We start from the raw sequence: 55,837 nt of genomic DNA, 5'->3' as shown, positions 1-55,837 counted from the left end.
TTGGCGGTCAGCAGCAGTTCGTCGAGGGTCACCGGCAGTACCGGCACCTCCGCCTTGGCCGACTCGGCACCGGTCGGGGCAACCGTGATCAACGTCCCTGTTGTCATGTCGGCGATCCTAGACCGCTGGTCAGGCCAGGTCGATCGTGCGCCGCTCGGAAACAGCTCGCACGATCGTCGATCCAGTCGCCGGGTTGGCGTGGTTGCCGGGCTGGCGTGGTTGCAGGGGACCCTTGCTACGCAAAAAGCGGTAACAGGGGGCCCCTGCTACCACCCCAGCCCAGCGTGCACGGCGTGAGCGTGGCGGTGCGGCGTGGCGCGGGCTGCTACGGCGAGGGGGTGGGGTCGATGGCGGCTGCGGCCTCGCCGACGAGGAGCTGGGCGTCGTCGGCGACGTTCCGCTTGACCACGGCGAGGGCGATCTGCCCCAGCTCGAAGTGCTGCACGGCGGTGCCCAGGAAGCCGACGGCCCGACCGTCGGACTGGGTCACCGGGGTGCCGGCGGCGGGCAGCCGGTCGCTGGTCACCCCGTCCAGGTGCAGCAGGACGAGGCGACGCGGCGGACGCCCCAGGTTGTGCACCCGGGCCACCGTCTCCTGGCCCCGGTAGCAGCCCTTCGCCAGGTGCACGGCCGGGGCGATCAGGTCCACCTCGGCGGGGATGGTCCGGTGGTCGGTGTCCACCCCGACCCGGGCCCGCCGGGCGGCCACCCGCAACGCCTCGTACGCCCACAGGCCGGCGACCGGCACCCCGGCGGCGCGCAGCGTGGCGACCACGTCGTCCATGGTGTCCCGGGGCACGAGCAGGTCCACGCCGAGCGGCCCGCGGCGCGCCCAGCCCCCGGCGGGCAACGGACGGACGGCGTACCGGGCGGTGGGGCGGGGTGGCACGGCGCCGGTGTGGAACTTCGGGCCCGGCACGGCGAGGGTGTCCGGCTCGGCGAGCCCGGTCACGCCGAGCGCGTCGAGCGCACCGGCGGCGTCCGGGCCGACCAGGGAGAGCAGTGCCCGCTCGGCGGTCGCGTCCCGGGGCTCGACCTTGCTGAAGAAGCGCATCCGCTCCAGGTACGTCAACAGACCGGCGGTGGCCCCCGGCTCGGTGTCCAGCCAGGTGGTGTCACCGTCCTCGGCGACGACGGCGTGCTGCTCGACGTGGCCGTGCGGGGAGAGCACGAGCAGTTCGGTGCCCTCGCCGGCGGTCAGGTCGGCCAGGTGCTGGGTGGTCAGGGTGTGCAGCCAGCCGGCGCGTTCCTCGCCCGGGACCGCCACCACGCCCCGGTGCGAACGGTCGACCAGTCCGACGCCGGTGGCGAGGGTGCGCTGCTCGCGCAGCGGGTCGCCGTAGTGGGCGGCGACACTGCCCACCCCGGCCGCCCGGTGGGCCGGCTCGGGCTGGTCCCGGGTCTCGGCGTCGATGGCCTCGACCGGTACGGCTCCCGCAATCTCGATCATGCCTGCTCCCCGTTTCCGTGCTCGCCGTTGCCGCAGTCCCCGCAGATGCCGAAGAGCGCCACGTGCCCGATGTCGGCCTGGAAGCCGCGCTCGGCGGCCAACCGGTCGGCGACCGGACGCAGCAACTCCGGCTCCACCTCGTCGATCCTGCCGCACTCCCGGCAGACCAGGTGGGCGTGCTGGTGCTCGTTGGCGGCGTGGTAGGTCGGCGAGCCGTGCGACAGATGGGTGTGCTTGACCAGCCCCAGCTTCTCCAGCAGCTCCAGGGTGCGGTAGATCGTGGTGATGTTGACTCCGGCGGCCACCTCCCGGACGGCGTGGTGCACCTGCTCCGGTGTGGCGTGCCCCAGGTCCAGCACCGCCTGGAGGATCAACTGCCGCTGCGGGGTCAGCCGCAGCCCACGGGAGCGCAGCAGCTCGGCGAGGGTGGCTTCAGACACCGTCCGATCATAGTGCGGTCTCCGCGTGTGTCCGGCCGCCCACTTCGGTACGCCGCTACGCTCGGCATTCGTGACCGAACTCAGCGGAACGACGGAGCTGACGCAGCAGGCGGAACCGCCCCGGGTGGCCGTGCTGGGCCGGGGGCTGGTGCCGGCCGGGCAGCCGGTGCTGCGCGGCGACGACCTCGGGGTGCTGCACGGCGACGGGGTGTTCGAGACCATGCACCTGCGCGACGGTCGACCGTGGCTGGTCGGCGAGCACCTGGCCCGGCTGGCCCGGGCGGCGGACCGGCTCGACCTGCGGCTCCCCCCGACCGCCGCGCTGCTCGACCTGCTGGAGTCCGTCGCGGTGGGCTGGCCGACCGGAACGGAGGGAGCGCTCCGGCTGGTCTGTACCCGGGGACCGGAGGGCGGTGGCCCGCCGACGGTCTACGCCACGCTGGGCGAGGTGCCGCAGCCGACCCGACGCGCCCGTCGGCTCGGGATCGCGGTGGCCACGCTGCCGCTGGGCGTCGCCGCGGACTGCCGTGCCAGCCTGGACTGGCTGCCCGTCGGGTTCAAGTCCACGTCGTACGCGCTGAGCAGCGCCGCCCGACGCTGGGCGGTCCGGCACGGGGTGGACGACGTGCTCTGGGTCTCCACCGACGGGTACGCCCTGGAAGGGCCGACGGCGAACCTGGTCTGGCTGGAGGGCGACACCCTCTGCACGGTGCCGCCCGCGCGGACCGGCATCCTGCCCGGCGTCACCGCCGCCTGGCTGCTGGCCCACGCGCACGAGCTGGGGTTCACCGCGGCGGAGCGGATGATCGGCCCCGGTGACCTGCGGGAGGCGGACGCCGCCTGGTTCACGTCGTCGGTGCGGGGGGTCGCCGAGATCCGCACCCTCGACGGCATCGGCCCGCACCGGGCCTTCCCGTCCCCGCACACCGCCCGCCTCCAGCGGCTCCTCCCCCACCCCTGACCCTCGGTCGCGACCGCGACGCGGCGGGACGCCCCGAGGGTCGGGGGTGGGGTTCGCGGCTCAGCCGGCGACGCGGGTCAGGCGGGCCGACAGGTGTGGGGAGAGGGGGTGGCCGACGGCGGCCATCTCCTGGGCGTACAGCAGGGCGCCCTCGACGATGCCGAAGAGGCGGTGACCGGCGGTCACCTCCTTGGCGGTGGCGGTACGCACCACGGCGTCGGTGACGAACTCCAACTGGGTGCCCCTGCGCTTGCCGATGTGCAGCTCCATGACGCCGGTCGGAACGGTCATCAGGGCTTCCAGCTCGTCGGTCGCCCGGTCACCGTCGAGCACCGGACGCCACCAGCCCACCTCACGACCGGCCGGACGCACCGGGCGGCTCTGCTCGTCGAGGATCCACGCGCGGGACTCGTAGAAGAGGAACGGCCGCCCGTCGTGGCTGATCCGGATCTCCTGGGCGAAGTCGAAATCCTCGATGCTGGGGAAACCGCCCCGACCTCGCCCCCGCCAGACGCCGATGTACGGCAGCAGGGCGTCCAGCGTCGGGTGCAGCTTCGGCCCGACCCGCAGGTCGTGGCTCTCCTCGTACGGGTACGGGTCGACCTGTGGCGCGTTCAGCCACGGCGGCGGGGCCAGGGGGTTGTCGCTGTCGCTCACCGGACCACCTTCGTTCGCGACTGCGGGGCTCGCAAGACCGGCTCACTCCTCGCGCTCACCGGACCACCTTCGTTCGCGACTGCGGGGCTCGCAAGACCGGCTCACTCCTCGCGCTCACCGGACCACCTTCGTTCGCGACTGCGGGGCTCGCAAGACCGGCTCACTCCTCGCGCTCACCAATGACCTCTCGAAATGCGGACGGCTACGTAGACCAGGCCACCGGCGAGCGCGCCGAGTCCCGCGACCAGCAGGCTGACGAACCCGATCTCGGTGACCATGGCGGTCATCCTATGCTGGCCCCCATGGCACGTACTCTCGTCGTCAAGGTGACCGCGGGCGCGGACGCACCCGAGCGGTGCGCTCAGGCGTTCACCGTCGCCGCCACCGCGGCGGCGGCCGGGGTGGACGTCTCGCTCTGGTTGACCGGTGAGTCGACCTGGTTCGCGCTTCCCGGCCGCGCGCAGGAGTTCGAGCTGCCCCACTCGGCTCCGCTGGCCGAGCTGCTGCACGTGATCCTCACCTCGGGGCAGGTCACCGCCTGCACCCAGTGCGCCGCCCGCCGCGACATCGGTCCCGGCGACGTGCTGCCGGGGATACGGATCGCCGGGGCGGCGGTCTTCGTCGAGGAGACGATGGCCGACGGGGCCCAGGCCCTGGTCTACTGACGCCTTCACCCCGGACGGGGCACACCGCCCCGGACCGGGCCGAAGCACTGCCGATCCCGTCCCGATCCGCCCGATTCGCACCTACCATGCGGATGTGGGTGAGGCAACCGAGCAGTTCTTCGCGTCCCTGCCGGCCCGCGCCCCGGACAAGCTCCGCGGACCGATCGACGGGACGATCCAGATCAACCTGTCCACCGGCACGCACGTCGAGCACTGGTACGTCGTGCTGCGCGACCGGGAGTTCCGGGTCAGTCGGGAGGAGCGGCCAGCCGACGCGGTCTGGGAGAGCAGCGCCGAGCTGTTCGAGCAGCTGGTCACCGGCAGCGCGCAGGGGGTCGCCGCGATGCTGCGCAACGACACCACGCTCAGCGGGAACGTGCTGCTGTTCCTGGTCTTCCGGGCCTTCTTCCCCTCGCCGCCGGGCACCCGCGACCCCCGCGCCGTCGTCCGGGAACGGCACACACCCCCGCCGATCCGGCCGCAGAGCGGGCGACCCGGATGAAACGACTGGTCAGCATCCTCGACGGCAACACCTTCATGGTCTGCGACGAGCAGGGTGACCTGGAGCCCTCGCTCGACTTCCCGACCGGAATGTTCTCCTTCGACACCCGGTTCCTCTCCACCTGGCTGCTGACCCTCGACGGCGAACGGCTGAGCACGCTCTCCGTTGACGAGGAGCAGTCGTACCGGACGCGCTTCTTCCTCGTCCCCGACCGGCCCGCGCACGCCCAGGAGGCCACGGTGTCGGTGCTCCGGAGCCGGACCATCGGGGGTGGGCTGGACGAGGAGGTGGCCGTACTCAACCACGCTGGGCAGGACGTGGAGTTCACCCTCCGCATCGACATGGGCGCGGACTTCGCCGACCTGTTCGAGATCAAGTCGGCCCGCCGGCAGAAGGGCGACTCGACAGCGACGGTCGGGGCACGGGAACTGCGGCTGGCGTACCGCCGGGACCGTTTCCTCCGGGAGACGGTGGTCTCGACCAGCGAGCCCGGCCACATCGACGAGCGGGGCATGACCTTCACGGTCCGGGTGCCGGCGCACGGGGAGTGGAGCACCCAACTGCACGTGGCGACCGTCATCTACGGCGCGCGCGGCGAGGACATCCGGGCGACGCTGCCGCTCGGCGGGTCCCGCACCCCGGCGGACATCGAGTCCGAGCACCGCCGCCTGGTCGAGCGCGCACCGAAGCTGGGCTGCGACTTCACCCCGCTGGAGCGGGCGTACCAGCGCAGCCTCAAGGACCTGACCGCGCTGCGGTACGAGTCGATCGCCCTGGGCGTGCGCCTGCTCGCCGCCGGGCTGCCCTGGTTCATGACCCTCTTCGGGCGGGACAGCATGCTGACCGGACTCCAGGTGCTGCCGTTCATGCCGGACCTGGTGCCGCCGACCCTGATCGTCCTGGCCGGACTCCAGGGCGCGCGGCTCGACGACTTCCGCGACGAGGAGCCGGGGAAGATCCTGCACGAGCTGCGGTACGGCGAGACCGCCGGCTTCGAGGAACAGCCGCACTCCCCCTACTACGGCGCCGCCGACTCGACCGCGCTCTTCGTGATCCTCCTCGACGAGTACGAACGCTGGAGCGGCGACGCCACACTCGTCCGGGCGTTGGAGTTCCCGGTCCGGCTCGCGCTCGACTGGATCGACAGCTACGGCGACCTGCTCGGCAACGGTTACGTCTGGTACGAGACCCGGAACCCGCAGACCGGCCTGGAGAACCAGTGCTGGAAGGACTCCTGGGACTCCATCTCCTACGCCGACGGCCGGCTGCCCGGCTTCCCCCGGGCCACCTGCGAACTCCAGGGTTACGCGTACGACGCGAAGATGCGCGGCGCCCGACTGGCCCGGACCGTCTACGACGACCCGGCCTGGGCCGACCGGCTGGAACGCGGGGCCGCCGCGTTGAAGGAACGCTTCAACCGGGACTTCTGGGTCGCCGACGGGGAGTACTACGCGCTCGCCCTGGACGCCGAGGGCAAACCCGTCGACGCGCTCTCCTCGAACATGGGTCACCTGCTCTGGAGCGGCATCGTGGACGAGTCACGGGCGGGGAAGGTGGCCGAACACCTGCTCGGCCCGCGCCTCTTCTCCGGGTGGGGGGTGCGGACCCTCGCCACCGACCAGGGACGGTACAACCCGATCGGGTACCACGCCGGCACGGTCTGGCCGTTCGACAACTCGATCGTCGCCTGGGGCCTGTGGCGGTACGGCTTCCGCGAGGAGGCCGGCCGGATCTGCCTGGCGATGGCCGAGGCGTCCCGCTACTTCGGCGGCCGGTTGCCCGAGGCGTTCGCCGGCTACGACCGCGGCCTGACCGACTACCCGGTCGAGTATCCGACCGCGTGCAGCCCGCAGGCCTGGTCGGCGGGGACGCCGCTGCTGATGCTCCGGGTGCTGCTCGGCCTGGAACCGCAGGGCGAGCACCTGATCATCGACCCGGCCGTGCCGCACGGGATGGGCCGGATCGAGTTGCTCGACATCCCCGGCCGCTGGGGGCACGTCGACGCGCTGGGCCGCAGCCGTAGCCTCTGACGCCCACCGCCGGGCGAGGCTTCGCGCGGGCAGCTCAGCGGCAGGGCGTCGACGCGGAGACCGACGGCGGGTCGGCGACCAGGTGCACCTGCACGGTGACCGGGCCGGCGCGGTAGGCGTACAGCTCGGGGGTGTCGACCAGCGCGGGGCCGGTGGCCAGCGGGGCGAGCACGGCCGCCGCCGAGGTCGGGGTCGCGGCCGAACCCGGGCCGGCGACGGCCCGCACGGTACGGGCACTGCCGCCGCCGGGACACGGCGCGGCGACCAGCTCCGCCTCTTCGGTGGCCGGGCGACCCAGCGCCCGCAGCGCCCCGGTGACCGCGTCGGACTCGGCGTCCGCGCCGGTGAGCGGCGTCGCCTCGTATCCGGACCCGAGCGGACGGCAGCCGGTGTCGGCGGTGAACCGCACGGTCCCCTCCTCGGTCTCCTGGCCGCGCACGGTGACGAACTCCCCGGCGTCGGCCCGCAACCGGGTCCCCTCCCGGGTCAGCATCACGGTGGCGCGGTAACGGTCCGGCAGCGCCTCCGCGACCCGGTCCAGCAGGGCCCGGGGCTCCTCGCCGGTGGGCCGGAGTTCGGCCACGCGTTCCAGCGTGCCGCCGTCCTCGAACGGCGTGACCCGGCAACCCCGCTCGACCACGGGCGGCGTCAACTCGACGAGCGCGTCCGGCCCGGCGGCGGCGACCAGGTCGCCGATCGCCCGGTCCACCACCGGACCGGCCTGGGCCAGGCTGCGCTGCTCGCGGACCGTCGGCCCGTCATCGCGTACGGAGAGCCAGGTCAACGCCGCCAGCAGCAGCGCCCAGAGCAGGGTGGCCACGATCAGCCAGCGGGGCCACCCCGGGGCCGGCGGGCTGGGCGGACCACTGGGCGGGGCGTACCCCGTCTGGACAGGACCGGTCACGCGGCCATGGTGCCACGTCGCCCCGACCGGGCCACGTGGGCGTGACCCGAAGGGGTGTCCGAGGGTTGAACGGGTGTGGGGCGCGGCCGGCACCACCGCGCCCCACCACCCCCTCGACGCCTCAGCGGGTCGTGTCCAGGTGGACCTCCACGTCGTAGATCAGTCGCACGGGCTCGCCGTTCGTGACGCCGACGAAGACCGGCTCGCCGGCCGGGGTCCGGCCGCGTCGCCAGACCTCCTCCCGCGCGGCGTCGCGGGACTCCCGGTGGACCTTGTCGGCCAGGTGCAGCTCCATGATCCGTCGGGCGGTGGCCCGGTCACTGTCCAGCTGGATCCGCATCAGAGGCACGACTCCGACACCTCCCCTCGGCCGCGCTCACCAGCTTCCTGCACTGCGTTATAGTAACTTACCATCGTTAAGTTGATTACGCACGGTACGGAAGCCGCACCCAGAGATGATCTTTGGGGACGTGCGGGACACCCATACACTGCTGGTGATCCACAGCCCAAACGGGCTGATTCACGAAGAAGGGAAATCCCGTGGCGAAACTTCTGCGTCGTCCCCGCGTCCGCAGCCTCGTGGCCGCTGGCGCCGTGGCAGGTGGCCTGGTCCTCGGCCTGGCGTCACCCGCGCAGGCGGACTACAACAGCCCGCTCTACCCGACGTTGAAGGCCTGCAACGCCGCCCGGCCGAGTTACGTCTCCTCGTGGACATCGCCCCAGGCCTGTCACGCTATGTACAACTGGAACGGCACCAAGGTGGTCGGCTACGCCTTCCTGGTGAAGACCCGCTACTGAGCCGTCACGACAGCCGGTAGTCGGGGTGGCGGTGGCCCGTTGGGATGCCACCGCCACTCCGACTCCGGTCGGACGACCTCCACCCCACACACGTGATCTGGAGCCCTGGCGTGACCGACACCGAGTTCGACCAGCAGCGCGACGACACCCCGGGAGAACGTCGCGCGCATCCCGGCTCGGTGTGGCTGCGCGAGGAGCCCACCCGGTCCCGCCCGATCCCCCTGACCCGCCAACGCATCGTCGACGCGGCGGTGGCGCTGCTCGACGAGCACGGCATCGACGGCCTGACCATGCGACGGCTCGCCCAGATGCTCGACGTCACCCCCACCGCGCTCTACTGGCACGTCAAGACCAAGGACGACGTGCTCGACCTGGCCCTCGACCACGTGTTCGGCAACGTGCCACTACCGGAGGCCACCGACGACTGGCGCGGCGACGCCCGCACCCTGATCCGCAACTGGCGCGCGGTCATGCTCCGTCACCCCTGGGCCCCGAGCCTGATCGGTCGACCGATGCTCGGCCCCAACGTCCTCGCCCGCACCGAGCACCTGCAGTCGACGCTGGCCCGGGGTGGCCTCTCCGACGTCGAACTGACCGTGGTCACCCGCACGCTGGCCAACTACGTGATCGGCGCGGCGCTCACCGAGGCGACCTGGCACCGCAGCGCGGACCCGCAGGAACAGACGGAAGCCCGGCGACACATCACCGCGGACCCCGACGCCTACCCGACGCTCAACTCCTCGGGCCACCTCGACACCGCCCGCTGGAGCGAGGACGACATCTTCGAACGCGGCCTGGACCTCATCCTGGTAGGCACACCGAACGCGAACGGCGAGTAGCCGCCCCCAGGTTCCAGACTCCGGGCCGCGCGCCCCGAAAATCCCCCCGGGTTCCTGGCAGCTCAGCTACACGACACGCCGACCGCGTTCCACTCCAGCCGGCCACGAGTGCCCGGTCGACACTCCCCACCGTCACGGCTTCCGCATCCACGTGGCCGGATCGGTAACGAAGATGCCCTTGCCCTGATGGCGGTGGATCACACCAAGCGCCTCCAGACGCACGTTGACGAGAGTCATGGTCGAGGGACTGACGCCGAACAGGCGGCACAGTTCGTTGATCGAGGGCAGCTTGTCACCCGGCTTGTACTTTCCCGACCTGACGTCGGCGATCAACTCATCGGAGATCCGGAGGTAATCCGGGGTCGCAGGCATGGCACTCCTCGCGTGGCACCCCGATTCGATCACGCCCCGACACTCAGTCGCAACCGGTCGTTGACTGTCTTGTCTTCTTCAAATAAGTTGGGTCGGAGAGCGCTCCTCGCGTGGCAACGAACGGCGCTCATCCCCCCGTCGGGGCGGGCCGCGCAACGGCAGGACGGCCCGCCCCGACCCCCAGCAACCCATCCCCTGAGCAGGGGCCCCTCGGGAAAGGGTGGTCCGACCGTGCGCAACCTGTTCCGACGTTTCCGCCGCAACTCCCGTCCGACGGCCACGACCGGTCGGCACCGGCCACCCGTTCCGGTGCGCCCGGTCGGCGCGACCAACCCCGGCCGGCACTACCGGTCGGCGACGTACCGGCCGCTGTGCGCGGGGCGGATTCGCGATCGACAGTTCACCCTGGTCCGGCGGGGCCTGGACCCTGGCGAGGTGACCGCCTTTCTGCACCGGGTGGCCGACGACCTCACCGCGCTGCACACCGAACTGGACCGGATCCGGAACGAGAACACCCGCATCAAGCAGCACCTGCGGGACTGGCAGGCACGCTTCGCGCCCCGGGTGCACCGGTGAACGACGACCGGCGCTTCGTCGTACACCTGACGGTGGTGGCGGACGACCTGGCCGGCGCGCACGTGCTGGCCCGCGCGCTCACCCGGTCCCTGGCGTTCCTGCCGCAGCTCGTGCTCGGCGAGACGACGGTCTCCGAGGAGGGCGACCCCGGCGTCCAGCAGGCCGTCTTCTGCGACCGGCGGCTGCCGCACCGACGGCGCTGCGTCCTCCGCCCCGGCCACGCCGAGGAGTGCACCCCGCGCCTCCGGACACGGCTGTGACCGCCGCTCCTCCGGGCACGGCGGTCCAGTTCAGGTTGCCGATGTCGCGGGCTGGACACCGCGATGTCGCCGACACTGAGCGGGCGGCCGGACGACCGAAGGCCCCCGGGTGAGCCGGGGGCCTTCCTGTCGTGGTGGAGCCGGGTCAGGCGACCGTGACGGCGACCTCGTTGATGCCCCGGGCGGCGGCGACGGGAATGTCGCCGTTGCCGTGCCGGGAGAGGGCACGCAGCGTCCAACTGCCCGGCGCGGCGAAGAACCGGAACTGGCCGGCGGGCGAGGTGACCACCTCGGCGGTGAACTCACCGGTCGAGTCGAGCAGCCGGACGTACGCGCCCGGAACCAGCTCGCCCGCCTCGGACCGGACGACACCGGTGATGACGGTTTCCTTCTCCAGGTCGAGGCTCGCGGGCAACGGAGCGGACTGGTCCGGCGCGGCGCAACCGGCAGCGGTGGGTGCTGTCATGGTGATCACGCCTCTCCGGGCTCGTCGCCGAGCGCGACCGGCACGCCGACCAGCGAGCCGTACTCGGTCCAGGATCCGTCGTAGTTCTTCACGTTGCGGTGGCCGAGCAGCTCCTGGAGCACGAACCAGGTGTGCGAGGAACGCTCGCCGATCCGGCAGTAGGCGATGGTCTCCTTGCTGTCGTCCAACCCTGCCGCGCCGTAGATCTTGCGCAGCTCGTCGTCGGACTTGAAGGTGCCGTCCTCGTTGGCCGCCTTGGACCACGGGACGCTGATCGCGGTGGGCACGTGCCCGGCCCGCTGCGCCTGCTCCTGCGGCAGGTGGGCGGGGGCGAGCAGCCGGCCGGCGTACTCGTCGGGGCTGCGCACGTCGACCAGGTTCTTGACGCCGATCGCGGGCTCGATCTCGTCCCGGAAGGCACGGATCGAGTTGTCCGGCTCCTGCGCGACGTACTGGGTCTTCGGGCGCTCCACCTTGTCGGTGACCAGCGGGCGGGCGTCCAGCTCCCACTTCTTGCGACCGCCGTCGAGCAGCTTGACGTCGCCGTGGCCGTAGAGCTTGAAGTACCAGTACGCGTACGCGGCGAACCAGTTGTTGTTGCCGCCGTACAGGATGACGGTGTCGTCGTTGGCGATGCCCCGCTCGGAGAGCAGCGCCTCGAACTGGCTCTTGTTGACGAAGTCCCGGCGGATCGGGTCCTGGAGGTCGGTCTTCCAGTCGAGCTTGATCGCCCCGGCGATGTGGCCGGTGTCGTACGCCGAGGTGTCCTCGTCTACCTCGACGAAGACGACGCCCGGGGCGTCGAGGTTCTTCTCGGCCCACTCGGCCGAGACGAGTGCGGTGTCGCGACTCATCGGATCACTCCCTGGTGAGGATGGCGGTTGAGTCGACGCGCGGGGAAGGTCGGTGTCTGCCGCACCGCGCGCGGGACCCAGGATGGACGGATCTCGGTTGGATGCGACGGCGCCACTGCCGGGCGAAAGAGGAGAACCGGGGGATGAGGGAGACCCCGCCGGTGGCCGCTACACAGCCGTTTGCAGCTCCGCCGTCAGATGACGGAGCGACACAGGCAGGTGGCCACGCGGCACAGGTCGACCGCGCGCCGTTTGGTGAGGAGCGTCCCCATGAGCACGGAGCCTACCAGCGTTCCCACGCCCTGCCACCGCCCCGACCAGCATCCGAGACACCTGAGCAGGGCTTCCGGGCGTGGTTCGCACCACACCCGGTGGCCCCACGGGTCACGCCGCCCACCGGCGCGGGGCGGCTCAGCCGAGCCGGTTGATCGGTACGTCCCGGGCGTCGGCGGTGACCGCGAGCCCCTCCGGCAACGGCCGGACCTCCCGCACGGTGAGCTGGAACGGCAGGTCGGGCAGGGGGACGTCGATGGAGATGCTGCGCGCGTAGTTGTTGAGCAGCACCCGGGCCATCGGCACGTTCGGCAGGCCCTCGGCGTCCAGGTCGCTGAAGCGCAGCGCCACCTGGCCCTGCTCGCTGACGCTGACCTCGGCGTTGCCGGTGACCGTCAACTTCTGCCCGAGGATGTCCACCGGCGCGGTGACCGCCAGCTTGCCGTCCTCCTCGGCGAGCTTGAGACCGGGCCGGTCGAGGAACGCCGCGAGGCTGTCGTAGCTGACCGTCCCGGTGCCGTCGACCCGGTCGGCCACCACGTCCCCCTGGCCGGAGCGGATGGTGTCCAGCGACGCGGTGACGCCCCGGGCGTCCACGTCGAGTTCCGGCAGGTTGACCGAGTTGCCCTCGACCGTGCCCTGGACATCGCGCAGCCGGATGGTGATCCGTTCGTACTTCCCGTTGAGCACCTGGGTGAGGAAGGGGAAGCCGCCGACCTCGACGTCCGGCGGTTGCGCGCTGGCGTCCTGCTGGGTCAGCTCCTGGCGTACCTGGTCGGCGATGGCGTCCTCGGCGACCCCGGCGGCGACCCGGTCGGCCACCACGACCAGTCCGACCAGGATAAGGAGCAGGACGAGCAGGCCGACGAGGATCTTGCGCCCCCGCCGCCGGGGCCGTTCGTCGTACGCCGGGTAGGCCTCGGTCACGCCGCCTCCACTCTCACGTCCGGTGTCGCCTGGGGCACACCGGTGGTACCCGATGGGCCCGCGCCCCAACCGTGCGGCCGGGGCGCGGGGTCAGAGGAACAGTACGCACACGAAGTAGGCGGCCGGCGCGGCGAGGGCGATGCCGCCGAGCGGCCCCTGCATGTGCCGGGCGATCCAGAACGTGGGCGTCTCGCCGGCCATCAGCCGGCCCGCCTCGGCGTACCCGACGGCGAGGTCGGCCAGGACGGCGGTGGCCGCGGTGACCAGGCCGACCAGGGCGCCGCTGGTCGGCGTGAAGCCGACCAGGAAGCTGCCGAGCACGCTGCCGGCCAGGGTGCCGAGCATCGCGCCCAACACCACCCCGGCCGCTCCCCGGGGCACCTGCGGCGCGAGCCGGGGCCAGGGGAGCACGGCGTCGGTGATCCGCGCCACGGTGAGCGCCAGCGCGGTGGCGGTCAGGCTGACCGTGATGGTCTGGGTGCCGGCCGGGATCCGGCTCAGCGGCAGCAGGGTGGCGAATCCGGCCACCCCGGCCATGATCAGCAGGGTGGTGCCGAACGAGTCGGTGACCCGCTGCCGGTCGACCCGCCGGACGAGCTGGCCGAGCACGGCGACCACGAGACCGCCCACGGCGACGTAGAGCAGCGGGAGCAGCCGGGCCTCGGCCGACCGTACGGCGACGGTGTCGACGACCCCGGCGGTGGCCGCGCCGACTCCGGCGACGGCCAGCAGGGCCGGCGGACGGGTGGCCATCGTCCAGGCCAGGACGAAGAGGAGCTGCACACCGAAGACGACAGTGGCGAAGGGCAGCCGGTGACTGGGGCCGGAGGTCTGCGCGGCGAGGACCAGCCCGAGGCCGAGCAGCACGGCGAAGCCGGCGATGGTCAGCGAGAGCGGCTTGTTGATCTCGACCGGCTCGATCTCCTCCTCGTCGAGCTCGTCGTCGTCGGCCTCGTCCTCCGGGCGACGTGCCGACGGACCGCCGGGCCGGAATCGGCGGGGGCCGCGCCGCTTGCGCGGGCCGACCAGGTCGTCGAGGCCCGGTCCGGTACGCGGCGGGGGGAAGCCGGCCGGTGGGCCGTCGTCGGACCAGGGGTCGGGGCCGGCGGCGGGAGACGCGGAGGCAAACACGACACGATCGTGCCAGACCCGACCACGTGCGGGGCGCACGCCGTTTCACGGACGTTAAAACCTGTGCCGCAAGTGTGGACAACCCCGGCAAACGGGAAAAGCCCCCGAGGTTGACCACGGACAATCGGTTAGGCTCAAGCCCTGACCTGCCCGCCAGCGACGCCGGGACCACGAGTTCTCAGCGCCGCACCCCGTCCTGGGTGCAGTCGCTGGTCGCGCGCGGCTCACCGCCGCCGGACGGAGGTGATCGTGTGGAGATCCTGCTGCTGGTGACCGCACGCGCAGGCGAACCATCCGCCGTACTGCCGGCGCTCGACCTACTGCCCCACTCGGTCCGGACCGCGCCACGTGACGTGCGGACCCTGGTCGCCGGCCCCAGCCCGGACGCGGTCCTGGTGGACGCCCGGTCGGAGCTGAGCGAGGCCCGGGCGACCTGCCGCATGCTGCACGCCACCGGCCTGGGGGTGCCGCTGGTCGCGGTCGTCACCGAGGCCGGACTGATCGCGCTCAACGCGGACTGGGGCGTCGACGACGTCATCCTCGCCAGCGCCGGCCCGGCCGAGGTGGAGGCCCGACTGCGGCTGGTGGTCGGCCGGTTGAGCAGCGCCACCGCCGGTACGGGGGGTTCCATCCGGGCCGGTGAGCTGACCATCGACCCGGACACCTACGCGGCCAAGCTCAAGGGACGCCCGCTCGACCTCACCTACAAGGAGTTCGAGCTGCTGAAGTTCCTCGCCCAGCACCCGGGCCGGGTGTTCACCCGCGACCAGCTGCTGCGCGAGGTCTGGGGGTACGACTACTTCGGCGGCACCCGTACGGTCGACGTGCACGTCCGGCGGCTGCGCGCCAAGCTCGGCTCGGAGTACGAGTCGATGATCGGCACCGTGCGGCAGGTGGGCTACAAGTTCGTCGTCCCGCCGTCGCGCTCGCTGCCCGAGACGGAGCACGCACCGCTGCCGGTGTGAACCGTTTACCCCTTTCCGGGGGCTAGTTCCGGAATGTCCTTCTCATTCCATTGGCCGCTCCTACTCTGACTGGCGAACCAGCCGGAGAAGGGGGCGACGGTGCACAGGACAACCGAACCAGCGACGGGTGGCCCGTGCCGGCCACCCCACTCCGGGGCACCCGCCCGCCCTCGTCCGGCGGGCCTCTCCGGCACGCTCACCAGCCGGCGGGGTGCCTGATGTCCACCGCCTCGTCCCACCGCGCTCTGGGAATCGTGGCCCTGGTGGCCGCCGCGCTGCTGGGCTCGGCGTACGCCATCGGCTACAGCCTCATGGGGAACGAGGGCGACCCGGTCCCGGCCGCCCCGAGCAGCGCCCCGCACGTCGCCGCACAGCCCCCGGCGACCGGCACACCATCGCCCGACACCACGGCGGACGAGCCCGCCCCCGAAGGCGTCAACGAGGGCGGCCCCCACGGCACCCAGATGACCACCGGCACCGGGCAGGTGACCCTCACCTTCGACGACGGTCCCGACCCGTACTACACCCCGCAGACGCTGGCGGCGCTGCGCGCGTACCGCGTCACGGCGACGTTCTGCCTGGTCGGCGAGAACGCCCAGGCACACCCCGACCTGGTACGGGCGATCGTGGCCGACGGACACAGCCTCTGCAACCACTCCTGGAACCACGACGTGCTCCTCGGTAGCCGCACCGAGCAGACGATCCAGGCCGACCTGCTGCGCACCAACGAGGCGATCCGGGCAGCCGTGCCGGACGCCCGCATCGCGTACTACCGGCAGCCCGGCGGCGCATGGACGTACCCGCTGGTGTCGGTGGCCCGGAACCTCGGCATGGTGCCGCTGCACTGGACCGTCGACCCGAACGACTGGCAGGCCCCGGGCGCGGCCAGCATCGCCGGCATGGTCAACGCGGCCACCATGCCCGGTTCCGTCGTGCTGCTGCACGACGCGGGCGGCGACCGTCAGGGCACCGTCGACGCGCTGTACTGGATCCTGCCCAACCTCACCAGCCGATTCCGCGTCGCCGCCCTGCCCCCCGACCTGTAACCCGGCGCTCCCCTGCTCCCCCGGTGCTTCCTGGTGCTCCCCGTTGCTCCCCGCGCGGCTCGGTTGGGCTTGGCTTGGTTGGTTGGGCTTGGCTGGTAGCAGGGGACCCCTCCTCATCAAAAAGCGGTAACAGGGGTCCCCTGCTACCACGCAGGCCGGGCGGAGCAGGCGGGCGGAGCAGGCGGGGCGGGGCGGAACCGGTCGGAACCGTTACCGTGGCGGGGTGGCAGACGGCGGCGTACGGGATGACAGCGTGACGGGCGTTCGGGTGGACCGGGCCGATCGGCTGGACGAGGCGGGGATCGCCGACGTCCTGGCGCTGGCGCGGGCGGCCGGGGACGCCGACGGCGCGGACCCGCTGGACGAGGCGGTGCTGCTCCGGCTGCGGGACCCACGGGCCGCCGCGGTGCACCTGACCACGCGGACGCCCGAGGGCCGGCTCGTCGGATACGCGCACCTCGACGTCACCGCGCCGGCCCAGGGCACCGGCCTCGATCTGGTGGTGCACCCGGCGTACCGGCGGCGCGGACTGGGCCGCGCGATCGCGACGGCGGCGCTGGCCGAGGTGAGTGGGGCGCTACCGGTCGAGGTGAGCGGGGCGGCACCGGTCGACGCGGGCGGGCAGCCGCAGGTCGGCACGGGCGGGCAGCTGCGGCCCGACGCGGTCCGCGCCTGGGCGCACGGGGACCATCCGGCCGCCGCCGCCCTCGCCGTGGACCTCGGATTCGGCCGCGCCCGGGTGCTCTGGCAGATGCGCCGGTCGCTGACCGGGCCGCTGACCGGACCGCAACTGCCCGACGGGGTGACGCTGCGCGCCTTCCGCCCCGGCACGGACGACGACGCCTGGCTGGCGCTCAATGCGCGGGCCTTCGCCGAGCACCCCGAGCAGGGCCGTTGGAGCGCCGACGACCTGCGGGTACGGTTCGCCGAGCCGTGGTTCGACCCGGACGGTTTCCTGCTCGCCGTCGAGGAGTCGACCGGCCGGCTGCTCGGCTTCCACTGGACCAAGGTTCACCAGCGGGCCGGCTCGACCCCGATCGGCGAGGTCTACGTGCTCGGGGTGGACCCGACGGCGCACCGGGGTGGGCTGGGCCGGGTGCTGACCGCTGCCGGGCTGGCGTACCTGCGCGAGCGGCGGGGCCTGGACCGGGTGATGCTCTACGTGGACGAGTCGAACACCGCCGCGGTGGCGCTCTACCTGCGGCTCGGTTTCGCCCACTGGTGTGCGCACGTCAACTACCACCGGGGCTGACTGCCTCCCCTGCGTGGACGGACCGTCGGCCGGCGGTCCCGTTGCCGGCCGACGGTCCGCCGGATCGGCCGGCACGCGGACCAACGGGCCGCCGGGTCAACCGGCGGACGGACCAACGGGCCGACAGTCAGCCGGCACACGGACCAGCGGGCCGCCGGATCAGCTGGCTGACGGATCAGCCGGCGGCGGTCGGCCGGAGCAGTCGGCCGCCCCGGCGCGGGCCTGCTGCCACTGGCGGGCCTGCTCGGCCGTCATCCAGTAGAAGGTCCCGGCACGGTCGTCGAGGCTGCCGGTGACGTACCGGTTCAACGGCATCCCCAGTTCCCGGAAGGTCGGGTGGGCTCGCAGCATCCGGGTCATCCCGGCCAGCGCGCCGCCGAACCGGTGCCGGGAGACGTCCACCTCCGCGCAGATCGTCTCCGCCGACAACCACTCGTCGGGGCGGGCGGCGAGCAGGTCCAGGACCTTGAGCACGGTGTCGTGACTCTTCGACCGTCCGGTCGCGAACCGCCGCAGCTCCGCCACCGACCACCGGCCGGCGAGGTCCGGCGGGGCGGGGCGGGCGGGCGGTCGGGCCGGTGGGCGTACGTCGCCGCCCTGCCGGTCCAGCTCCGCCAGGAGCGCGGCGACGTGCCGCACGTACGCGACCGGGACGGCGATGTGCACGAGGTCCGCACCGACGTCGTGAGTGACCACATCACCTTCCTTCGGATGGAACGGTTCCGGCCGACCCGGCTCGGGGAGCCCGGGTCGGCACGGTGCCGGTCAGCCGAAACGTCCGGTGATGTAGTCCTCGGTCCGCTTGTCGCCCGGATTTGTGAAGATCTTCGAGGTCTGGTCGAACTCCACCAGCCGGCCGTGCCGCACCTGCTGCTCGTCCACCTCGGCGGTGAAGAAGGCGGTGTAGTGGCTGACCCGGGCGGCCTGCTGCATGTTGTGGGTGACGATCACGATGGTGTACGACTTCGACAGCTCGTGCATCAGGTCTTCGATCTTGCTGGTCGCGATCGGGTCGAGGGCCGAGCAGGGCTCGTCCATCAGGATCACGTCCGGCTTCACCGCGATCGTCCGGGCGATGCAGAGCCGCTGCTGCTGGCCGCCGGAGAGGGCCAGGCCGCTCTTGCGGAGCTTGTCCTTCACCTCGTCCCAGAGCGCCGCGCCGGTCAGCGCCTCCTCGACCTGGTCGTCGAGGCTGCCCTTGATCCCGTTGATGCGCAGCCCGTACGCCACGTTGTCGTAGATCGACTTCGGGAACGGGTTGGGCTTCTGGAAGACCATGCCGATCCGACGGCGCACCTGGATCGGGTCGACGCCCTTGGCGTAGATGTCCTGGCCGTGGTAGGTCACCGAGCCGGTCACCCGGGCCCCGGGGATCAGGTCGTTCATCCGGTTCAGCGAGCGCAGGATGGTCGACTTGCCGCAGCCGGACGGCCCGATCATCGCGGTGATCTGGTTCTGCCGGATCGGGATGGTGGTGCCCCGGACGGCCTCGTAGCTGCCGTAGTGGACGCTGACGTCCCGCAGCTCCATCACGGTGGTGTCCCCGGCGGAGTGCGGGCCGGCGGCACCCCAGCCCTCGCCGGGCGCGTTGATGGCGACGGACGGACGGTGGTCGGTCGCGGTGCGGTGCTGGGCCATGGTTCAGCGCTCCTTCAGGGCGAAGCGGTTGGCGATGAGACGGGCGACGACCGTGAACAGGACGACGATCACGATCAGGGTGAGGGCCGCCCCCCAGGCCCGGTCCTGGGCACCGATGAAGGGCTGGCTGGCGTTGCGGAAGATCTGCGCGGGCAGGGCGGTGTTGGTGCCCTCGAAGAGGTTCGGGTTGGCGGCGAAGGTGATGCCGGTGACGATGATGATCGGCGCGGTCTCCCCGGCGGCGCGGGCCACCGCGAGCAGCGAGCCGCTGGTGATGCCGGAGATCGCGGCGGGCAGCACGACGGTGAGGATGGTCCGCCACTTCCGCGCGCCGAGGGCGAGGCTCGCCTGACGCAGCTCGTCGGGGACGAGGCGGAGCATCTCCTCGCTGCTGCGGATCACCACGGGAAGCATCAGGCAGGCCAGCGCGAGCGACCCGGCGAAGCCGGAGAACTCGCCCACCACCAGCACCCAGCCGATGTAGACGAACAGGCCCATGACGATCGACGGCACGCCGGTCATCACGTCCGCCATGATCCGGATGACCCGGGCCAGCGGCTTCTGCTTGCCGTACTCGTTGAGGTAGATCGCGCCGAAGACGCCGAGCGGGATCGCCATCAGCGAGGCCATGCCGGTGATGATCAGGGTGCCGACGATCGCCGGCCCCATGCCGGGGCCCTCCCGCCGGTACGAGTTGGGGATGTCGGCGTTGAGGAAGTCGAGGCTCATCACCCCGCCGCCCCGGCTGACCACCGTCCAGGTGACCAGGCCCAGCGGCACCACGGCGAGCAGCACCGTCAGGTAGATGCCGCCGGTGGCCAGGTGGTTGACGATCCGCCGGCGGACGGACAGGGCACGCCCGGACAGGTCGGGCACGACCGGGGTACGGGTGCCGGGCTCGACGGTGGCGGTCACGCCACGCCTCCCCTCATGCGGGCCTCCGCCCGGCGCACGATGGCCTGGGCGGTCAGATTGATCGCGACGGTCATCGCGAAGAGGACGACGCCGAGCCCGATCAGGGCGGCGGTGAAGGTGCCGGTGGACTCGCCGAACTGCTGCACGATCACGGCGGCCATGGTGTTGCCCGGCTCGAAGACGTTCGCGGAGATGTTGGTGGCCCCACCGATGACCAGGGCGACGGCGATCGTCTCGCCCATCGCCCGGCCCAGGCCGAGCATGACCGCGCCGACGATGCCGCCGAAGCTGTGCGGGAAGACCGCGCCCCGGATCATCTCCCAGCGGGTCGCGCCGAGCGCCAGGGCGGCGTCCTTGTCGGCCTGCGGGACGGTGCCGAAGACCTCGCGGCAGATCGAGGTGATGATCGGGGTGACCATGATCGCCAGGATCAGGCCGGCGGTCATGAAGTTCCGGCCGCTGGCCGCCTCGCCGAAGACGCTGCCGAGCACCGGCACGCCGCCGAAGACGTCGTGCAGCCACTGGTAGAACGGCACCAGCTTGGGCGCCAGCACCAGGACGCCCCAGAGACCGAACACCACCGACGGTACGGCCGCCAGCAGGTCGATCACGGTGATCGCGGTGCCGCGCAGCCGGCGGTGCGCCAGTTCGGTGATGAACAGCGCGATGCCGACCGACACCGGCACGGCGATGAGCAGGGCGATCAGCGAGGAGATCGCGGTGCCGTACATGAAGGCCAGCGCGCCGAAGACGGCCTCGCCGGCGCCCGGGTTCGGATCCCAGGTGTCCTCGGTGACGTAGCGCAGGCCCATCTCGGCGAAGGCGGGCCAGGCCTCCCGGACGGTGGTCACCAGGATGAGCGCGAGGATGGCCAGGACGAGCAGGCCGGTGCCGAGCGTCCACCAGGAGAAGGCGCGATCGGCGAGAAGGCCGCCCCGCTGTGGCGTCAGGGTCGGCCTGGTGTCGGGTTTGTTCTCTGTGATGGTCACCTTCACTCCAGTGGCGGCGCGGCTACCCCGGCGGGGACGGGACCGGCTTTGCGGTCCCGTCCCCCGTGGGCGGTGCCTGTGCGATCTGGCTCGGATCAGCCCTGGATCTTGTCGAGCTGGGCGAGCGCCTTGTCCTTGAGCGAGGTGGGCAGCGGCGCGAAGTCGACCTCCTCGGCCAGCTCCTGGCCGTCGGTGAGGATGTACTTCACGAAGCCCTTGACCAGCTCGGCCTTCTTGGCGTCGTCGTACTTGGTCTTGACCAGGATGTAGGTCGGGGCGGTGATCGGGTACGACGCTGCGCCGGCGGCGTTGAGCGGGTTGTAGCTCAGGTCCTCCTTGATCTCCGCGCCCTCCAGGCCGGCGGTCGTGCCCTCCAACGAGGGAACGACGTACTGGCCGTCCTTGTTCTTGATCGCGGCGAAGGTGAGCTGGCTGGCCTTGGCGTCGCTCAGGTCGACGTAGCCGATGCCGCCGTTGGCCTGCTTGACGATCTGGGCCACACCGGTGTTCTTCTCGCCGCCCTGGGTGTTCGACGGCCAGGCCACGGTGTCACCGGTGCCGAGCTTCCAGACGCCCGGCGCGGCGGCCTCGAGGTACTTGGTGAAGTTGTTGGTGGTGCCCGAGCCGTCCGAGCGGTGCGCCACGGTGATCGGGGTGTTCGGCAGGGTCACGCCAGGGTTGTCGGCGGCGATCGCCGGGTCGTTCCAGGTCTTGATGTCCGTCTGGAAGATCTTGGCCAGCGTCTCCGGGCTGAGCTGGAGCTTGTCCACGCCCTGGAGGTTGTAGCTGACGGTGATCGGGGCGGCCACGGTCGGCACGTAGAGGAAGGAGCCAGCAGCGACGCCGTCACTGTCCTTCACCAGGCTGTCGCTGCCGGCGAAGTCGACCAGGTTCTCGCCGAACTGCTTCTTGCCGGTGCCGGAGCCGGTCGCGTTGTAGTTGACCGTCACGTCCGGGGCGACGTCCTTGAAGGAGGTGATGACCTCCTGGTAGTAGGCGTCCGGGAAACTGGCACCCGAGGCCTTCAGCTCACCGGAAAGGCTCGCGTACTCGCCACCGCTGCTGCCGGCAGCGGCGGGGGTGTCGTTGTCGTTGTCGCTGGAGCCACAGCCGGTGAGAGCCAGCGCGGCGAGCGCGACGCCGGCAAGGACGCGCCGGGAGAGCACGTTGCGGTTCACCTCAGAATTGCCTCTCTCTTGGGGTTGGGCCGGACCTCTCGGGCCTGACCGATGTCGAAGCTAAGCGGGCCAGGTAGCCGGCTCCCCGGAGCTTGGTTAACCGAAGGTGAACAGGTCGCCAGGAAAATGTTGCCGTCGACTGAGGCGCGGCTGTCCGAGGTGTGAACGGATCGAGGCGTCTGCCCGGCGGAGGTCGGGAGGTCAGAGGACGCCGCGCGCCATGTCGCCGCTGACCAGGTAGGCCACCCGACGGGCGACGGCGACCGCGTGGTCGGCGAAGCGCTCGTAGTACCGGCCCAGCATCGCCACGTCGATCGCCGCCTGCACCCCGTACGGCCAGGCGTCGGTGAGCACCGTGAAGAGGCGTTCGTACTGCACGTCGAGTTCGTCGTCGTCCAGGCCGAGCTGGATGGCGTCCAGCCGGTCCCGGGTGACCAGGACCAGGGCGGCCTTGTCGGCGATCCGCGCGGTCGTCTCGGCCATCGCGCCGATCAGCGGACGCACCGGCGGCGGCACCACGGGTGCCGGGTGCCGGGCGAGGACGAGCTTGGCGATGTGCGCGGCGAGCACGTCCATCCGGTGCAGTTCGGTGTTCATCCGCAGCGCGGCGAGCACCAGCCGCAGGTCGGAGGCGACCGGCTGCTGCCGGACCAGGGCGAGCGGGACCAGCTCGTCGATCCGGCGGTGGGTGACCGCCCGCTCGGCGACCTCGGCCAGTACCGCCCGCGCGCCGTCCGGTTCGATGTCGAGCAGACACACGCTGGCCCGGCGGATCGTGCCCGCCACGTCCCGGCTCACCGTCGCGAGGAGTCCGGCGAGCCGGTCGAGCTGCTCGGAGTGGTTGCCGTGGTCCATCGCTCCCCCGCCAGGCTCGCCGGTCGTCCCGGCCTGACGACCGGCCGTACCGTCACCGGCCGTGAATCGTCGGCCCCCACCACCATTCCCTGCGACCGGCGGAAATGCCAGCCCGGGGCAGAGTGGCCGGGATCGCGGGTGGCGGAAGGGGGCGACAATGCCGGCCATGCCGAAGGACGTCGCCGCGTTGACCTTCTCCGACAGCCGCTACCGTCACCTGTACCCACCGGACGGCGAGGGCATCTACGGCGTCGGCACCGTCGACGAGTGCGACCATCTCACCGTGGACGGGGCGGGCCGGATCGCCTGGAACCGCCGTCCCACCCCGGACGACGTCACCCGGATGCGCAGCCTGCACCTGTGCCCGAGTCCGGCCCAGCTCCGCCGACCGGCCCTGCCGCCCTGGCTGGCGACCCTGCCGGCGCTGCGCAGCCTGGCCCTGCCGACACCGCTGCTTCCGCTGCTGGACCGCGACCGGGTGCCGCCCGGCCTCGCCACGTTGATCGTCGGACGCGACGCCAGGTTTCCGGCGCCGACCACCCCGGTCGACCTGGCGTACGCCCTGCCGGGGCTGCGCGGGCTGCTCGTCGCCTCCGCCGCGCCCCGTCCCGGTCCGGCTGATCTGATCGGTCCGCTCCCGGCCCTGGAGTTCCTCGCCACCCCGCTGCACCGGCAACGCCGGATGCTCGACCGGGTGGCCGAGCTGGACACGCTGCGCCACCTGGAGCTGTCCCACCTGGGCGACCTGGACGTCTTTCCCCGGCTGACCGTTCCGCTCCGGGCGCTGGAACTCGCCGGCACCGGCCGGGCGTTCCCGATCGACGGCCTACGGGGCCTGCCCACCGTCGCGGCGCTGCGTCTCAACTCGATCGGCGCGGAGATCGACTGCGCGGTCTTCCGGGACCTGCCCGAACTGACCGACCTGACCGTACTGAACTGCCGGCGGCTCCGGAACGTGGAGGCGTTGCTGGACTGCCCGAAGCTCGCCCACCTCACGGTCGTCAACTGTCGCGACGCGTTCGGCGCGGCCACGCGTGCCCTGTTCCGGGAGCGCGGCTTCGCCCGTCTCGACGTCGACTACGCCTGATCTGCCGCCCCCTGCCGGACGGCCCCGCTCTTTATGGAGATCCCGCCACACTTCGAGGGAAGCTTGCCTTGCTGAGCTGCCACGGCTAACGTCTGCCCCCCGTCCACGCATTAAGGCAAAGGACGTGCGTCTATGGACCAGACCTGCAACGAGGCCGCCTGGAATGTTGCAGGCGCAGCTCCCGCGATGTCCGCCCTGAGTGGGCTCATCAGCGGCTTCATGTTCGCGGGTCTGATCGTGCTGCTGGTCGAACGCCAACCCCGAATTCCGTCGGCGCGTATCCCGGCGCTCACCCCGTTTCTCGCGGGGTTCATCGCGCTCGGACTGTGTTCCTACCAGTTCGTGTTGATCTCCGGCGAGAGCGATCAGGCCTGCCGCCGGATCTGGGCGGCAACCGCCGTGTCGAGCGGGATGCTGGCCGTGGGCACGGTCGCCGCCGTGGGCGGGATCGTCCTCCTCGTGCACGCCTACTTCGACCGAGCGACGAGCGCGCCGGGCGTGGACGTCCATTCCGATCCGGCGGGCGCACCGGAGCGCCTTCTCCGGGTCACCTTTCTCAGCATTGCGCTGATTTCGGAGATCCTTCTGCTGGGACGAGTCGGCGAAGCCCTCTGGGTGTGGCTGGGATTGCCCAGAGACTGGAAAACCGTCGGACCCGTACTGGTCGTCACCGGGATCGTGATCTGCTTTGCCTGGATCACGGGGTACGCCTTCGGGTCACCGCACCGGGAGCGCCAGCCTTCGGACCCGAACCTTCGTCGGCTGAACACCGCATCGCTCCTGACCATCCTCTTCTCGGCCGCCGGGACAGCCATACTCGGTGCGCTGCTCGCCATCGTCAACGGCGACTGGAACAAGGCGGATTCCTGGCTCGGCTGGCTGTTCGCCGTACCGAGCGTCGTCATGCCGAGCATCGCCATCTGGCTGTTCACCAGAGGAGTGCTCGGCATGCTGGACTCGTGGTCCGCGCCGGCCGAGAAGGAACTCACCCCCTCGTAAGCAGCCAGCGGACACACTTCCGTCCTGGCCGGCACGGAGCAGGTTTCCTACGACGGCCGGCTGCGGCGCGGCGGGCTCCTCAGGCCAGGCCGAGCGCGGTGGCCAGGCGCGCGACGCCGGCCGTGGTAGGCCCGCCCGAGGAGTCCCGGCAGGCGGCAACGGCCCTGCTCTCCGAGCCTGCTTGCGGGCCGGGCGTTTGGATGGCTCGGCTGAGGCCCGGGATGAATCTGGGCCAGTGCCTCGTCTTTGAACGTCGACCGGGTCATCGGTTGGTGCACGCACATTCGTTACCGCACGCAGATGTGGCAGCTCAGCTGTACGACACGCCGAGCGGATCACACCTCAGGCAGCCACGAAGCCTCGGACACCCAAGTGCCGGGGTGACGATCCGCGGTCCACCTCGTTGTCGATGGTGGCGTCGATCCACTGCCACTGGCGGACCGTCATGGTCACCGCGTACGCCTTCGCATCGTCGAAGCTGTGGTCACTGGTTCTGCTCACCGATCACCCCTGACTCCCGTGGTGAACGGATGCAGATCATGACCGGAAAACCTCGACAACACTGATCGTGACGACAAAGCCCTTCGCGTAGCTGGCACGGCACCTCGGCACCAGCGGCAGCGCGGGCATCAGTCCAGGGTGAAGTAGGGCGTGTCGCCGTCGAGGTCGGCCAGGCGGGGCGTGATCGGGGTGGCCGCGTCCCGATCGGCCGCGAGCCGGGCCACGTCGGCCAGGTCGCCGGCCGCCGCCACCTGTGCAAGCGTGAGCAGGGTCGGCGGCAGCATGGTCAGCTCACCGGCCGCCGACCGGCGCAACGCGTCCGCCGGGCTGATCCACAGGGTGTGGTCGGCCTCGCCGGAGACGTCACGGGTCCGCTGCCCCTCGGGCAGCAGGGCCACGAAGAAGTACGTGTCGAAGCGGCGCGCCTCGAACTCCGGGGTGATCCACCGGCTCCACGGCAGCAGCAGGTCCGACCGCAGGGTCAGCCCCCGGCCGGTCAGGAACTCGGCGAAGTGCGTACGCCGCTTCTCCAGGTCGACCCGGGCGGCCTCCCAGTCGTCGCCGCTGACGTCACCGACCACGGTCGCCGGGTCCGGGCCGGCGAGCAGCACGCCCGCCTCCTCGAAGACCTCGCGGGCGGCGGCGCACACCACCGACCGGGCCGCCTCCGACGCGACACCCAGCCGCCCGCCCCACTCCTGGGGGTCGGGACCGGCCCAGCCCGGGTGCGCCTGGGCGTCCGACGGGTCGACGCCGCCGCCGGGGAAGGCGTACATCCCGCCGAAGGCCATCGCCGCGACCCGGCGGATCATGTAGACCTCGAACCCGACGGCGGCCGGGCGCAGCAGCAGCACGGTGGCCGCGACCCGGGGCACCGCCGGGGTGCTCCCCTCGGCGCGGAACCGGCGGGCGTGCTCGACCAGGGCGGCCGGGACGGGAAAGCTGCCGCTGTCGATCGTCATGGCGCGAGCCTAGTTCCCCGCGCCTTCCCCGACGACCGCCGCCGTCCCGCCCAGCGGTCGGGACGCTGCCGCTGAGGTGGTAGCAGGGGACCCCTCCTCATCAAAAAGCGGTAGCAGGGGACCCCTGCTACCACCCCGGCCCGGCCCTGCTCAGCCCAGCCTGTGCCGGGGCTGCTGCGGGAGCGCGGTCGTCCCGGCGGGTGGATCAACGGTGGGGCTGGGGCGGGAACTGCGCTAGCGTCCGGTCGCATGACACGTTGGGGCATCCTGGCCACCGGAAACATCGCCGCCCGCTTCGCCGAGGACCTGACGCTGGTGCCGGACGCCGAGCTGGTCGCCGTCGGCTCGCGTACCGCCGAGGCCGCCGAGCTGTTCGCCGCCAAGCACGGCGCCGCGCGGGCGTACGGCTCCTGGGCGGAGCTGGCCGCCGATTCCGACCTGGACGTGGTGTACGTCGCCACGCCGCACTCCGCGCACCACGAGGCGACCATGACCTGCCTCGACGCGGGGCGGGCGGTGCTGGTGGAGAAGCCGTTCACGCTCGACCTGGCGGACAGCACCGAGCTGGTGGAGACCGCGCGCTCCCGTGGCGTCTTCCTGATGGAGGCCATGTGGATGCGGTGCAACCCGCTGATCCTGCGGATGGTCGAGCTGGTCGCCGAGGGGGCGATCGGCACGGTCACCGGTGTGCGGGCCGACTTCAGCATGGCGGGGCCGTTCCCACCGGAGAGCCGGCTACGGGCCCTGGCGCTGGGCGGCGGTGCCCTGCTGGACGTGGGCATCTACCCGGTCAGCCTGGCGCACCTGCTGCTCGGGATGCCCGACCACGTGCACGCCTGGGCCAAGATCAGCCCCGAGGGCGTGGACGAGAACACCGGGATCGTCCTCGGCTACGACTCCGGGGCGGTCGCCACGCTGAGCTGCGGTCTGGTCGGGGCGAGCCCGGTGACCGCCTCGGTCGTCGGCACCACCGGCCGGATCGACCTGCCGTCGCTGTTCTTCCGACCCGACTCGTTGACCCTGCACCGGGCCGGTCACGAGCCGGAGACGATCCACTCCGAGCTGGTCGGCAACGGCTACCAGTACGAGGCGATCGAGGTGCAGCGCTGCCTGGCCGAGGGGCTGTCGGAGAGCCCACTGGTGCCGCACGCGACCACGCTGGAGGTGATGGGCCTGTTGGACGACGTCCGCGCCCTGATCGGCGTGGAGTACCCGGCTCGGCGTTAGCCCGTTCGCGAGCGATCACGCCGCGCACCGGGACGGTCGGGTGGTGGCAGGGGTCCCCTCCTCGTCAAAAAGCGGTAGGAAGGGTCCCCTGCAACCACTCAAGCCGTGCGCCGGCGGCACCCCGGAAGCGGGCTCCGCCGGCAGCCGGCGGTGCCGTGATCAGCTGAACAGCGGGCGGACGACGAAGTACATGATCGCGCCGATGCTGCCGGCGGCCGGGAAGGTGAGGATCCACGCGCCGACGATGTTGCCGGCCACACCCCAGCGGACGGCGGAGAGCCGCTTGGTCGCGCCGACGCCCATGATCGCCGAGGTGATCGTGTGGGTGGTCGAGATCGGGGCGCCGAGCACCAGGGCGTTGAAGTAGAGCACGCCGCTGGCGACGGTCTCGGCGGCGAAGCCCTCCGGCGGCTTCAGGTCGATGATCCGCCGACCCAGGGTGCGGATGATCCGCCAGCCACCGGCGTACGTGCCGGCGGCGAGCACGGCCGCCGACGTCCAGAACGCCCACTCGGGGATGAACCCGGGGTCGTCCTGGTAGCCGCCGACGTAGAGGGCGAGCACCACGATGCCGATGGTCTTGGCGGCGTCCTGCATGCCGTGACCGACCGACATGGCGGCGGCGGAGGCGGTCTGCGCCCAGCGGAAGCCCCGGTTGAGCTTGCCCGGGTGCCCCTTCCGGAAGATCCACTGCACGGCGATCATCACGACGTAGCCGAGGACGAAACCGACCATCGGCGAGAGCACCATCGGGATGACGACGTCCCCGGCGATACCGTCCCAGAGCACCGTGCCCGAGGCGGCCACGGTCGAGCCGACCAGGCCACCGATGAGCGCGTGCGAGGAGGACGAGGGCAGGCCGAAGTACCAGGTGATCAGGTTCCAGGTGATCGCGCCGATCACCCCGGCGAAGACGATGCCGAGACTGGCCGTACCGGTGGGGAGCTTGACCAGGCCGCTGCCGACGGTCTTGGCCACCTCGGCGCCGAAGTGCGCGCCGATGAAGTTGCCGACCGCGGCCATGGCCAGGGCGACCCGGGGTGTCAGCGCCCGGGTGGAGATGCTGGTCGCGATCGCGTTGGCGGCGTCGTGGAAGCCGTTGGTGTAGTCGAACACCAGGGCCACCGTGATCACCGCCAGCACGGCGACGAGTTCGGGGCTCACAGGATCAGGACTCCTTGACCGCGATGGTCTCGACGGTGTTCGCCACGTGCTCGAAGGCGTCGCAGGCGGCCTCCAGCTCGTCGGCGACCTCCTTCATCTTCAGCACGGTCAAGGCGTCGTACTCGCCGGAGAAGAGTCGGACCAGCAGCATGCGGTACGCCTGGTCGCCCTCGTTCTCCAGCCGGTTGCACTCGATCCAGTAGTCCTCGAGGTCCTTCATCGACTTCAGCCGCGGCATCGCGTCGGCGGTCAGCCGGGCCTGCTGGTCGAGGACGTTGACCAGTTCGTGCATCTCCCGGGGCAGCGACGGCAGCTTGGTGAGGCCGTACAGGTAGAGCAGGTTGCCGACCGCCTCCAGGTGGTCCATCACGTCGTCCAGGAGCGACCCGAGGCGGTAGATGTCCTCCCGGTCGAACGGGGTGATGAAGGTGGAGTTGATCTTCTTGTACAGCTCGTGGGTGATCTGGTCGCTGTCGTGTTCCACCTCGGTCAGCCGCTCGCTGACCGACTGGACGTCGACGCCCGGCAGGGCCAGCTCGTTGAGCAGCTCCGTACCCTTCACCAGATTCTGCGCGGCCCTGGTGAAGAGCTCGTAGAAAGCGCCCTCGGAGGGGCGGAAGGAAAACTTCACAGCACGGACCTCGTCGTGTCGATGGAAGGGTGACGGCCGCCCGGGGAGAGGCAGTGCCCAGCGCATGCTAGGGAAGGTTCAGGAGCCGGAAAATGCCGGCCCACCCCCGGTCGGATGTCATTCATGCATCGTTCACCCGCCGTTCACCTTGACCCACCCATCCGGACAGCAGTCGCCCCCGTTCCCGCGCGAGATCGACGGTCGGCGGCGGATACCCCAGGTCAAGCGTGGCGAACGTCTCACGCAGCAGGTGCGCCACCGCCCAGTCGCGGTACCACTTCCGGTCCGCCGGCACGACGTACCAGGGGGCGACGTCGGTCGCGCAGCGGGACAGCGCCTCGGCGTACGCGGCCTGGTAGTCGTCCCAGCGGGCCCGGGCGTCCACGTCGGCGGGGTCGTACTTCCAGTGCTTGCGCGGGTCGGTCAGCCGTTCCAGCAGCCGCTCGCGCTGCTCGTCCTTGGAGATGTGCAGCATCACCTTGACCAGGCTGACCCCCTCGGCGGCCAGGTCCTGCTCGAAGGCGTTGATCTCGTCGTAGCGCTCCCGCAGGATCTCCTCCGGGGCCAGCGCCTCGACCCGGCCGATCAGCACGTCCTCGTAGTGGGACCGGTTGAAGATCCCGACGCGGCCGGCGGACGGCAGGGCCCGACGGATCCGCCACAGGAAGTGGTGCTTCAGCTCCTCGTCGGTCGGCGGCCCGAAGGAGGTGATCCGCAGCCCGAGCGGGTTCATCGCGCCGGCCACCCGCTTCACCGTGCCGTCCTTGCCGCCGCAGTCCATCGCCTGGAGGACCAGCAGCACCCGACGACCGTCGGCCGGGTCGACCTTGACCGAGGCGAAGAGCATCTCCTGCTGCCGGGCCAGCTCCGCGCCGACCAGCCGCACCTGCGTCCGGCACCACGACTTGCGGTCGGGGCCGGTCACCGCGACACCGGGCAGGCCGGGTGTGGCGCGCGGGTCGATCGCGGCGAGGTCGACCGGGGTGGCGCCGCCGGGTGCCACCCGGAGCCGCTGCCGGATCCCGCCGTCGACCGGAGGGACGATGTCGGACACTTCGGGTGCGCTCATGCTGCGATCATCACCCAGGCCGCCGCCGCCCGCGCGTCGAGCGCCGGCCCGGCATGGACCCGACCTCATCGGTACGGCAGGGTTGAGGCAGACGGGGACGAGGAGGCGGCGTGGACCTGGCGACCGAGTTCGAGGCGGAGCGGGCCCACCTGACGGCGCTGGCGCACCGGATGCTCGGCAGCCGTGCCGAGGCCGAGGACGCCGTCCAGGAGACCTGGCTGCGGTGCGCCGCCGCGCTGACCGACCCGGCGGCCCGCGCGCAGGTCCAGGAGCTGCCCGCCTGGCTGACCACGGTCTGCGGCCGGATCTGCCTGGACGTGCTCCGCTCCGCCCGGCACCGGCGGGAGAGCTACCCGGGGCAGTGGCTGCCCGAGCCGGTGGTGACCCCGCTGCCGGACGGGTTCGCCCCCGACCCGGCCGAGCGGGTCACCCGTGCCGACCAGGTCGGCACCGCGCTGCTCGTGGTCCTGGAACGCCTCACCCCGGAGCAGCGGGTGGCGCTGGTGCTGCACGACGTCTTCGCCGTCGGATTCGACACGGTCGCCGAGGTGCTCGGGACCACCCCGGCCGCCGCCCGGCAGCTCGCCTCCCGGGCCCGTCGGGCGGTCGACGACGACGGCGTACCCCGGCACCGGGCCGACCGGGCCGAGCAGCGCCGGCTGGTCGAGGCGTTCCTCGCCGCCAGCGAGTCCGGCGACCTGGCCGAACTGCTGCGGGTGCTCGCCCCCGGCGTGGTGATGGTCGGCGACGGCGGCGGACACTTCCCGTCGGCCCGGCGGCCGATCCTCGGCGCGGACGCGGTGGCCCGCTTCGTGCTCGGCGTGTTCGGCCCCGACGGCCGGTACGCGGGCCAGGTCCGGTTCCGCCGGGTGCTGGTCGACGGCACCGTCGGCCTGTACGGCGAGGCACCTTACCGGGACGGCCGGACGATCCGGGTGGTGCTCTCGTTCGCCATGCACGACGGCCGGATCACCGGGGTGTTCAACCAGCTCAACCCGGAGAAGCTGGCCGCGCTGCCCCCGCTGTGAGGGCTCAGACCACCAGGGCGAGCCACTTGCGGTACGACGTGGCGAACGGCTCGGTGCCGTCGCCCAGCGCACCCATCAGCCAGCGCGCGGCGGCCTCCGCCTCCACCACCAGGTCCTCCGGGTAGCCGAACCGGACCCGGTGCTCGGCGAACTCGTCCTCGTCGCGCAGTTCGACCAGTCCGGTGGCCCGCCGCCGGACCACGTCCAGGTCGAGGTCGACCAGGTGCACGGTGTCGGTGCCCTCCCAGCGCGCCGGGCTGGCGATGTCGCAGTAGACCTCGCTGGTGCGCGGCGGCGGGTTGAACATCCCCGTCCACCAGCCGTGGTGGGGCACCAGCAGGACGAAGGGGATCTGCTCCACCGAGGGACGGCCATGGTAGATCGATTCGGTGCCGGCGGTGACGCCGAGCCAGACGCCCAGGTCGTCCTCGGCGAGCCGCCGGGCCGGGTAGTCGCGGTGGGCGCTGCCGTCGTACTTCTGGTAGATCACACGCACCACGTCGCTCGGCATGCCCCGCAGCCTATCCCGGATCCCCCAACAGGCGCGCTGCGGAAAGAACCGGTAGACACTGACCGATTCCGGACGGTGACCTCCGCCACGACGTCATCGACGCGAAGGGTGTCGTCGGGTACGGGTACGGTCGCACGGTGACTCCGCCGCGCGCCGCCACCAGTTCCGCCAGTTCCCGCACCCGGCGCCGGGGGTCCCGGCCGAGCGGCGCGGAGCTGCTCGAAGCGGCCGTGACCGCGGTGCCCGGCGGGTCGGCCCGGCCCGGCCAGCAGCAGATGGTCACCGCGATCGAGGAGTGCGTCGCCAGCCGGGAACACCTGCTGGTGCAGGCCGGCACCGGCACCGGCAAGTCCCTGGGGTACCTCGCCCCGGCGCTGACCGTGGACGGGCCGGTGGTGGTCTCCACCGCCACCCTCGCCCTCCAGTCCCAGCTCGTCGAGCGCGACCTGCCCCGGCTCGCCGAGGCGGTCGAGCCGGTGCTCGGCCGCCAGCCGACCTTCGCCGTCCTCAAGGGACGGCACCACTACCTCTGCCTGGCGCGGCTGGACAGCTCCACCGAGGACGAACCGGTGGACACCCTCTTCGACGCCCCGACCGGCTCGGGCGGGGGCACCCGGTGGCTCGGCGAGGCGGGCCGGCTCGGCAAGCAGGTCCAGCGGCTGCGCGACTGGGCGATGGAGACCGACACCGGGGACCGGGACGAACTCGACCCGGGCGTGGACGACCAGGCGTGGCGACTGGTGTCGATGCCGGCCCGGGAGTGCGTCGGGGCGTCCCGCTGCGGGTTCGGGGCGGAGTGCTTCGCCGAGGCCTCGCGGGCGCGGGCCCGGGAGGCGGACATCGTCGTCACCAACCACAGCCTGCTCGCGGTGGACATGCTCGCCGGCCGGCACATCGTGCCGCCGCACAAGCTGCTGATCGTCGACGAGGCCCACGAACTGGCCGACCGGGTCTCCTCGGCGGCCCAGGCCGAGCTGGTGCCCGAGCTGATCGACCGGTCCGCCAAGCGGGCCCGGCCCCTGCTCAAGCCGGAGGCCGCCGAGGCGCTCGCCGAGGCCGGCGACGCGCTGGCCGTCGCGCTGACCGAGGCGCCCGCCGGGCGGATCACCAGCGGGCTGCCGGGGCCGCTGCGGGAGGCGTGCACCCTGCTGGACGCGGCGACCCGGGCCGCGCTCGACGCGATCGGCGAGGTCAAGGCCGACGACCCGGACCCGGTCCGCAAGCAGCAGGCCAAGGCGGTGCTGGACGAACTCTCCACCACCGCGCAGCGGCTGCTGGAGGAGGCCGACCACGACGTGGCCTGGGTGGAGAAGCCGGACAACGGCAACCGGCGGGCCCTGGTGGTCGCGCCGCTCTCCGTCGCCGGCACCCTCGCCACCCACCTGTACGAGGAACGCACCGTCGTCGCCACCTCCGCCACCCTGACCCTGGGCGGTCGGTTCGACACGGTGGCCCGGGCACTCGGACTGGAGGCCCCGCCGGCCAACCCGCCGTCGCCAGCCGCCAGTGCCCTCGCCGCCACCACCGGGCGACCCGACCGGTCGGCGTCGACGCGGGCGGACACCCCGGTGACACCGTCGAGCGACCGCCAGGGGTCGGCCGAGCCGGCGACCGAGGGGCCGGGCTGGCGGTCGCTCGACGTGGGCTCCCCGTTCGACTACGCCCGGCAGGGCATCCTCTACGTCGCCGCGCACCTGCCCCGGCCCAGCGTCTCCGGGCTGCCCGAGGCGGCCGGCGAGGAACTGCTCGCGCTGGTCGGCGCGCTCGGTGGGCGTACCCTCGGGCTCTTCTCGTCGCGGCGGGCCGCGCAGCAGGCCGCGGAGCTGCTCCGGGCGCGGACCGACCTGCCGGTCCTGCTCCAGGGCGAGGAGTCCCTGCCGCTGCTCGTGCGCCGGTTCAAGGAGGAGAAATCCAGCTGCCTGTTCGGGGTGATGTCGCTATGGCAGGGAGTGGACGTGCCGGGCGACTCCTGCCAGCTCGTGGTGATCGACCGGCTGCCGTTCCCGCGTCCCGACGAGCCGCTCGCGGCGGCCCGGGCGGCGGCGGTGGACGCCGGCGGTGGCTCCGGCTTCGCGTCGGTCAGCGTGCCGATCGCCGCCATCCGGCTGGCCCAGGGGGTCGGGCGGCTGATCCGCTCCACCGGCGACCGGGGCGTGGTCGCCGTGCTGGACTCCCGGTTGGAGACGGCCCGTGGGTACGGGCCGTTCCTGCGCCGGTCGCTGCCGCCGTTCTGGTACACCACCCGCCCGGAGGTCGCCCGGGGTGCCCTGGAGCGGCTCGGCCGCTCCTGACCCCGTGGTCAGGGGGCCTTGGCGGCGACCACCACGGCGTCCGGTGGGGTGTCCGGCACCGTACGGGCGGCGAGCCGGCGCACGGCGGTGTTCAGCACCGCGATCAGCGGAACCGAGACCAGAGCACCGGTGATCCCGGCCAGCACCACCCCGGCGGCGATACCGATGATCACGGCGAGCGGATGGATGGCCACCGCCCGGCCCATGATCAGCGGCTGGAGGACGTGCCCCTCGACCTGCTGCACGCCGATCACCACCCCGAGGATGATCAGGGCGGTGACCAGTCCACTGTCGACCAGGGCGACCAGCACCGCGACCGTTCCGGAGAGGGTCGCGCCGACGATCGGGATGAACGCGCCGAGGAAGACCAGCGCCGCCAGCGGGAAGGCGAACGGGATGTCGAAGACGACCAGGAAGATGCCGATGCCGACCGCGTCGATGAAGGCCACCAGCACGGTGGCGCGGACGTAGGCGACCAGGGTCGCCCAGGAGGCCTGACCCGCGTCGTCGACCTTCCAGCGGGCTCCGACCGGCAGCAGCCGGACCAGGAAGCGCCAGATGATCCGGCCGTCCCGGAGGAAGAAGAACGTCGCGAACACCACCAGCAGCGTCCCGGTCAGCAGCTCGGCGACGGTCGCGGCGGTGGAGAGCGCGCCGCTGGTCAGCCGGTTGGTGTTGTCGTTGACCCACTGCTGACCCTCGTTGATGTAGCGGTCGAGCTGGCTGTCGCTCATGTGCAGCGGGCCGGTCTTCAGCCAGTCCTGGATCTGCCGGACCCCCTGGGAGGACTTCTTGCTCAGCTCCGGGACGCCCTTGATGAACTCGTTGACCACCAGGGTCAGCGTGCCGACCACGGCGGCCACCCCGCCCACCAGCACCACCGCCGTGGCCAGCGACCGGGGGAAGCGGGCCCGCAGCAGCCAGCCCACGGCCGGGGCAAGCAGCGCCGAGAGCAGCAGCGCGACGGCCAACGGAATGATCACGATGCGGATCTGGCCGACGATCCGCAGCAGCGCCCAGCCGACCAGTCCGACCACGAGCAGCCGCCACGACCAGGCGGCGGCGATCCGCAGCGCGTGGGGGACGTCCGCGTCGTCCTGGCTGGCGGTGGAGGGGTGTGGGGCGACCGGGGACTCCGCGCCGACCACCACCGCCGACGGCGGGGCTACCGGTCCCGGGCTGGTGGGCGAGGCGACTCCCGAATCCGGTCCACCCGGCCGAGCGGAGACGGCGCCGACACGGGCGCGGTGGCGTTCCCGTCCCGCCCGGACCGCGTTCCGTCCCGACTCGTACGCGCGGCGGAGCCGTTCGCGTACCCGTTCCAAGCGGCTCACGCACACCTCCAGGTGACCATCTGCTGTCCTACGGTAACGACCGGACATGAACCTCGCCGACGCCACGGTAGGCGCGTTCCGCCACACCTTGCCCCCGCGCCGCACCCGGTAACCACCAGCGGGAGGGCAGGTCCGGACACGGTAGCGTTCCTCCCGTGACCGCTGACCAGAATCTCGACTCCGGGCTGCCGATCCGTCTCCTGCACGACCGCGTGCTGGTGCGGCTGGAGGGGAGCGAGGGGGAGCGCCGCTCCACCGCCGGCATCGTGATCCCGGCGACCGCGGCCGTGGGCAAGCGCCTGGCCTGGGCGACTGCGGTGGGAGTGGGCCCGAACGTCCGGTCCATCGTCTCCGGCGACCGGGTGCTCTTCGACCCCGACGACCGGTCCGAGGTCGAGCTGCACGGCCGGGGCTACGTCCTGCTCCGCGAGCGGGACGTGCACGCGGTCGCCGCCGAACGCGTCGAGAACGACTCCACCGGCCTCTACCTCTGACCCGGCGTCCTCCCCGGCCGGTAACGGCCGCCGGCTCGACGCCCTCCCCCACCGACCGGGCCCGCTGCCCGGTCGGTGCCGTTTGCACCTGGGAACGGCGGGAAGCCAGGCACGTCCACGCCCTGGGGAGGGACGATGCCGGTTTTCCTGAAGAAGCTGCTGATCTGGGGAAGCGTCGCCTTCCTGATCTACTTCATGGCGTTCCGGCCCCAGGGGGCGGCAGAGATGTTCAAGGCCATCGGAGCCGCGCTGATGGCCATCGCCGCCGGTCTGGGTGACTTCCTGAGCAGCCTGATGACCTGACCGCGGCCCTGCCCCGGTATCCGGGGCAGGGCGGTCGCGGGGTCGGGGAATCAGCGGTGGGGCGGCCAACCGGCGGGCGGCGGGCCGTACCAGGCGGGGGAACCGGGGACGTACGCCGGGGGCGGGGGCGGCGGCGCGAGCACCACCGGGATCGGCACCACCGGCTCGTCCGGCGGGTCCACCGGGCGCTGCTGGCCGTCCGGGAAGCGCAGGTGGTAGCGCTGCCCGTCCCAGATACCGACCGGGGCGTACGGATCACGCCCCACGAAGAACGACCGGTACGCGCTGATCGAGTCCAGCAGGTGCCGCTCCTCGGCGAGGGTCCGCTGCCAGTCGGCCGGACGGGTGTCCAGGCCCCGGCGCATGCCGTCGCGGAGCAGCGCCAGCCGGGTGGCGGAGAACTGGTAGCCCCGCATCGCCTTCACCGCGCGGTCGCCCCCGACCCGGCGGGCCCAGCTCCGGGCCGCGTGCCGTCGCCCGAGACTGCCCAGCGCGGCCACCTCCGGCGGGGTCAGCCAGCCGGCGCGGACGTAGTCGGGCAGGACGCGTTCGGTCAGTCGTCCCTCCCAGGCCCGCAGCCAGACCGCCAGACCGACCATGCCGAAGAAGATCGGCACCATCACGCCGATGTAGCCGTAGAGGGCGACCAGCGGCTGCCCGATGGCCAGGGACAGCGACGGCAGGAAGTTCCAGGCGCCGTGCAGCATCATCGCCAGCAGCAGCCCGGCGAGCGGGGCGAGCACCCGCACCCGGCGGTCGGCGGTGCGCGCGGCGATGCCCAGCCCCACCCCGACCATCGAGGTGAACAGCGGGTGGGCGAACCCGAAGATCAGGATCCGGACGATGAAGGTCATCAGCACCATCTGCGCGCCGGTGGCCGGGCCGTACTGCTCGACGCCGGTGCGGTAGCTGTGCCCGCCCAGGTAGAGGATGTTCTCCACCATCGCGAAGCCGACCGCCGAGAGCCCGCAGTAGACCAGCCCGTCGGTGATGCCGGACCACTCCCGCCGCCGGAACAGCAGCAGGAGGATCGGGCCGAGCGCCTTGGTCAGCTCCTCGATGAAGGGGGCGCTGAACACGGCGGTGAGCGAGTCGGGCAGCCCCCAGTCGGCGAACCGGTCGGCGAAGAAGCTGTTGACGGTCAGCGAAGCCGCGGTGGAGACGAACGCTCCCCAGGCGAAGCAGAAGATCAGGTACTTCAGGGGTTCCGGTTCGTACCGGTCGAGCCAGAGAAAACAGGTCACCAGCACCGGGACCGGCAGGATCGCGGCGACCAGGCCGATCAGCAGGGCCTCCGCCCCCAGGCTCTCGCCGAGCGTGAAGAGCATGAAGACCGCGCAGGCGGCGATGAGCAGGATCGCGCCGGCCAGCACCACGTACCGCCACCAGCTCCGACGACGGTACGGCAGCGGCGCGCCGGGCGGCCCGCCCAACGGGGATAGGGCGGGGCTCGGCGGCGGCGGAGCAGTCGGGGTGGCTCCGCCGGACGGGGTGTCGGCCATGCGGTCAGCGTAGCCACCCGCCACCGGACCGGCCGGGCGCATTCGGTACGGGTGATGCCCGGCCTCGGCGGCGGCGCCCGGTTTACGGCACCCGACACGGCTGGCCGGAGGCGGGACCCGGAGCCCGGCGCGGGCACCGGTGCGCGGCATCCGGAGGGCCGGGCACGGCTGGTCAGGGCAGCGGCGGGGGTGAGGTGTGCCGGGGCGGGGCGTGCTGCTCGGCGGGCGGGGTGGGGGTCTCCTGTTCACCGAAGGCCTCCCGGACCAGCCGGTTGGCCTCCTCCTGCTCCAGGCCGGAGGCGACCATCAGGTCGCTGGCGGTGGTACGCACCTGCGCCACCACCACGCTGCCGGAGAAACCGACTCCCTGTGCGTACGCCCGGCCGGCCTCGCTGACCGCGCGCAGCGAGCGCTCCCGGCTGTCCTGCGGTTCCGCCCCGACGGCGAACTCGTGCCGGAGCAGCCGCACCGACTCGGCGAGGTGACCGATCGCGTCGGGCAGCGGGTCGGGCACCGGTTCCCCGTCCTCGATCATGGTCACCGCCCGGCGGATCAGTGTGCCGCTGTTACGCATCGCCCGGTCGATCGGCGCGGCGGCCTCGGCGTAGTGGTGCAGCTCGTCGCGTCGGTGCCAGCGGGCCGGGGAGATGGTGATGGTCTCCTTCGCCCCCTCGATCGCCTCGGTGAACGCGGTCAGCTCCTCCTGGTTGGCCCGGAGCCGTTCCAGTGCCCGCTGGCACAGGTCCCGGTTCCGGTCCCGGATCCCCTCGGCCGCCCGGTCGAGCTGGCCGGCGAGCAGGTCCATGGCCGGGCGGGCGGCCCGGTTGATCACGCGGAGCGGGTTGAGCGGGAGCAGCACCGCCGTCACCAGCAGCGCGATACCGCCGCCGACGAAGGCGTCCACGAACCGGGGGATCTCCAGATTCTCGGTGGACGGGCTGAGCGTGGCGATCAGCACGGCCGTCGCCGCCGCCTGGATGACCACCGAGGCGTTGCCACCGAGGAAGGTCGACACCACGATGGCGAGGAACACCACGAGGGCGAGCTGCCACGGTCCGGTGCCGAGGAAGTAGATGATCAGGTCCCCGATGAGCACCCCGAGGGCCACCCCGACGATCAGCTCCAACGTCCGGCGCAGCCGCTGCCCCACCGAGGCGGCCAGGGTGCCGACCGCCGAGATCGGCGCGAAGACCGGTTCGGGGTTGCCGAGCAGCTCGTGCGCGGCCAGCCAGGAGAGCGCCGCCGCCAGCCCGGCCTGCAACGCGAGCGTCATCACGCTGCGCAGCCGGTGCAGCCGGTCGCTCAGGGTGGCCCGGCCCCGGTGCCGCAGCTCGGCCATCGCCCCGGCGATCCGGGCGGTGTCGACGTCGACCAGCCCCTCCCGCAGCCGCTCGGAACGGTGCCACAGCGCACGGCGACGGTTACGGGCAACAGCCATGGGCGGGACTACCCGCGCCGGGACGGGTGAATCCTGCCCTCCCTTCCGCACCGCCCGCTGGCGGCACGCTCCGCCCGTGTGGATGCAGGGGTCCCCTGCTCACGCTTTTTGCGTAACAGGGGACCCCTGCATCCACCCCCGTGGGGCAGACTGCGTCCGTGGAGACGCTGGTGCGACGGTGGCGGGCGGCAGCCCACGCGGCGGGTGCCCCGGACACGGAGGCGCTGGCCCGGGCCGGGGAGGCGCTGGTCACCCGTTGGCAGGAACCGCAACGGCACTACCACACCGTCGCGCACCTGACCGCCGTGCTGGACGTGGTCGACGCGTACGCCGGGCACGCCGACCGGCCCGATCTGGTGCGACTCGCCGCCTGGTGCCACGACGCGGTCTACGATCCGCGCGCCACCGGGGACGCCAACGAGCGGGACAGCGCGGCGTTGGCCGGCACCCTGCTCACCACGTTGGGGATCCCCGCCGGGGCGGTGACCGAGGTCCGCCGGCTGGTACTGCTCACCGCCGGCCACGCGGTCGCCGCCGACGACCGCGACGGGGCCCTGCTCTGCGACGCCGACCTGGCCGTCCTCGGTTCCGACCCGCAGCGGTACGACGACTACGCCGCCCGCGTCCGCCGGGAGTACGCGCACGTGCCCGAGCCGGCGTTCCGGGCCGGTCGGGCCCGGGTGCTGGCCGGGCTGCTCGCCCTGCCGGCGCTGTTCCGACTTCCCGCGCCCGCCACCCGGTGGGAGGCCCCGGCACGGGCGAACCTGGCCCGCGAGCTGGCCACACTGCGATCCGTCGGGTGAGTCCCGGCGCCGCCTGCCCCATGGTCACCACGGCGTGCACCGGAGGTCGCCGCGCCCCGGCCGGTGGGACGAGCCCCGGAGTCGGCCGCGCGAGGTCCGTCGGGTGCGCTCCGGGCCGGACGGCACCCACCTGACCGGGTGGTCGCCCCGGGCCGGACGGCACCCACCTGACCGGGAGGTCGCCGCCGGGCCGGACAGCGGCTGCCACCTGCGGCGCGAACCGGCGCACTGTGGTCACCTGGCGGGTGCGCCGCTACCCTCTCCTGCATGTCCGCCACCCCCCTCCTCGACGAACTGCGCGCCGCGCTCGGTGAGGCCGCCGTGCTGACCGACCCGGACCTGCTGCGGATGCACCAGCGGGACGAGGCCGACCTCTGCGCCGCCGGCATGCCCCTGGTCGTGGTCCGGCCACGGGACACCGCCGGAGTGGTAGCGGTGGTGCGCGCGGCGGCGCGGCACGGCGTACCGGTGGTGCCGCAGGGCGCGCGGACCGGGCTGGCCGGCGCGGCGAACGCGGTCGACGGCGCGGTGGTGCTGACCACCTCGGCGATGGACGCGATCCTGGAGATCGATCCGGTCAGCCGGATCGCCGTGGTGCAGCCCGGGGTGGTCAACGCCACCCTGGCCGGCGCGGTCCGCCGGCAGGGCCTCTACTACCCGCCCGACCCGGGCTCCTGGGAGTCGTCCACCATCGGCGGCAACGTGGCCACCAACGCCGGCGGCATGTGCTGCGTCAAGTACGGCGTGACCACGGAGTACGTGCTCGGCCTGGAGGTGGTGCTCGCCTCCGGCGAGGTGCTGCGCACCGGGCGGCGGACGGCCAAGGGCGTCGCCGGTTACGACCTGACCCGCCTCTTCGTCGGTTCGGAGGGCACGCTCGGGATCATCACCGAGGTGACCCTGGCCCTGCGGCCCGCCCCGGAGGAGTCGCTGACCCTGGTCGCGGTCTTCGACTCCACCGCCGACGCGGGCACGGCGGTCGCCGGGATCGCCGCGCAGGGCCTGAGCCCGAGCCTGCTGGAACTGCTCGACCGGACCCACCTTCAGGCGATCGAGGCGTACCAGCCGATGGGGCTGCGCACCGACGCCGAGGCGCTGCTGCTCGCGGCGGCCGACACCGGCCCCCGGGCCGCCGAGGACCTGGCCCGGCTGGAGAAGGTCTGCGAGGCGGCCGGCGCCTCCGAGGTGTACGCCGCCACGGACGCCGTGGAGGCGGCGGCGCTGCTCCAGGCCCGGCGGCTGGCCTACCCGGCGATGGAGGCGTTCGCCGCCCGGTCGTACCCGGCGGGCAACGGCGGGCTGATCCTCGACGACGTGGCGGTGCCACGTGGCGCGCTCGCCGCGCTGCTCGACGGGGTGGCCCGGATCGCCGCCGGGTGCGACGTGCCGATCGGTGTGGTGGGGCACGCCGGGGACGGCAACATGCACCCCATCATCGTGGTCGACCGGGCCGACCCGGCCAGCCTGGAGCAGGGTCGCCGGGCCTTCGACGAGATCATGCGGCTCGGCCTGGAGCTGGGTGGCACCTGCACCGGCGAGCACGGGGTGGGCCTGCTCAAGCGGGACTGGCTGGCCCGCGAGATCGGCCCGGTCGGGGTCCGGGTGCACCACGCGATCAAGGCGGCGCTCGACCCGGACGGCCTGTTCAACCCCGGCAAGGTGTTCTGACCGCCGGAACGGCCGTGGTCGGCGCGGGGGCGTGGTCAGTACGGCGTGGGCAGTCCGCTCAGGTCGCTGTCCGTGCCCCGGTCGGCGGCGAAGCCCCGGACGTCGGGCGCGCCGAGCCGGGCCGCGTCGGCGGTCGCGTCGTCCGGCATCCGCTGCGACTGCCGTTCCGCCTCCACCCGGGCCCGGTAGTGCGCGACCTCGCGGGCCCGCACGTCCGCGTCCCAGCCGAGCACCGCGCCCATCAGCTCGGCCGTGTGCTCCGCCGACTCCAGCCCCCGGTGCGTGGTCTCGAAGGAGATCCGGGTACGCCGGGTGAGCACGTCCTCCAGGTGCAGGGCACCCTCCGCCCGCGCCGCGTAGGTGACCTCGGCGGCCAGGTACTCGGGGGCACCGGCGAGCGGGGCGGCGAGCAGCGGATCCGCCGCGATCAGGGCGAGCAGGTCCAGGGTCAGGCTGCCGTACCGTTCCAGCAGGTGCTCCACCACGCCGACCGGCACCCCGTGCCGGCGGGCCAGGTCGGCCCGGTCCCGCCACATCGCCGCGTACCCGTCCGCGCCGAGCAGCGGCAGGTCGGCGGTGCGTGACGGGCGGACGTTGCCGAGCCGGCGGGCGGCCCGGTCGACCACGTCACCGGCCATCACCCGGTACGTCGTGTACTTCCCGCCGGCCACCAGCAGCAGCCCCAGCATCGGCTCGACCACCGCGTGCTCCCGGGAGAGCTTCGAGGTGGAGTCCGCCTCACCGGAGAGCAGCGGGCGCAGCCCGGCGTAGACGCCCTCGATGTCGTCGGTGGTGAGCGGCTTGTCCAGCACCGTGTTGACCTGTTGCAGCAGGTAGTCGATGTCCCGCGCGGAGGCGGCCGGGTGCGAACGGTCCAGCCGCCAGTCCGTGTCGGTGGTGCCGATGATCCAGTGCCCGCCCCACGGGATGACGAAGAGCACCGAGGTCGGCGTCCGCAGGATCAGCCCGGTCTCGCCGGTGATCGCCGAGCGGGGCACCACGAGGTGCACCCCCTTGGAGGCGCGGACCCGCAGACCGGGGCGCAGCCCCACGTCGTTGAGCATCCGGGACATGTCGTCGCTCCACACGCCGGTGGCGGCGATGACCGTGCGCGCATGCACCTCGAACTCGGCGTCCGGCGAGCCGGGGGGCGCCTCCAGGTCGCGGACGCGTACCCCGGTCACCTCCCGGGCCTGCCGGATCAGGCCGACGGCGCGGGCGCTGGTCACCATCGTCGCGCCGAGGCTCGCCGCGGTGCGGGCCAGGGTGACCACCAGGCGGGCGTCGTCCACCTGCCCGTCGAAGTAGCGGATCGCGCCGGCCACCTGGTCGGCCCGCAGGCTCGGGAAGACCCGCCGGGTGCCCTCGCGGGTCAGGTGCCGGTGCAGCGGCATGCCCCGGCCGCCGCCGAAGAGACCGGCGAAGGCGTCGTACGCGGCCACGCCGGTGCCGTAGTAGGCCCGCCGCCAGACGCGGGCCGGCAGGTCGCGCAGCCCGCCGCTGTCCGGCAGCGGCACCAGGATCGGCACCGGACGGACCAGGTGCGGCGCGAGCCGGGTGGCGAGCAGCCCCCGCTCGGTGAGCGCCTCGTGCACCAGGCCGAACTCCAGCTGCTCCAGGTAGCGCAGGCCACCGTGGATCAGCTTGCTGGAGCGGCTGGACGTGCCGGCGGCGAAGTCCCGCGCCTCGACCAGGGCCACCTTGAGGCCCCGGGACGCGGCGTCCAGGGCAGCGCCCGCACCCGTCACCCCACCTCCGATGACCAGGACGTCGAACCGCTCGGCCCGGAGCCGGCGCAGGTCGGCGGCCCGCCGGACGGGCGAGAGCTGACCGGCGACCGTACGGGAGATGTTGGGGTCACGCACCCGTTCACGGTATCGGGACCGGCGGTCGGCGGCACACCCCGAACCCGTCTGCGTACCGTACGGGCATGCAGCCCGTGTATCCGCCCGCGCCTCCGCTCCCCCCGTCGACGGTGCCGCCGCCCGGGCCGCTGCCGGTGGTCGCGGCCGTCCTGGTCGGTTGCTGGACGGTCGCGGCGGTCCTGCTGCCTCAGCTCGTCAGTTGGATCGCCGAGCAGATCCTGCTCGCCAGCGGGCTCCACCAGCCGGTCTGGATCTGGCCGGTGGTCTCCCTGGTCACCGTCGTCGCGGTCGGGGTTCCCGCGCTGCTGCTGGCCCTGCTGCCGCGCTCCGGAGCGGTCCGCGCCACCGGTAGGGCCTGGCTGGCCGGAGCGGTGGCGCTCGGTGTGCTCGGGCTGCTCCGGATGATCCCGGCGGTGCACCACGAGGCGTACCTCGCCGCGCTCGCCCTGGTCGCCGCGCTGACCGCCGTGGTCGCCGCCCGGCTGCTGCGCGCCGGCACCACCACCGCTGGTCCGGGCGGACGGGACGGCACCGCTGGTCCGGGCGGACGGGACGGCACCGCCGGGGTCACTCCGCTCGCGGTCGCCGCCGGGCTGGTCCTGCTGCTGCCCTGGCTCTGGCTGGGTGCGCTCGGCGGGCTGCTGGAGACGGTGCTCGCCGCGCTGGCCGCCACGGCGGTCGGTGTCCTCGCCGGGGTCCTGCTCGACGTCGGTTTCTGGGCCCGCTTCGGGGCCGGTCGACCCACCCGTCCGGCGCTGCTGGTGCTGGGCGGCGGCGCGGTGGCCGGGGTGACGTTGCTGCTGGTCGCCGCCGGCACCGGTCACTCCGGTGCGCAGCTCGCCATGCTGCTGACCCTGCCGCCGGTCGGGTTCGTGCTCGGCGCGCTCCAGGCGCCCACCGATCCGGACGGACGGCCGACCGGACGCGCCCCGGTGCGCTGGCTGGTCGGGCTGGGCGTGTTCGGTCCGCTGGCCTTCACCGATCCGGAGGAGGTCACCCTGCTGCTGAGCACCACCCGGGACGTGCCGTTCTGGGTGATGGTCGCCGCCGGGGCCGGTCTGGTCGTCGCGCTCGGGCTCTCCGTCGGGTACGGCGTGCTGCTGCCGCGCCGCGTGCCGGGGCGACGGTTCGCCACGGCGGCCGTGGTCGTCCTGCTGGTGGCGGGCACTCTGGTGTACGCCGGCCCCGGCCAGCCGGGACTGCACGGCGAGCGCCTGCTGGTGGTGCTGCGGCAGCAGGCCGACCTGAGGGACGTCCCGGCCACCCCGGGGGCGGCCGGACGGGACGCCCGCGTCCGCGAGGTCTACCGCCGGTTGGTCGACACCGCCGACCGTACCCAGGCCGACCTGCGCCGGGAGCTGGACCGGCTGCGGCTGGCGCACACCCCGTACTACCTGGTCAACGCGATCGAGGTGGACGGCGGCCCGGCGGTGCGGGCCTGGCTGTCGGGCCGCCCCGAGGTGGACCGGGTGCTGGTGAGCCAGCGGTTGCGTCCGCTGCCCGCCCCGGCCGGCACCAGCCGGGGCGACGCCGCCGGACCCACCGGTCCGGAGTGGAACATCCGCATGATCGGGGCGGACCGGGTCTGGTCGGAGCTGGACGTGGACGGTTCCGGGATCACCGTGGGCAGCTCGGACTCCGGTGTGGACGCCGGCCACCCGACGCTGGCGGCCGGGTTCCGGGGCGGCGACGACTCCTGGTACGACCCGTGGGAGGGCAGCCGGTCCCCCCGCGACCGGAGCGGACACGGCACCCACACGATGGGCAGCGCGGTGGGGCGGGACGGCATCGGAGTCGCGCCCGGCGCGAACTGGACCGGCTGCGTGAACCTCGACCGCAACCTCGGCAACCCGGCGCACTACCTGGACTGCCTCCAGTTCATGCTGGCCCCCTTCCCGCCCGGTGGTGACCCGTTCACCGACGGTCGGCCCGAACGGGCCCCGCACGTGCTGACCAACTCGTGGGGCTGTCCGACGATCGAGGGCTGCGACCCGCAGGTGCTGCGGCCGGCGACCGCCGCCTTCGACGCGGCCGGGGTGTTCGTGGTGGCCGCCGCGGGCAACACCGGTCCGTACTGCGCCTCGATCGACGACCCGCCGGCTCCGTACGCGGACGTGTTGACCGTCGGCGCGGTCGACCGGTCCCGCCGGGTCACCGACTTCTCCAGCCGGGGGCCGGTGCCCGGGGTGGCCAAGCCGGACCTGGTCGCACCCGGTGCCGGGGTGCGCTCGGCGATGCCCGGGGGCGGATACTCCGTCCTGGACGGCACCTCGATGGCGACCCCGCAGGTGGCCGGGGTGGTCGCGCTGATGTGGTCGGCCAATCCGGCGCTCGTCGGTGATCTGGACGGCACCCGGCGCATCCTGCGGGAGACCGCCACCCCGGTCGACGCGTCACCCGCACCGGGCGGGGAGGCGACCTCGACGTGCGGCGGCGCCGCCAACGTCGCCGGGGCCGGCCTGGTCGACGCCTACGCCGCCGTCCGCTCCGCCGGGGTGTGAGCAGGGGACCCCTGTTACCGCTTTTTGATGAGGAAGGGCCCCCTGCAACCACCCCGGCGACGCCCGCACCGCCGAAGCCGCCCGGCACGTGCCGCAGTCGCCGCATCCCGCGCAGCCGGTACGGCCGGTGCAGCGGCTGCCGTTCGTGCCTCGGGTGGCACTAGGGTCGGCGTCCATGGACGACGAGCGGATCAGCGTGACCGAGCTAACCACCGAGCGGCTGCCCGAGGTGGTCGCGCTCTGCCGGCGGGGCCTGGATCTGGCCGAGGACGCCGCCGAGGCCGAGGCCATCGTGGACACCGTGTACGGGCGGGCCCGGCTCGACCGGCCGGTGGTCGGGCTGCTGGCCGTACGGGGCAGGAAACCCGTCGGCGTGCTGGTCTGCTCCGTCCCCGGGCGGCCGGACGCGGCGTACGGCTGCGTCGACCTGGTGGTGGTCGTGCCGGAGGAGCGTCGGCGCGGCGTGGCGCGGGCGCTGCTGGCGCACGCCGAACGGTGGCTCGCCGAGCGGGGCGCGCGGGAGGTGCTGCTGGCCGGGAACCCGCCGTACTACGCCTGGCCGGGCATCGACGTGCGGTACACGCCGGCGGTCTGCGCCGCGCTGGCGCTGGGCTACCGCCAGGACCGGACCGCCTGGAACATGACCGCCGACCTGTCGTACGACGACTCGCCCGCGCTGCGCTCCACGGTGGAGGCGGAGCGGCGGCTGGCCACCGCGGGCGTGACGGTACGCCGGGCGGAACCGGCCGACCTGCCGGCGCTGACCGCGTTCGCCCGTGACACCTTCGGCGGTGCCTGGGACGGTGAGCTGCTCGGTTCGGTGGGCCGCGCCGGGGCGGGGTGCCACGCGGCGTGGCGCGACGGGGTGGTGGTGGGTTTCGCCGCCTGGGGGTCGTCCCGCCCGAGCTGGTTCGGGCCGATGGGCACCGATCCGGCGGCGGCCGGTTCGGGCATCGGAGGCGTGTTGCTGCGGCGGTGCCTGCGGGACCAGCGGGACGCGGGGATCGAGCACGCCCAGATCGGCTGGGTGGGCCCGGTGCCGTTCTACTCCGGCAGCGCGGGAGCGCGGATCGAGCGGGTCTTCCTGCTCTACCGGAAGGACATCGACCCCGATCGCCCACAAACCGGGCAGGGACCCGAATAGTCCCGTTCCACCCCGGAGCCTGCCGTGGATCTCCTACCGTTTCGGCAGGAGGAGGCAGTCATGAGGATGGACGACGAACCCGCCGACGACGCCGCGCCCCTCGCCTGGGCACCCGTCGGCGACCTGCCCGGTCACCTGCCGATCGACTGGCTGGACTACGGCGACGCCGAACAACTGGTGGAGATGTCCGCCGGCACCGAACCGGCATCTACCGAACCGTTGGAGATGGTGGACGCGCCCGTCGGAACCGATCCGCCGGACCATCGTCCGGGCCGACGACGCCCTCTGCCGACCTGACCGGACCGGGCACCGGGCGGTCGACCGCCCACTTCCGGGCCGCGCCCCGGGGCACCCCGGACCTGCTGCCGTGGACGGCGGATACGGGACGGCCGGTCACCGGATCCGCGCCGGAGACGACCGCCGGACCCGGCGGCCACCGGACGCCCGACCGCCAGTCCCGCGAGGCCCGGCGACCACCGGACGCCCGACCGCCGACTCCGCGCGCGGACAGCGGAAGGGGCGGACCGCTGACGCGGCCCGCCCCTTCGGCGTGTGTCGGAACCGGACTCAGAAGTCCATGTCCCCGCCACCCGGGCCAGCCGGGGCGGCCGGGGCCTTCTCCGGCTTGTCCGCGACGACGGCCTCGGTGGTGAGGAAGAGCGCCGCGATCGACGAGGCGTTCTGCAGCGCCGACCGGGTCACCTTGGCCGGGTCGATGATGCCCGCGGCCAGCAGGTCGACGTACTCACCGGTCGCGGCGTTGAGGCCGTGACCCGGGTCGAGGTTGCGGACCCGCTCGACGACGACGCCACCCTCCAGGCCGGCGTTGACGGCGATCTGCCGCAGCGGGGCGTCCAGCGCGATCTTGACGATCTGCGCGCCGGTCGCCTCGTCGCCGACGAGGTCCAGCTTGTCGAAGGCGGTCTTGCCGGCCTGCACCAGCGCGACGCCACCACCCGGGACGATGCCCTCCTCGACGGCGGCCTTCGCGTTGCGGACGGCGTCCTCGATGCGGTGCTTGCGCTCCTTCAGCTCGACCTCGGTGGCCGCGCCGACCTTGATCACCGCAACGCCACCGGCCAGCTTGGCCAGCCGCTCCTGCAGCTTCTCGCGGTCGTAGTCGGAGTCGCTCTTGTCGATCTCGGCCCGGATCTGGTTCACCCGGCCCTGGATCTGCTCGGCGTCGCCGGCACCGTCGACGATGGTGGTCTCGTCCTTGGTCACCACGACCTTGCGGGCGCGGCCCAGCATCTCGACGCCGACGGCGTCCAGCTTGAGGCCGACCTCCTCGCTGATGACCTGACCACCGGTGAGGATGGCGATGTCGCCCAGCATGGCCTTGCGGCGGTCACCGAAGCCCGGCGCCTTGACGGCGACCGACTTGAAGGTGCCCCGGACCTTGTTGACGACCAGGGTCGCCAGGGCCTCGCCCTCGATGTCCTCGGCGATGATCAGCAGCGGCTTGCCGCCCTGCATGACCTTCTCCAGGATCGGGAGCAGGTCCTTCACCGACGAGATCTTGCTGTTGACGATCAGGATGTACGGGTCGTCGAAGACGGCCTCCATACGCTCCGGGTCGGTCATGAAGTAGGCGGAGATGTAGCCCTTGTCGAAGCGCATGCCCTCGGTGAGCTCGAGCTCCAGGCCGAAGGTGTTGCTCTCCTCGACGGTGATGACGCCTTCCTTGCCGACCTTGTCCATCGCCTCGGCGATGATCTCGCCGACGCTGGCGTCACCGGCCGAGATGGAGGCGGTGGAGGCGATCTGCTCCTTGGTCTCCACGTCCTTGGCGAGCTTGGACAGCTCCTCCGAGACGTTCGCGACCGCGGCCTCGATGCCCCGCTTCAGGGCCATCGGGTTGGCACCGGCGGCCACGTTGCGCAGACCCTCGCGGACGAGGGCCTGGGCCAGGACGGTCGCCGTCGTCGTGCCGTCGCCGGCGACGTCGTCGGTCTTCTTGGCGACCTCCTTGACCAGCTCAGCGCCGATCTTCTCGTACGGGTCCTCGAGCTCGATCTCCTTGGCGATGCTCACACCATCGTTGGTGATGGTGGGGGCACCCCACTTCTTCTCGAGCACGACGTTGCGACCCTTGGGGCCGAGCGTCACCTTCACGGCGTCGGCGAGCTGGTTCATGCCCCGCTCGAGGCCGCGACGGGCCTCCTCGTCGAACGCGATCATCTTGGCCATACGGCGTTGTCCTCCTGGACACTCACGGGCCACCCGAGTGTGTGTCCCGGATGGGCCGCCTGGTGTACGCACCTTGGGACGTCGCCACCTGGCGACGACGACGTCTCCTCGGCCGGGCCGGATAGCCCGCGACGACCGGCCATGTGCCACGCGGCTCGATGCCGCGCGACCGTGGCCCTACCGTCCCGACCATTGGCACTCACGCCATGCGAGTGCCAATGACTTGTTTAGCACTCTCCCCTGCCGAGTGCAAGCACGATGGCTCCGTCGGACGCGCCCACCGGCCGGCCGACATCGCACCGCCCACCCGAAGATCATGAACTCGACGGACAACTCGACCTCTCCGGACACGTCCACTTCACGGTCGACGCGGAGAGGGAGGAAGGGAGCAAGGGAGTGCCGGACGAACGTCAGCCGGCGGAGCGCGGCGACGGCACGGAAGCGAGCGACCCCGGAGACGGGAGGTGGGGCCTCACACGGCATGTCGGGGTGCCCGCACGGAGGGACACCCCGACATGCCGTGGTTCGCCTCGGGCCGACGGCTCGGGTGAGCCGCCGGAACGGGCTGGTGAACGGGGGCGCGCCCGGCTCCGGGAGGGCCGGGTCCGGGCGGGCCCGGAGGGAACGGAGGGGACGGGAGAAAAGGAGGGAACGGGTCAGCCGTGGGCCGATGCCGGCACCTGCCAGCCGGGGCGACCGCAGGCCATGCCGGGCGTGGTGGCGACACCTCGGCGCCGCCTCACGGAGTCAGCTCAGGCGATGACGCGCACCCGCTCGGCCTGCGGGCCCTTCTGCCCCTGAGCGATCTCGAACTCGACCCGCTGCCCGTCGTCCAGCGCCTTGTAGCCGTCCATCTCGATCGCGGAGAAGTGGACGAAGACGTCCTGCCCTCCGTCGACGGCGATGAAGCCGTAGCCCTTTTCGGCGTTGAACCACTTGACGGTGCCTTGCGCCACGGTGCACTTCCTCACTTCGCTGGGCGACACGCAACCCCCGACGCCGGTCCGATCGACATCGGGACCACCGCTTTCCTCACCGGCCCGGAGCGGCCGATGTTCGGTGACCGAAATCGCACGCTACACGAAGCGTGACGACAGCGCACGACCACAAACCAGGGCATAGCGGACGGGTCTCGACCCGGGATCGCATCGGCGGCCATCGTTGCGGTAGGCATTCGGACATGACGCGGAATCCGGCCAGGTCGACGCCGTGCGTACCCATCGTCCGCAGGGTCCGCCCGGCCGACGCCGCCCGCATGCGGGCCCTGCGGTTGGAGATGCTCGCGGACGCCCCGCTGGCCTTCCTGGAGACCCTCGCGGACGCCGCCGCCCGCCCGCATGCCGAGTACGCCGCCCGGATCGCGTACACCTCGACCGGCTCGCACACCGCGCAGTTCGTCGCCGACCCCGGTGGCCGCCTGGTCGGGCACGCCGGAGGCGTCGCCTCGCCACACGAGGCGGGGCTGACCGTGGTCTTCGGGGTCTACATCACCCCCGCCTGGCGCGGCACCCGCCTGCTCGCCGACCTGATCGACGAGGTCGGTCGCTGGTCACGGGCGTGCGGACGACCGGAGCTGATGCTGGAGGTGGTGATCGGCAACGACCGCGCCTACCGGTCGTACCTGCGGCTGGGCTTCACCGACACCGGGGTACGCGTGCCGCACCCCACGATCCCGTCGATGCGGGAACTCCAGATGCGCCGCGCCGCCTGAGGGTGTGCGGCCCGAGGGGACGCCGCCGTTCACGCACGCGCCGCCCGAGGGCGGCAGCCGCTCTCCCGCGCGCCCCGCGAGATGGTTGCAGGGGACCCTTCCTACGCAGAAAACGGTAGGAAGGGTCCCCTGCTACCAACCAGCCCGGCCGCCGCCGGGTGGGCTACCGACCAGCCCGGCGCGGTCAGGCGGTGTGGCGGCGGCTCTGCACCACGCGGAACCGGTTCGCCACGTACGCGCCGTCGGTGAGGGCGGCGTTGGCGGCCGGGTTGGCGCCGCTGGCGTGGAAGTCGGAGTACGCCGCCGACTGGTTGACGAAGACCCCGCCGGTCAGGTTGCCGGACAGGTGCACCCCGACCTCGATCGCCGCTGCCTCGGCCGCGTCGAGCACCGCCTCGTCGGTGGAGTAGACGGCGGCGGTCAGCGCGCCCTTCCGCCCCACCGTGGTCCGGAGGATCTCCAGGCTCTGCGCGGTCGAGCCGGTGGCGATGACGAACGAGACCGGGCCGAACCACTCGCGGCCGTACGTCGCCGTGGCGTCCGCGTCGAGCTTGACGATGGTCGGCGTACGAACGACCGCGTCCGGGTGCGCCGGGTGCTCCAGCGGACGCGACTCCAGCACGACGTCACCGAGCTTGGTCGCCTCGTCCAGCCGCTCCAGCACCCCGTCGTTGACGATCGCGCCGGTCAGCTCGACGGCGCGGGCCGGGTCGGCGGTCAGCTTGGCCACCGCCGCGGCGATCCCGGCGGCCACCTCGTCGAAGCTCTTGTGCCCCTGGTCGGTGGCGATGCCGTCGGCCGGGATGAGGATGTTCTGCGAGGTGGTGCACATCTGGCCGCTGTAGAGCACCAGCGTGAACCCGAGGTTGCGGCACATGCCGGCGAAGTCGTCGGTGGAGTCGATCACCACCGTGTTCAGCCCGGCCTTCTCGGTGTAGACCGAGGCCTGACGGGCGTGCTGCTCCAGCCAGTCGCCGTACTCGGTCGAGCCGGTGAAGTCGACGATCTTCACGGCCGGGTGCAGGGCCAGGTCGGAGGCGAGCTTCTCGCCCGGGGCCTCGGCGGCGAGCAGCACCAGGTTCGGGTCGAACCCGGCCTCGGCGAGCACCTCGCGGGCCACCTGGACGGTGATCGCCAGGGGCAGCACCGCGCGCGGGTGCGGCTTCACCAGCACCGGGTTGCCGGTGACCAGCGAGGCGAAGAGACCGGGGTACGAGTTCCAGGTCGGGAACGTGTTGCAGCCGATCACCAGCGCCAGGCCCCGGGGCACCACGTGGAACGTCTTGGTCATCCGCAGCGGTTCGCCCTTGCCGGCGGGCTTCTCCCACCGGGCCGTCGCCGGGTGCCGGGTCATCTCCGCGTACGCGTACGCGATCGCCTCCAGCGCCCGGTCGAACGCGTGCGCCCCGCCGGCCTGGAACGCCATCACGAAGGCCTGCCCGCTGGTGTACTGCACCGCGTTGGCCAGCTCGAAGATCCGCTTGTGCAGGCGGGAGAGGATCTCCAGGCAGATCCCCGCGCGGGCCTGCGGGCCGGCGTCCCGCCAGGCGGGCAGGGCGGCGGAGGCGGCGGTCACCAGCTCGTCGACCCGGGCGTGCGGGTAGCGCACGCCCAGCGTCACCCCGAACGGGCTCGCCTCGGTGGCGATCCGGTCGCCGGTGCCCGGCTGGTCGAGCGGGAAGTCGCCGTCCAGGTACGCCTCGAAGGCGGCCCGGCCCTCGGCCGCGGCGGTCTCGCCGTACACGCGGGGGCTGGGGGACTCGGGGTAGGCGGACCAGTACCCGCGCTCGGAGATCGCGGTCAGCGCCCGGGTGAGGGTGTCGGCGTGCGTGGCGTACAGGGGATGCGGGGTCTCCGTCATGCCGCCATCATGCCGCAGCCCGGGAGGAGTCGGTAAGGGCCGTGAGCCGAGTCGGCACGGGCCGTGAGTTGGCTGGCCGGGCTCGCCCCGGGGGCCCATCCTGGAGCCGTGCGACAGCGGACGCGGACCACGCTCACCTGGCTCAACGGCACCACGCCGGCCGGGCTGGCGTTGGCGGTCCTGGCCCGCACCACCCGGCGGCGCACCCCGGACGGCATCGTCGTCGCCGGGGGCTACCGGCTGCCGGTGCCGAGGCAGCGGTGCTTCACGGTCGGCTCGGTGGTGCTGACCCGTCGCCCACCCGAGTGGCTGCTCCACCCGGACCGCGCCGACCTGCTCGCCCACGAGCGGCGGCACACCGACCAGTACGCGCTGCTCGGGCCGCTCTTGTGGCCGGCGTACTGGCTCGCCTGCGGGTGGTCGTACGCGCTGACCGGCACCTACGGCTGCGGCAACGTCTTCGAGCGGCGGGCCGGCCTGGCAGCCGGCGGATATCCCGAGCCGACCCTGCGACCGTGGGCGGCGGCCCTGCTCCGCCCGCCGCCGGGCACCGCCGGGAGACGTCCGCTCAGATGTCGAGCTGCCAGATGGTCCAGGCGTCGACGGCGCGGAAGCCGAGTTGCTCGTTGATCGCGATCATGTGCGTGTTGTCGGCGGCGTTCCAGGTGTCGATCTCGCGCAGTTCCGGCTCGTGCGCCAGCACGTACCGGAGATTCTCGATCTTGGTGAGCAGGCCGAGCCGATGGCCCCGGTGCGCCGGATCCACGATGGTGATCTGCTGGTCGGCGTGCCGTGGGACGGACGGCACCACGACGATCATCGACCAGGCGACCAGGCGGCCACTCGCCTCGTGCACCACTCCGCAGTGGTAGGGAGACCGCCCCCGGGCCGTCAGCACCCGCTCGATGCCCCGGACCCGTTCCGCGTCGACGCGGTCCGGTTCGAGCACGAGGTCCCCGATGGGCGAGTCGGTCACCAGCCGGCTGTCGAGGTAGGCGACGTCGGCGACGTACTCCTCGGGGGTGACGGTTTGCCAGGTCACCGTGCGGTAGCCGGTGGCCCGTTCGCGCGCGTCGGCCAGCAGCGCGTCGTGGGCGGCGTGGTCCACCTGGTCGACCACCAGCCGGCGGCGTACCTCGCCCAGCGCCGGCTGCGCACCCAGCGCGGCGGCGAACCGCGCGCCGACGGCCGGCCGCTCCGGCCCCTCCGGCAGCGGCCCGACCGACGTCGAGATGATCCGCTTCCGGCCGTGCCCGCGCAGCACCCGGACGGCGTGTCCGTACAGCGCCCGCCCGATGCCACGCCGCCGGTACGCCGGGTGGACGGCCAGGTCGAGGCTGGCGTTGTCGACGTTCTCCGCCTGCGGCAGGTGGAGCATCAGGTGGCCCACCGGCACGTCGTCGAGGGTGGCCAGCGCCATCAGGATCGACCTGCTGGGCATCGGGTGCCGGATCGCGCCCTCGAACTGCTGCCGGGACAGCTGCGGGAAATCCGGCAGGTCGACGGCCTGCGCGGCGGCGGCCACCTGGAACGCCGCGTCGATCGCGGCCTGGTCGGACTCGTCGAACGACGCGATGACGATGCTCATGCCGACGAGGGTGCGCCGCCGGAACGGCAACGGGCCAGCGATTTAACCGCTGGCCCGAAGAAAGCTTTGGTCGGGAGGGACGATCGCACAACGCCTCCGGCGTTGGGTCGTAAGGCTTGAAAAGTCTTCGGCGAACGCCCTCCCGCAGGAAGCATCCTGCGCCTGACCGGTTACTGGCGTCAAGTCCCTGCCGGGTAGTTTTTCGTACCCTGGGCGAACGGTCGGTTACCCGACGGATCGACCCGATCCCCCATTCGGGCGAGTCGACCGATCCGCCGGGACGATCGGCAGGTCAGCCGAGTAGACCGGCGTCGCGGGCGGCGCGCAGCGACGGCTTGATCCGGTGGGTCGGGCCGACCTGGCCGGCGACCGCGTCGATGGTCTTCAGACCCTCGCCGGTGTTGAAGACCACCGTTTCGGCGGTCGGGTCCAGCCGGCCCGAGGCGACCAACTTGCGCAGCACCGCGACGGTCACCCCGCCGGCCGTCTCGGCGAAGACCCCGGTGGTACGGGCCAGCAGCCGGATCGCCGCGCGGATCTCCTCGTCGTCGGCGTAGTCCATCCACCCACCGGTACGCCGCACCGCCTCCAGGGCGTAGAGGCCGGCCGCCGGGTCGCCGATGTTCAGCGACTTCGCGATCCCGGTCGGCTTGACCGGGGTGATGGTGTCGGTGTCGGCGTGCAGCGCGGTGGCGATCGGGTTGCAGCCGGCCGACTGGGCGCCGAAGACCTTCCAGCCGCCGGCCGGGGCCTCGGCCAGCCCGATCTCGACCAGCTCACTGAACGCCTTGTCGACCTTGGTGAGCAGTTCGCCACTGGCCATCGGGATGACCACCTGCGCCGGGATCCGCCAGCCGAGCTGCTCGGCCACCTCGTACCCGAGGGTCTTCGACCCCTCCGCGTAGTAGGGGCGGACGTTGACGTTGACGAACGCGGTGTCCTCGAACTCGTCGGTCTCGACCAGTTCGCCGCAGAGGCGGTTCACGTCGTCGTACGAGCCGTCGATGGCGACCAGGTCGCCG

The 55,837-nt window shown here is 72.5% G+C and carries 58 protein-coding genes and 2 pseudogenes (2 of these 60 cut by a window edge); 26 read left to right on the top strand and 34 right to left on the bottom strand.

Annotated elements, in window-relative coordinates; genetic code table 11:
• The 3 genes from QSK20_RS16325 to QSK20_RS16315 all read right to left on the bottom strand — a co-directional run.
• Positions 1–107, bottom strand: partial view of a beta-keto acid cleavage family enzyme gene (locus QSK20_RS16325; RefSeq protein WP_285789435.1) — the 5' portion only. It extends 721 nt beyond the left edge of the window; the window shows 107 of its 828 coding nt (coding positions 1–107); it begins with the start codon at positions 105–107; the stop codon falls past the left edge of the window.
• Between the two features lie 218 nt (positions 108–325).
• Complete coding sequence (ygfZ, locus tag QSK20_RS16320) at positions 326–1,450, bottom strand: CAF17-like 4Fe-4S cluster assembly/insertion protein YgfZ (RefSeq protein ID WP_285789434.1); 1,125 nt, start codon at positions 1,448–1,450, stop codon at positions 326–328.
• Complete coding sequence (locus QSK20_RS16315; RefSeq protein ID WP_285789433.1) at positions 1,447–1,890, bottom strand: Fur family transcriptional regulator; 444 nt, start codon at positions 1,888–1,890, stop codon at positions 1,447–1,449. The genes ygfZ and QSK20_RS16315 overlap by 4 nt, the downstream gene beginning before the upstream one ends.
• Before the next feature lie 70 nt (positions 1,891–1,960).
• Between QSK20_RS16315 and QSK20_RS16310 the strand changes: the two genes are divergently transcribed.
• Positions 1,961–2,851 (top strand): aminotransferase class IV, encoded by an 891-nt coding sequence (locus QSK20_RS16310; protein ID WP_285789432.1) that lies wholly within the window; start codon positions 1,961–1,963, stop codon positions 2,849–2,851.
• A gap of 60 nt (positions 2,852–2,911) precedes the next feature.
• Here QSK20_RS16310 and QSK20_RS16305 read toward each other — a convergent pair whose 3' ends face one another.
• Positions 2,912–3,508, bottom strand: coding sequence for a heme-binding beta-barrel domain-containing protein (locus QSK20_RS16305; protein ID WP_285789431.1), 597 nt, complete (start codon positions 3,506–3,508; stop codon positions 2,912–2,914).
• Between the two features lie 173 nt (positions 3,509–3,681).
• A complete protein-coding gene (gene mtfM, locus QSK20_RS16300; RefSeq protein ID WP_269148487.1) occupies positions 3,682–3,786 on the bottom strand; it encodes a small membrane protein MtfM in 105 nt (34 codons plus the stop codon).
• Positions 3,787–3,798: 12 nt separating this feature from the next.
• Here mtfM and QSK20_RS16295 point away from each other — a divergent pair, with 12 nt between their 5' ends.
• From QSK20_RS16295 to QSK20_RS16285, 3 genes are all read left to right on the top strand, one after another.
• Positions 3,799–4,173 carry a DsrE family protein gene (locus tag QSK20_RS16295; protein WP_285789430.1) on the top strand — a complete coding sequence of 125 codons (375 nt, stop codon included), beginning with the start codon at positions 3,799–3,801 and terminating at the stop codon, positions 4,171–4,173.
• Positions 4,174–4,267: 94 nt separating this feature from the next.
• A complete protein-coding gene (locus QSK20_RS16290; protein ID WP_285789429.1) occupies positions 4,268–4,675 on the top strand; it encodes an SCP2 sterol-binding domain-containing protein in 408 nt (135 codons plus the stop codon).
• Positions 4,672–6,705, top strand: a complete 2,034-nt coding sequence (locus tag QSK20_RS16285; RefSeq protein ID WP_285789428.1) for an amylo-alpha-1,6-glucosidase — start codon at positions 4,672–4,674, stop codon at positions 6,703–6,705. The genes QSK20_RS16290 and QSK20_RS16285 overlap by 4 nt, the downstream gene beginning before the upstream one ends.
• Positions 6,706–6,739: 34 nt before the next feature.
• Here QSK20_RS16285 and QSK20_RS16280 read toward each other — a convergent pair whose 3' ends face one another.
• Both QSK20_RS16280 and QSK20_RS16275 read right to left on the bottom strand, forming a co-directional pair.
• On the bottom strand, positions 6,740–7,609 hold the full coding sequence (locus QSK20_RS16280; protein WP_285789427.1) for a hypothetical protein: 870 nt from the start codon (positions 7,607–7,609) through the stop codon (positions 6,740–6,742).
• Positions 7,610–7,730: 121 nt separating this feature from the next.
• Complete coding sequence (locus QSK20_RS16275) at positions 7,731–7,949, bottom strand: hypothetical protein (RefSeq protein WP_285789544.1); 219 nt, start codon at positions 7,947–7,949, stop codon at positions 7,731–7,733.
• 200 nt (positions 7,950–8,149) lie between these two features.
• Here QSK20_RS16275 and QSK20_RS16270 point away from each other — a divergent pair, with 200 nt between their 5' ends.
• A complete protein-coding gene (locus QSK20_RS16270) occupies positions 8,150–8,407 on the top strand; it encodes a hypothetical protein (protein ID WP_285789426.1) in 258 nt (85 codons plus the stop codon).
• 110 nt (positions 8,408–8,517) lie between these two features.
• A complete protein-coding gene (locus tag QSK20_RS16265; protein WP_285789425.1) occupies positions 8,518–9,246 on the top strand; it encodes a TetR/AcrR family transcriptional regulator in 729 nt (242 codons plus the stop codon).
• A 132-nt stretch (positions 9,247–9,378) separates the two neighbouring features.
• On the opposite strand, the gene QSK20_RS16260 is transcribed toward QSK20_RS16265, so the two are convergent.
• Complete coding sequence (locus QSK20_RS16260) at positions 9,379–9,618, bottom strand: winged helix-turn-helix domain-containing protein (protein ID WP_285789424.1); 240 nt, start codon at positions 9,616–9,618, stop codon at positions 9,379–9,381.
• A gap of 231 nt (positions 9,619–9,849) precedes the next feature.
• On the opposite strand from QSK20_RS16260, the gene QSK20_RS16255 reads away from it, so the two are divergent.
• Both QSK20_RS16255 and QSK20_RS16250 read left to right on the top strand, forming a co-directional pair.
• Positions 9,850–10,194 (top strand): DivIVA domain-containing protein, encoded by a 345-nt coding sequence (locus tag QSK20_RS16255; protein WP_285789423.1) that lies wholly within the window; start codon positions 9,850–9,852, stop codon positions 10,192–10,194.
• On the top strand, positions 10,191–10,454 hold the full coding sequence (locus tag QSK20_RS16250) for a hypothetical protein (RefSeq protein ID WP_285789422.1): 264 nt from the start codon (positions 10,191–10,193) through the stop codon (positions 10,452–10,454). The genes QSK20_RS16255 and QSK20_RS16250 overlap by 4 nt, the downstream gene beginning before the upstream one ends.
• Positions 10,455–10,599: 145 nt before the next feature.
• Here QSK20_RS16250 and QSK20_RS16245 read toward each other — a convergent pair whose 3' ends face one another.
• The 5 genes from QSK20_RS16245 to QSK20_RS16230 all read right to left on the bottom strand — a co-directional run bounded on the left by QSK20_RS16245 (position 10,600) and on the right by QSK20_RS16230 (position 14,105).
• Complete coding sequence (locus QSK20_RS16245) at positions 10,600–10,920, bottom strand: DUF1416 domain-containing protein (protein WP_358040867.1); 321 nt, start codon at positions 10,918–10,920, stop codon at positions 10,600–10,602.
• 5 nt (positions 10,921–10,925) lie between these two features.
• Positions 10,926–11,774, bottom strand: a complete 849-nt coding sequence (locus QSK20_RS16240; protein WP_285789420.1) for a sulfurtransferase — start codon at positions 11,772–11,774, stop codon at positions 10,926–10,928.
• A gap of 194 nt (positions 11,775–11,968) precedes the next feature.
• Positions 11,969–12,046 carry an Ms5788A family Cys-rich leader peptide gene (locus tag QSK20_RS32135; protein WP_331214547.1) on the bottom strand — a complete coding sequence of 26 codons (78 nt, stop codon included), beginning with the start codon at positions 12,044–12,046 and terminating at the stop codon, positions 11,969–11,971.
• A gap of 139 nt (positions 12,047–12,185) precedes the next feature.
• Positions 12,186–12,974, bottom strand: a complete 789-nt coding sequence (locus tag QSK20_RS16235; RefSeq protein ID WP_285789419.1) for an LmeA family phospholipid-binding protein — start codon at positions 12,972–12,974, stop codon at positions 12,186–12,188.
• Positions 12,975–13,064: 90 nt separating this feature from the next.
• Complete coding sequence (locus QSK20_RS16230; RefSeq protein WP_285789418.1) at positions 13,065–14,105, bottom strand: hypothetical protein; 1,041 nt, start codon at positions 14,103–14,105, stop codon at positions 13,065–13,067.
• Positions 14,106–14,356: 251 nt separating this feature from the next.
• Here QSK20_RS16230 and QSK20_RS16225 point away from each other — a divergent pair, with 251 nt between their 5' ends.
• From QSK20_RS16225 to mshD, 3 genes are all read left to right on the top strand, one after another.
• On the top strand, positions 14,357–15,070 hold the full coding sequence (locus QSK20_RS16225) for a winged helix-turn-helix transcriptional regulator (protein ID WP_285789417.1): 714 nt from the start codon (positions 14,357–14,359) through the stop codon (positions 15,068–15,070).
• 218 nt (positions 15,071–15,288) lie between these two features.
• Positions 15,289–16,116 (top strand): polysaccharide deacetylase family protein, encoded by an 828-nt coding sequence (locus QSK20_RS16220; protein WP_285789416.1) that lies wholly within the window; start codon positions 15,289–15,291, stop codon positions 16,114–16,116.
• Between the two features lie 253 nt (positions 16,117–16,369).
• Positions 16,370–17,368, top strand: a complete 999-nt coding sequence (mshD, locus tag QSK20_RS16215) for a mycothiol synthase (protein WP_285789415.1) — start codon at positions 16,370–16,372, stop codon at positions 17,366–17,368.
• Positions 17,369–17,527: 159 nt separating this feature from the next.
• On the opposite strand, the gene QSK20_RS16210 is transcribed toward mshD, so the two are convergent.
• From QSK20_RS16210 to QSK20_RS16185, 6 genes are all read right to left on the bottom strand, one after another.
• Positions 17,528–18,064, bottom strand: a complete 537-nt coding sequence (locus QSK20_RS16210) for a hypothetical protein (protein WP_285789414.1) — start codon at positions 18,062–18,064, stop codon at positions 17,528–17,530.
• 69 nt (positions 18,065–18,133) lie between these two features.
• Entirely contained in the window at positions 18,134–19,006 is an 873-nt protein-coding gene (gene pstB, locus QSK20_RS16205) for a phosphate ABC transporter ATP-binding protein PstB (protein ID WP_145837119.1), read from the bottom strand.
• 3 nt (positions 19,007–19,009) lie between these two features.
• Positions 19,010–19,921: a phosphate ABC transporter permease PstA gene (gene pstA, locus QSK20_RS16200; protein WP_145837120.1), complete on the bottom strand. Its 912-nt coding sequence runs from the start codon at positions 19,919–19,921 to the stop codon at positions 19,010–19,012.
• A complete protein-coding gene (gene pstC / locus QSK20_RS16195; protein WP_285789413.1) occupies positions 19,918–20,910 on the bottom strand; it encodes a phosphate ABC transporter permease subunit PstC in 993 nt (330 codons plus the stop codon). The genes pstA and pstC overlap by 4 nt, the downstream gene beginning before the upstream one ends.
• Positions 20,911–21,005: 95 nt before the next feature.
• Positions 21,006–22,088 (bottom strand): phosphate ABC transporter substrate-binding protein PstS, encoded by a 1,083-nt coding sequence (pstS, locus tag QSK20_RS16190; RefSeq protein WP_285789412.1) that lies wholly within the window; start codon positions 22,086–22,088, stop codon positions 21,006–21,008.
• 201 nt (positions 22,089–22,289) lie between these two features.
• On the bottom strand, positions 22,290–22,943 hold the full coding sequence (locus QSK20_RS16185; RefSeq protein WP_285789411.1) for a phosphate signaling complex PhoU family protein: 654 nt from the start codon (positions 22,941–22,943) through the stop codon (positions 22,290–22,292).
• 166 nt (positions 22,944–23,109) lie between these two features.
• Here QSK20_RS16185 and QSK20_RS16180 point away from each other — a divergent pair, with 166 nt between their 5' ends.
• A complete protein-coding gene (locus QSK20_RS16180; RefSeq protein ID WP_285789410.1) occupies positions 23,110–24,030 on the top strand; it encodes a hypothetical protein in 921 nt (306 codons plus the stop codon).
• Between the two features lie 132 nt (positions 24,031–24,162).
• Positions 24,163–25,029: a hypothetical protein gene (locus QSK20_RS16175; RefSeq protein WP_285789409.1), complete on the top strand. Its 867-nt coding sequence runs from the start codon at positions 24,163–24,165 to the stop codon at positions 25,027–25,029.
• Positions 25,030–25,371: 342 nt separating this feature from the next.
• Here the strand turns inward: QSK20_RS16175 and QSK20_RS16170 are convergent, their stop codons facing one another.
• Together QSK20_RS16170 and QSK20_RS16165 are read right to left on the bottom strand one after the other, a co-directional pair.
• Positions 25,372–25,530 carry a hypothetical protein gene (locus QSK20_RS16170; RefSeq protein WP_285789408.1) on the bottom strand — a complete coding sequence of 53 codons (159 nt, stop codon included), beginning with the start codon at positions 25,528–25,530 and terminating at the stop codon, positions 25,372–25,374.
• Between the two features lie 128 nt (positions 25,531–25,658).
• A complete protein-coding gene (locus tag QSK20_RS16165; RefSeq protein WP_285789407.1) occupies positions 25,659–26,492 on the bottom strand; it encodes an NUDIX hydrolase in 834 nt (277 codons plus the stop codon).
• A gap of 249 nt (positions 26,493–26,741) precedes the next feature.
• On the opposite strand from QSK20_RS16165, the gene QSK20_RS16160 reads away from it, so the two are divergent.
• Positions 26,742–27,719: a Gfo/Idh/MocA family protein gene (locus tag QSK20_RS16160; protein WP_285789406.1), complete on the top strand. Its 978-nt coding sequence runs from the start codon at positions 26,742–26,744 to the stop codon at positions 27,717–27,719.
• Positions 27,720–27,878: 159 nt separating this feature from the next.
• On the opposite strand, the gene QSK20_RS16155 is transcribed toward QSK20_RS16160, so the two are convergent.
• From QSK20_RS16155 to QSK20_RS16145, 3 genes are all read right to left on the bottom strand, one after another.
• A complete protein-coding gene (locus tag QSK20_RS16155; protein WP_285789405.1) occupies positions 27,879–28,883 on the bottom strand; it encodes an inorganic phosphate transporter in 1,005 nt (334 codons plus the stop codon).
• 4 nt (positions 28,884–28,887) lie between these two features.
• Positions 28,888–29,514, bottom strand: a complete 627-nt coding sequence (locus tag QSK20_RS16150; protein WP_088981865.1) for a DUF47 domain-containing protein — start codon at positions 29,512–29,514, stop codon at positions 28,888–28,890.
• Positions 29,515–29,635: 121 nt separating this feature from the next.
• Positions 29,636–30,583, bottom strand: coding sequence for a PPK2 family polyphosphate kinase (locus QSK20_RS16145; RefSeq protein WP_285789404.1), 948 nt, complete (start codon positions 30,581–30,583; stop codon positions 29,636–29,638).
• A 110-nt stretch (positions 30,584–30,693) separates the two neighbouring features.
• On the opposite strand from QSK20_RS16145, the gene sigJ reads away from it, so the two are divergent.
• Complete coding sequence (gene sigJ, locus QSK20_RS16140) at positions 30,694–31,611, top strand: RNA polymerase sigma factor SigJ (RefSeq protein WP_285789403.1); 918 nt, start codon at positions 30,694–30,696, stop codon at positions 31,609–31,611.
• Between the two features lie 4 nt (positions 31,612–31,615).
• On the opposite strand, the gene QSK20_RS16135 is transcribed toward sigJ, so the two are convergent.
• The gene (locus tag QSK20_RS16135; protein ID WP_285789402.1) at positions 31,616–32,122 is read right to left on the bottom strand and encodes a DUF402 domain-containing protein; all 507 of its coding nucleotides are present in this window, start codon (positions 32,120–32,122) and stop codon (positions 31,616–31,618) included.
• Positions 32,123–32,259: 137 nt separating this feature from the next.
• Between QSK20_RS16135 and QSK20_RS32265 the strand changes: the two are divergent.
• Together QSK20_RS32265 and QSK20_RS32260 are read left to right on the top strand one after the other, a co-directional pair.
• Positions 32,260–33,600 (top strand): annotated as a pseudogene (locus QSK20_RS32265) (ATP-dependent DNA helicase); the annotation flags it as partial.
• A 126-nt stretch (positions 33,601–33,726) separates the two neighbouring features.
• Positions 33,727–34,413, top strand: a pseudogene (locus QSK20_RS32260) (ATP-dependent DNA helicase); the annotation flags it as partial.
• A gap of 8 nt (positions 34,414–34,421) precedes the next feature.
• Here the strand turns inward: QSK20_RS32260 and QSK20_RS16125 are convergent.
• Positions 34,422–35,795, bottom strand: a complete 1,374-nt coding sequence (locus QSK20_RS16125; protein WP_285789400.1) for an AI-2E family transporter — start codon at positions 35,793–35,795, stop codon at positions 34,422–34,424.
• A gap of 107 nt (positions 35,796–35,902) precedes the next feature.
• On the opposite strand from QSK20_RS16125, the gene QSK20_RS16120 reads away from it, so the two are divergent.
• Together QSK20_RS16120 and QSK20_RS16115 are read left to right on the top strand one after the other, a co-directional pair.
• The gene (locus QSK20_RS16120; protein ID WP_088981859.1) at positions 35,903–36,241 is read left to right on the top strand and encodes a GroES family chaperonin; all 339 of its coding nucleotides are present in this window, start codon (positions 35,903–35,905) and stop codon (positions 36,239–36,241) included.
• Positions 36,242–36,376: 135 nt separating this feature from the next.
• Positions 36,377–36,544 (top strand): hypothetical protein, encoded by a 168-nt coding sequence (locus tag QSK20_RS16115; protein ID WP_285789399.1) that lies wholly within the window; start codon positions 36,377–36,379, stop codon positions 36,542–36,544.
• A 50-nt stretch (positions 36,545–36,594) separates the two neighbouring features.
• On the opposite strand, the gene QSK20_RS16110 is transcribed toward QSK20_RS16115, so the two are convergent.
• Together QSK20_RS16110 and QSK20_RS16105 are read right to left on the bottom strand one after the other, a co-directional pair.
• Complete coding sequence (locus QSK20_RS16110) at positions 36,595–38,088, bottom strand: PrsW family intramembrane metalloprotease (RefSeq protein ID WP_285789398.1); 1,494 nt, start codon at positions 38,086–38,088, stop codon at positions 36,595–36,597.
• Between the two features lie 130 nt (positions 38,089–38,218).
• Complete coding sequence (locus QSK20_RS16105; RefSeq protein ID WP_285789543.1) at positions 38,219–39,385, bottom strand: FUSC family protein; 1,167 nt, start codon at positions 39,383–39,385, stop codon at positions 38,219–38,221.
• A 257-nt stretch (positions 39,386–39,642) separates the two neighbouring features.
• On the opposite strand from QSK20_RS16105, the gene QSK20_RS16100 reads away from it, so the two are divergent.
• Positions 39,643–40,287: an HD domain-containing protein gene (locus QSK20_RS16100; RefSeq protein ID WP_285789397.1), complete on the top strand. Its 645-nt coding sequence runs from the start codon at positions 39,643–39,645 to the stop codon at positions 40,285–40,287.
• A 267-nt stretch (positions 40,288–40,554) separates the two neighbouring features.
• On the top strand, positions 40,555–41,955 hold the full coding sequence (locus QSK20_RS16095) for an FAD-binding oxidoreductase (RefSeq protein WP_145837141.1): 1,401 nt from the start codon (positions 40,555–40,557) through the stop codon (positions 41,953–41,955).
• Between the two features lie 35 nt (positions 41,956–41,990).
• On the opposite strand, the gene QSK20_RS16090 is transcribed toward QSK20_RS16095, so the two are convergent.
• Positions 41,991–43,805, bottom strand: a complete 1,815-nt coding sequence (locus QSK20_RS16090) for a glycerol-3-phosphate dehydrogenase/oxidase (RefSeq protein WP_285789542.1) — start codon at positions 43,803–43,805, stop codon at positions 41,991–41,993.
• 80 nt (positions 43,806–43,885) lie between these two features.
• Here QSK20_RS16090 and QSK20_RS16085 point away from each other — a divergent pair, with 80 nt between their 5' ends.
• The 3 genes from QSK20_RS16085 (at position 43,886) to QSK20_RS16075 (ending at position 47,762) form a co-directional block, all read left to right on the top strand.
• Entirely contained in the window at positions 43,886–46,321 is a 2,436-nt protein-coding gene (locus QSK20_RS16085; protein ID WP_285789396.1) for a S8 family serine peptidase, read from the top strand.
• A 175-nt stretch (positions 46,322–46,496) separates the two neighbouring features.
• Complete coding sequence (locus QSK20_RS16080) at positions 46,497–47,465, top strand: GNAT family N-acetyltransferase (RefSeq protein ID WP_285789395.1); 969 nt, start codon at positions 46,497–46,499, stop codon at positions 47,463–47,465.
• A gap of 60 nt (positions 47,466–47,525) precedes the next feature.
• Positions 47,526–47,762 carry a hypothetical protein gene (locus tag QSK20_RS16075; protein ID WP_285789394.1) on the top strand — a complete coding sequence of 79 codons (237 nt, stop codon included), beginning with the start codon at positions 47,526–47,528 and terminating at the stop codon, positions 47,760–47,762.
• Between the two features lie 270 nt (positions 47,763–48,032).
• Here QSK20_RS16075 and groL read toward each other — a convergent pair whose 3' ends face one another.
• Entirely contained in the window at positions 48,033–49,655 is a 1,623-nt protein-coding gene (groL, locus tag QSK20_RS16070; protein ID WP_145837145.1) for a chaperonin GroEL, read from the bottom strand.
• 752 nt (positions 49,656–50,407) lie between these two features.
• On the bottom strand, positions 50,408–50,611 hold the full coding sequence (locus tag QSK20_RS16065; RefSeq protein ID WP_013288855.1) for a cold-shock protein: 204 nt from the start codon (positions 50,609–50,611) through the stop codon (positions 50,408–50,410).
• A 224-nt stretch (positions 50,612–50,835) separates the two neighbouring features.
• Between QSK20_RS16065 and QSK20_RS16060 the strand changes: the two genes are divergently transcribed.
• Positions 50,836–51,366 (top strand): GNAT family N-acetyltransferase, encoded by a 531-nt coding sequence (locus QSK20_RS16060; protein WP_285789393.1) that lies wholly within the window; start codon positions 50,836–50,838, stop codon positions 51,364–51,366.
• Positions 51,367–51,550: 184 nt separating this feature from the next.
• Here the strand turns inward: QSK20_RS16060 and paaN are convergent, their stop codons facing one another.
• Positions 51,551–53,227 carry a phenylacetic acid degradation protein PaaN gene (gene paaN / locus QSK20_RS16055; protein WP_285789392.1) on the bottom strand — a complete coding sequence of 559 codons (1,677 nt, stop codon included), beginning with the start codon at positions 53,225–53,227 and terminating at the stop codon, positions 51,551–51,553.
• A 108-nt stretch (positions 53,228–53,335) separates the two neighbouring features.
• Here paaN and QSK20_RS16050 point away from each other — a divergent pair, with 108 nt between their 5' ends.
• Positions 53,336–53,857, top strand: coding sequence for a hypothetical protein (locus tag QSK20_RS16050; RefSeq protein ID WP_285789391.1), 522 nt, complete (start codon positions 53,336–53,338; stop codon positions 53,855–53,857).
• Here the strand turns inward: QSK20_RS16050 and QSK20_RS16045 are convergent.
• Together QSK20_RS16045 and thrC are read right to left on the bottom strand one after the other, a co-directional pair.
• Positions 53,796–54,815 (bottom strand): GNAT family N-acetyltransferase, encoded by a 1,020-nt coding sequence (locus QSK20_RS16045; protein WP_285789390.1) that lies wholly within the window; start codon positions 54,813–54,815, stop codon positions 53,796–53,798. The genes QSK20_RS16050 and QSK20_RS16045 overlap by 62 nt on opposite strands.
• Before the next feature lie 292 nt (positions 54,816–55,107).
• Positions 55,108–55,837, bottom strand: partial view of a threonine synthase gene (thrC, locus tag QSK20_RS16040; protein WP_285789389.1) — the 3' portion only. Its footprint extends 557 nt past the window's final position; 730 of the gene's 1,287 nt are visible here — the last part of the coding sequence; its start codon lies off the right edge, out of view — the gene reads right to left on this strand; the stop codon is at positions 55,108–55,110.

This window comes from Micromonospora sp. NBRC 101691 (genome assembly GCF_030269285.1).
Taxonomy (GTDB): Bacteria; Actinomycetota; Actinomycetes; order Mycobacteriales; family Micromonosporaceae; genus Micromonospora; species Micromonospora echinospora.
This window is presented reverse-complemented; position numbering and strand designations above follow the sequence as displayed.

Bases quoted from the DNA above. Each gene is read 5' to 3' on its own strand.
- QSK20_RS16060 (WP_285789393.1), top strand. From the start codon at position 50,836: ATGACGCGGAATCCGGCCAGGTCGACGCCGTGCGTACCCATCGTCCGC.
- QSK20_RS16285 (WP_285789428.1), top strand. From the start codon at position 4,672: ATGAAACGACTGGTCAGCATCCTCGACGGCAACACCTTCATGGTCTGC.
- QSK20_RS16175 (WP_285789409.1), top strand. From the start codon at position 24,163: ATGGACCAGACCTGCAACGAGGCCGCCTGGAATGTTGCAGGCGCAGCT.
- paaN (WP_285789392.1), bottom strand. From the start codon at position 53,227: ATGACGGAGACCCCGCATCCCCTGTACGCCACGCACGCCGACACCCTC.
- groL (WP_145837145.1), bottom strand. From the start codon at position 49,655: ATGGCCAAGATGATCGCGTTCGACGAGGAGGCCCGTCGCGGCCTCGAG.
- QSK20_RS16105 (WP_285789543.1), bottom strand. From the start codon at position 39,385: ATGGCCGAGCTGCGGCACCGGGGCCGGGCCACCCTGAGCGACCGGCTG.
- QSK20_RS16185 (WP_285789411.1), bottom strand. From the start codon at position 22,943: ATGGACCACGGCAACCACTCCGAGCAGCTCGACCGGCTCGCCGGACTC.
- QSK20_RS16085 (WP_285789396.1), top strand. From the start codon at position 43,886: ATGCAGCCCGTGTATCCGCCCGCGCCTCCGCTCCCCCCGTCGACGGTG.
- QSK20_RS16295 (WP_285789430.1), top strand. From the start codon at position 3,799: ATGCTGGCCCCCATGGCACGTACTCTCGTCGTCAAGGTGACCGCGGGC.
- QSK20_RS16240 (WP_285789420.1), bottom strand. From the start codon at position 11,774: ATGAGTCGCGACACCGCACTCGTCTCGGCCGAGTGGGCCGAGAAGAAC.
- QSK20_RS16110 (WP_285789398.1), bottom strand. From the start codon at position 38,088: ATGCGCCCGGCCGGTCCGGTGGCGGGTGGCTACGCTGACCGCATGGCC.
- QSK20_RS16260 (WP_285789424.1), bottom strand. From the start codon at position 9,618: ATGCCTGCGACCCCGGATTACCTCCGGATCTCCGATGAGTTGATCGCC.
- QSK20_RS16095 (WP_145837141.1), top strand. From the start codon at position 40,555: ATGTCCGCCACCCCCCTCCTCGACGAACTGCGCGCCGCGCTCGGTGAG.
- QSK20_RS16245 (WP_358040867.1), bottom strand. From the start codon at position 10,920: ATGACAGCACCCACCGCTGCCGGTTGCGCCGCGCCGGACCAGTCCGCT.
- QSK20_RS32135 (WP_331214547.1), bottom strand. From the start codon at position 12,046: ATGGGGACGCTCCTCACCAAACGGCGCGCGGTCGACCTGTGCCGCGTG.
- mtfM (WP_269148487.1), bottom strand. From the start codon at position 3,786: ATGGTCACCGAGATCGGGTTCGTCAGCCTGCTGGTCGCGGGACTCGGC.
- QSK20_RS16220 (WP_285789416.1), top strand. From the start codon at position 15,289: ATGTCCACCGCCTCGTCCCACCGCGCTCTGGGAATCGTGGCCCTGGTG.
- QSK20_RS16145 (WP_285789404.1), bottom strand. From the start codon at position 30,583: ATGAGCGCACCCGAAGTGTCCGACATCGTCCCTCCGGTCGACGGCGGG.
- QSK20_RS16080 (WP_285789395.1), top strand. From the start codon at position 46,497: ATGGACGACGAGCGGATCAGCGTGACCGAGCTAACCACCGAGCGGCTG.
- QSK20_RS16180 (WP_285789410.1), top strand. From the start codon at position 23,110: ATGCCGAAGGACGTCGCCGCGTTGACCTTCTCCGACAGCCGCTACCGT.
- QSK20_RS16275 (WP_285789544.1), bottom strand. From the start codon at position 7,949: ATGCGGATCCAGCTGGACAGTGACCGGGCCACCGCCCGACGGATCATG.
- pstB (WP_145837119.1), bottom strand. From the start codon at position 19,006: ATGGCCCAGCACCGCACCGCGACCGACCACCGTCCGTCCGTCGCCATC.
- QSK20_RS16045 (WP_285789390.1), bottom strand. From the start codon at position 54,815: ATGAGCATCGTCATCGCGTCGTTCGACGAGTCCGACCAGGCCGCGATC.
- QSK20_RS16115 (WP_285789399.1), top strand. From the start codon at position 36,377: ATGCCGGTTTTCCTGAAGAAGCTGCTGATCTGGGGAAGCGTCGCCTTC.
- QSK20_RS16160 (WP_285789406.1), top strand. From the start codon at position 26,742: ATGACACGTTGGGGCATCCTGGCCACCGGAAACATCGCCGCCCGCTTC.
- QSK20_RS16165 (WP_285789407.1), bottom strand. From the start codon at position 26,492: ATGACGATCGACAGCGGCAGCTTTCCCGTCCCGGCCGCCCTGGTCGAG.
- QSK20_RS16125 (WP_285789400.1), bottom strand. From the start codon at position 35,795: ATGTCCGGTCGTTACCGTAGGACAGCAGATGGTCACCTGGAGGTGTGC.
- QSK20_RS16075 (WP_285789394.1), top strand. From the start codon at position 47,526: ATGAGGATGGACGACGAACCCGCCGACGACGCCGCGCCCCTCGCCTGG.
- ygfZ (WP_285789434.1), bottom strand. From the start codon at position 1,450: ATGATCGAGATTGCGGGAGCCGTACCGGTCGAGGCCATCGACGCCGAG.
- QSK20_RS16135 (WP_285789402.1), bottom strand. From the start codon at position 32,122: ATGCCGAGCGACGTGGTGCGTGTGATCTACCAGAAGTACGACGGCAGC.